Here is a 54,844-nt window from a genome sequence, read left to right as displayed (position 1 = left end):
CGGCCCGGAGCCCGGTCTCCTCGGCGAGCTCGCGGCGGGCGGCGACGAGGGGGTCCTCGCCGTCGGTGCCGCCGGCGGGGACCTCGACCGACGGGCCGACGGTGTGCCGGTCGACCGTGACGAGGACGACCTCGTCGTCGTCGGTCAGGGGCACGACGAAGACCGCCGGCTGCCGCACCTCGAGCACCCCGTAGATGCCGTCGGCCCCGTCGGGCCGGGTGACGGCGTCCTCCCGGACGCGGATCCACGGGTTCTCGTAGACGACGTGTGTCTCACGCACGGGCCACGTCACGAGGGCTCTCCAGGGCACATGCCCCGATCGTGCCACCCCCGCCAACTCGAGTGGCCCCGTCGTCCCACCCTCCTGCCACATCGAGTGAGCGCCCCGCCCCACCCCATCCGCAGTCGAGTGAGCGCCCAGCCCCACCCCATCCGCAGTCGAGTGAGCGCCCAGCCCCAGCCCATTCGGAGTCGAGTGAGCGCCCCGTCCCATCGTGGGAGTCGTCACGCTGCCCGCTCGAGGGCGAGCAGGCGCTCCTTGGCCGGCAGGCCGCCGAGGTAGCCGCCGAGAGTGCCGTCCGAGCGCAGCACGCGGTGGCACGGCACGACGATCGGCAGCGGGTTGGTCGCGCAGGCCGATCCGACCGCGCGCACCGCCTTAGGGCTGCCCGAGGCCACGGCGACCTCGCCGTAGCTCTCGGTCGAGCCGTAGGGGATCTCGCTGAGGTGGCGCAGCACCGTCAGTCGGAAGCCCCGGGCCAGGCGCAGGTCGAGGGGCACGTCGAAGGCGTGCCGACGGCCGGCGAAGTAGTCGTCGAGCTCGCGGGCCAGCAGGTCGAGGCGGTGGCCTCCGCGCAGGATGCGCGAGCCGATGGTCGCGCCGAGCGACTCGAGGACCCGGTCGTGGTCCTCGACCTCGAAGGCGACGCGCACGACACCCTCCTCGGTCGCCGCGAGCAGCAGCGCCCCGACGGGTGAGTCGACGACGCGGAAGGTCGCGTCGAGGGACGACTCCGCCGACGCGCGGTCGACGAGCGCCGCGTGGAGTGCGTCCAGGCGCTCGCGGTCTCCGGGGCTGGGCTCGGTCAGGAGCTGGATCGTGTGGTCAGACATGGAGGCTCACCCTTCCGTCAGGTGCGTAGGTGGTCCGGAGCCGCGCTATGCCGTCGGCCGCCGCGCGGCGCGCTGCCGCGGGCGTGCCGCCGACGATGCGGGCGACCTGGGGGTGGGGCAGGCCGGCGACGTGGTGGTAGGCCACGCAGAGGCGCTGCTTCTCGGGGAGGGCGGCGACGGCGTGCCAGAGGTCTGCGTCGGGCAGTGCCTCCTCCGGCTGGTCGCCGCGTGGGGCGGTGGCATCGGGCACTTCGCCGACCGGGACCGCGTGCCGGGCGCCGGCCCGGGCGACGTCGATCGCCTTGCGGTGCGCGATGGTGACGAGCCACGCCCGGACGTTCGCGTCGTCGGGCAGGTCCGGCCAGGCGCGCAGGGCCGACAGGAACGTCTCGGACCACGCGTCGTCGGCCTCCGTGGGGCCGAGCACGGCGCGGCAGACGCGCAGCACCACGGCCCCGTGCTCGGTGACGGCCTGCTCGAACGGTTGCAACATGTCCTGTAGACGCTCCGGCCTGCGCAAGTGTGAGGTCACCAGTGTGGCGGACGGGACGGGGCGGCCACTCGAGCGGGAGGCGTGGGGTTGCGGGGCCACTCGACGGGGAGGCGTGGGGTTGCGCGGCCACTCGAGTGGGAGGCGTGGGGTTGCGGGGCCACTCGAGTGGGGCGGGGGCCTCGTCAGAAGAGGCGGCCGGACCGGTCGGCCGGAGGCTCCTCGAGCGCGAGGAGGTAGCGCTTGCGATCCAGCCCACCGGCATACCCCACGAGGGAGCCGTCGGCGCCGATGACGCGGTGGCACGGCACGACGACGGCGATCGGGTTGCGGCCGCTGGCCGTGCCGACGGCCTGGGCGAGGTTGCGGTCACCGAGCGCGACCGCCAGCTGCCCGTAGCTGCGGGTCTCGCCGTAGGGGATCTCGCGCAGCAGTGCCCACACCCGCTGGTGGAAGGCGTCACCGCGCGGCGCGAGCGGCAGGTCGAACTCGGTCAGGGCTCCGGCGAAGTACGCGGCGAGCTGCACCGCTGCCGCCGCGAAGGGCTCGTCGGCCTGATCCCCGACCTCGCCGAGGACGTCGGGGTGCTCAGGGCGGTACTTCGCGGCATCCATGAGCAGGTGCGTGACGGCGCCGGCCTCGGCCACGACGGTCAGGTCACCGATGGGCGAGGGCACGACGACGTGCGTGGGGCTCATGCGTCGTCGTCACCCTTGGCCGGCGGCGCCGAGGCCCCCTGGGGAGCCGGCCCGTGCGCGGCGACGATGTCGTCGTGCGTGGGGATGGGGAACTCGGCGGCGTAGTCGCCGTAGGCGCGGGGGTCCTCGGACGGCTCGAGGTGGCAGGTCAGGGTGATCTCGCCGAACTCGCGGTGGACGGCGTCCTCGACCTCCTCCATGAGGTCGTGGCCCTGCTGGACGGTCCACGCGCCGGGCACGAGCACGTGCACCTCGGCGAACCGGTGGTGGCCGGAGACGCGGGTGCGCAGGGCGTGGAAGTGGACCTCGCGCGTGACGAAGCGCGACAGGATCTCGGCGATCGCGCGGTTGTCCTCCTTGGGCATCGAGATGTCCATCAGGCCCTCGGTGGACTCGCGGATGAGCTTCCACCCGGTCCAGACGATGTTGACGCCGACGAGGAAGGCGATGACGGGGTCGAGCCGCTCGACGTGGGTCAGGCCGACGAGGAGCACGCCGACGACGACGCCGGCGGAGGTCCACACGTCGGTCATGAGGTGCTTGCCGTCGGCGGTGAGCGTCAGCGACCGGTAGCGCCGCCCGGCGCGCAGCAGGACCACCGCGACCGCGCCGTTGACGGCCGACGCAACCATGGAGATCGCGAGGCCCAGCCCGACGTTCTCGATCGGCCGCGGGTTGAGGAAGCGCTCGACCGCGGTGTACATGATCACGAGGGCGGCGACGAAGATCATCATCCCCTCGATCGCCGCCGAGAAGTACTCCGCCTTGGTGTGGCCGAAGTGGTGGTTCTTGTCGGCCGGCATCGCCGCGACCTTGAGGGCGATGAGCACGGCGATCGCGGCGACGAGGTTGACGACCGACTCGGCCGCGTCGGAGAGCAGGCCGACCGAGCCGGTGATGCGCCACGCGATGACCTTGAGCGTGATCGTGACGACGGCCGCCGCGATGGAGAGGTAGGCGAACCGGCTGAGGTCGCGCGTCTGCGGTCCACGGGCGGACGGCGGGGTCACCTCGGAGGCGGGGTTGGGGATCGCGGTCACGCCTCCAGTGTCGCAAAGCCCACTGACGCCGTGTGCCGTCGACCTGGTCGTGGACGTGACGTGGACCCGTCGTGGAACTGCCGCTCTGGTGGCGATGCACGGTGACCGGGTAGGGGTAGAGGCATCCGATCGAAGGCGAAAGGGGCCCTGACATGGGTATCGAAGACAAGGCCAGCAACATGGGTGAAGACCTGAAGGGCAAGGCCAAGGAAACCACCGGCAAGGTCACCGACAACGAGCGACTCGAGGCCGAGGGCGAGCGTGACCAGGCCTCGGCGGACCTCAAGCAGCGGGGCGAGCAGCTCAAGGATGCGGGCAAGGACGTCAAGGACGCCTTCGACCGCTGACCTTCCGGAGTGGGGTGGGTCGGTCCCGACGGGGGCCGGCCCACTGCTCTGTCCCGGGCCGCCCGGTGCCCGTCCCACCCGATGACGTATGCCGTGTGGCTCGGTCGGCAGGGCGCCGACCCCTTGCCAGCCCGGCCGGCGTCCGTGAGGCTCGACGGGACGACGATCACCGACCCCTCGAGAGGCGCCCGCTGTGACGACGACGACCACGACCTCCGTGCCGCCCCCCACCGCCGACGAGATCGCCGCGATGGACGCGTGGTGGCGCGCCAACAACTACCTGACGATCGGGCAGATCTACCTGCAGGACAACGCGCTCCTGCAGCGCTCGCTCGAGCCGGACGACATCAAGCCGCGCCTGCTCGGTCACTGGGGCACGAGTCCCGGCCTGTCCTTCGTCTACACGCACATGTCGCGGGTCATCCGCCACACGGGCCAGCAGACGATCTACCTCACCGGCCCCGGCCACGGCGGTCCGGCGCTCGTCGCGGCGGGCTACCTCGAGGGCACCTACTCCGAGATCTACCCGAAGGTGACGACGGACGGGGACGGCGTGCGGCGCCTCTTCCGGCAGTTCTCCGCGCCCGGCGGCATCCCGAGCCACGTGTCGGTGACGACGCCCGGCTCGATCCACGAGGGCGGCGAGCTCGGCTACGTCCTCGTCCACGCCTTCGGGGCGGTCATGGACAACCCCGACCTGCTGGCGCTCGCAGTCGTCGGTGACGGCGAGGCCGAGACCGGCCCGCTCGAGGGCTCGTGGAAGGGCATCTCCTTCCTCAACCCGCGTCGTGACGGCGCCGTGCTGCCGGTCCTGCACCTCAACGGCGCCAAGATCGCCGGCCCCACCGTGCTCGGCCGCAAGGACCCCGCGGAGGTCCGCAGCCTGCTCGAGGGGCACGGCTACGACGTGCTCGAGGTCGAGGGTGACGACGTGCCCGGCATGCACGAGCGTTTCGCGCAGGCGCTCGCGACGGCATACGACCGCATCCGCGCGATCCAGGCCGAGGCTCGCGCCGACGGCTGGACCATGGGCGAGCGTCCGCGGTGGCCGCTCATCGTGCTGCGCACCCCGAAGGGGTGGACGGGGCCGGCCGAGGTCGACGGCGTCAAGGTGACGGGAACCTGGCGCTCGCACCAGGTGCCGCTCTCAGGGGTCAAGGAGAACCCCGAGCACCTCGCCCTGCTCGAGAGCTGGTTGCGGTCCTACCGACCGGAGGAGCTCTTCGACGAGTCCGGTCGGCCCGTCGACCTCGTCCTGCAGGCGAACCCGGAGGGTGACCTGCGCATGAGCGCGTCACCGCACGCCAACGGCGGGGTGCTCACGACCGAGCTCGACCTCCCGGACTTCCGTGACTTCGCCCGGGACGTGCCGTCCCCGGCGAGCACGCGGGAGGAGTCGACGCGTGCCATCGGTGAGCTGATGCGCGAGCTCTACGTGCGCAACCCGACGACGTTCCGGCTCTTCAGCCCCGACGAGACCAACAGCAACCGGGTCGGTGCGGTGTTCGACGTGTCCGACCGGATGACGGCCGAGCGGGTGACCGACGACGACGTCAAGCTCTCGCACGACGGCCGCGTCATGGAGGTGCTGTCCGAGCACTCCTGCCACGGCTGGCTCGAGGGCTACACGCTGACCGGCCGCCACGGTCTCTTCGCGACGTACGAGGCCTTCGCGATGGTGAGCGCGTCGATGACCGTGCAGCACAGCAAGTGGCTGCAGGAGGCCAACAAGCTCGAGTGGCGCGCCAAGGTGCCCAGCCTCAACATCCTGCTGACGTCGACGGCCTGGCGCAACGACCACAACGGCTTCTCGCACCAGGGGCCCGGGCTCATCCAGACGGTCCTCAACGCGCGCGGAGAGGTGTCGCGCATCTACCTGCCGCCGGACGCGAACTGCCTTCTCTCCGTTGCGGACCACTGCTTCCGGAGCAAGAACTACGTCAACCTCATCGTCATCGACAAGCAGCCCCAGCCGCAGTGGCTGACGATGGACGAGGCCATCGCGCACTGCGCCGCGGGGGCCGGCATCTGGGACTGGGCCGGCACCGACGACGGCGACCGCGACCCCGACGTCGTGCTCGCCTGCGCCGGTGACGTCGTGACCATGGAGGTCGTCGCGGCGGCCCAGATCCTCAAGGAGAAGCTGCCGCAGCTGCGGGTCCGCGTCGTCAACGTCGTCGACCTCATGACGCTGCCGCGGGCGCGCAGCCACCCGCACGGCATGGACGACGTGCGCTTCGGTGAGCTGTTCACCGACCACGTCGACGTCGTCTTCGCCTTCCACGGCTACCACGGCGCCATCCACCAGCTCGTCCACGGCCGCCCGGACGCCGACCGCTTCCACGTGCGCGGCTTCAGCGAAGAGGGCACGACGACGACGCCCTTCGACATGGTCGTGCGCAACGGCGTCGACCGCTACTCCCTCGTCATGGACGCCATCAACAACGCGGGTCGCCAGGTGCGCGGCTCGAGCGAGGTCAAGGCGTGGTGCGAGGCCCAGCTGGCCGAGCACCAGGCCTACATCGTCGAGCACCTCGAGGACATGCTGCAGGTGCGCGACTGGGTCATGACGACCGTCGTCGAGGACTGAGCCGCGGGACAAGCGGGCGTATGCCGTGGGGCCCGCCTCACGGCATACGCCCGCTTCTCGTCGGGTGGGTGACGAGCGAGCTCAGTCGCGTCGCGGAGCGATGACGACCTCGACGTCGTTGTCGCGGAACGCTTGCAGCGCAACGGGATCGGCGGACTCGTCGGTGACGAGGGTCCACCGAGGCGGCATGACCGCCCAAGCGTGGAAGGGCGACTGGCCGAGCTTGTCGGCGTGCGCGAGCACGTAGGTGTGCTCGGCGCGGCTCATCATCAGCTCCTTGAGGCGGGTCTGCTCGAGGTCGGCCTCGCAGATGCCGCGCTCGGCGTGGACGCTGTCGGCGCCCATGAAGGCGCGGTCGAACGACATCCGCTGCACGGCGGCCTCGGTGAGCGGACCGACGAAGGCCTGGCTGAGCGGCCGCAGGCGCCCGCCGAGCGCGATGACGTCGATGCCGACGCTGTCGGTCAGGGTGGCCATGGCGCTGATGCCGGCGGTGACGACGGTCAGCTCGGTCAGCTCCTGCGTCTTGGTGATCGCGTCGGCGAGCGCGCCCATCGTCGAGCCGGCGTCGAGGAGCACCGTCTCGCCGGGCTCGATCTGGTCGGCGGCCCACCGCGCGATGTCGCGCTTGGCGGCGTGGGCCTCACCGAGACGCTGGCGCAGCGAGGCCTCGGGGTGGTGGGCGAGGCTCATGACGCCGCCGTAGGTGCGGGCCAGCTTGCCCTGGGCGGTCAGCTTGGCGAGGTCACGTCGGATCGTCGACGCGGTCACCCCGAGCTGGTCGGAGAGCTCCTCCACGCTCGCGAGTCCACTCGTCGTGGCGAGGCGGACGATCTCGCCCCGACGCGTCTGTGCGGTGTGCTTCGCCACGCTGGGCACCTTAGGCGTCGACGGGCCGCGGCGCCATCTCCGCGCCGAGTCGCAGGGCCTCGATCATCGAGCGGTGGTCGGCGACCCCCGTGCCGGCGATGTCGAAGGCCGTGCCGTGGTCGACGGAGGTGCGGATGACGGGCAGGCCGATCGTCACGTTGACGCCCGCCTCGAGGCCGAGCACCTTGACGGGGCCGTGCCCCTGGTCGTGGTACATCGCGACGACGAGGTCGTAGTCACCGCGCCCCGCGAGGAAGAAGAGCGTGTCTGCCGGCAGGGCGCCGTGCACGTCGATGCCGTCGGCACGCGCGGCCTCGACGCCGGGGTTGATCTTCGACTCCTCCTCGCCGTAGCCGAAGAGGCCGTTCTCGCCGGCGTGCGGGTTGATGCCGCACACGCCGATCTTGGGGTTCGGGTTGCCGGCGTCGACGAGGGCCTTGTGGCCGCGGCGGATGACGCGCTCGACGAGCCCCGGTTCGATGCGGTTGACGGCATCGATGAGGCCGATGTGGGTCGTGACGTGGATGACCTTGACCTTCTCGGTCGAGAGCATCATGGAGACCTCCGGCGTGCCCGTGAGGTGGGCGAGCAGCTCGGTGTGGCCGGGGAAGACGTGCCCGCCCGCGTGCAGCGCCTCCTTGTTGAGCGGCGCCGTGCAGATGGCCTGGACCTTGCCGGCCATCGCGAGCTCCGAGGCCACGCGGATGTAGTGGTAGGCCGCGTCGCCGGCCACCGCGGACAGCTGGCCGAAGGGCAGGTCGGGCGGCAGCAGGGCGAGGTCGATGACGTTGATGCGGCCGGGAATCTCGCTCGCCTGCTCGACGTCGTCGATGGTGACGATGTCGACGGGGACCCCGGCGACCGCTGCGGCCTGCTTGAGGCGCAGGGCGTCACCGACGACGACGGTGCGCGCCATCGTCGCGACGTGCGGGTCGGCGAGGGCCTTGACGATGATCTCGGGGCCGATGCCGGCGCCGTCTCCCATGGTCACGGCGATGCGGGGAAGGGCGGCGCTCATGAGTTCTCCTCGGTGGTCGCGTCGTGGACGGCGCGGGTTGCGGTGTGAGTCGGGGTGGTCTGCGCTGCACCGGGTGCAGGCGAGGTGGAGGGGGCGCCTCGCAGGTGCGCGGCGACGCGCGCGAGCGAGGACGGGTCGCCGAAGCTGCCGGGGCGGGTGACGACGAGACGGCCGCCGGGGCGCCGGCTCACGACGCTCCCGGTCCCGGTCTCGCCGGTCCCGATCTCGCCGAGGACCTCGAGCGAGCCGACGTCGAGGCGGTCGAGGACGGCGCGGGCGGTCTCGCCGCCGGAGAGGAACGCCGCGTCGTAGCGGTCGAGCATCGGCGCGACGACGTCGGCCAGTGCCTCGGTCAGGGCGCGCGACCGGTTGGGGTCGGCGGGAGCGGTGGGGTCGAGGGCGACGACGAAGACACCGGCGACACCGTCACGGCTCAGCTCGGCGAGCCGCACGCATACGGCCTCGGGGTCGGTGAGCAGCTCGTCGGGGCGCACGAGCACGGTCTGCGCGGAGTGCGCAGCCGAGAGCTTCGTCAGCTGGGCCGGGAGGCCCGGCGCGCGGGTCCCGAGCACGAAGAGCAGCGAGCGTGCGGTGTCGGTGGCCGGGGTCGGGCCGCCGCCGTCGAGCGGCCGGCCGTCGGGGTCGCGGGGGAGGGCGCGGGCCGCGACCGCCGCCAGGGCGCCCGACCCGACGAGCAGGGCCTCGGGGGTGGCCCGGACGGCTGCGGCGTGCACGACCTCGAGATCGGCCTCGGTGACGGCGTCGCACACGGCGACGAGACCGGAACCGGCGGCCGCGGCGAGAGCGTCGCCCACGGCGTCGCCCCCGAGCGCGACGACCGTGTGGGGGACGAGCACCGTGCGCAGGGGGTGCAGCGCCTCGGCGACCCGGGACGGCGCGGCCGTCGGCTCGACCGCCCAGAGGTCCGTGCGGTGCAGGGGGGTGCCGCCCACGTGGAGCACGCCGTCGCGCACGACGCGGTCGAGCGCGGGGTTGGCCACGGCCACGACCGGGGTCCGGTGCAGCTCCTCGGCGAGGGCCGCCACCTCGGCGGCGACGTGCCCCCGGAGCAGCGAGTCGACCTTCTTGACGACGACGGGAGCGCCGGCCACGAGGGCCGCTGCTGCGCGCACGGCGCGCACGGCGTCGCCGGCCTCCAGCCGCCGGGAGTCGGTGTCGACCGTGACGACGGCGTCGATGTCGGCGTCGACGGCGGCGTGCGGTGCCCGCGAGGGCGGAAGCGCGTCGATGGAGAGGATGACTCGGCTGCGCGAAACACGCATCAGAGCGTGTGCTGCGCACTCTGCGCTGCCGCTGAGGTCGTCTGCCACGATGCCCAGGACCGGTCCGCTCATGTCTCCTCCTCACTGCTCTCGATGCTCAGTTATGCCTGTGCAGCAAGGGAATTGGCGACCTTGCCGGTGGTGTTGAAGGGAGGTGCGCCGATGGGCTGAGGCGCACCGGACGGCGTGCGCCGATCCGTCCTTTCACAAAAAACGCTACAGGTATTGCGCACATCACGCAATGGTGCGAAGGTTGGTCAACCCGAGGGGCGCAGCGTGCGCCGCCGACGGGGAGGCCACCGCTCAACGAGGAGTCCCGATGCCCCAGCAGCCCGCTCTGCTTCCCACGTCTGACCAGCCGACGCGTGAGGTCTCGCGTCGCTCGATCCTGAAATTCGCCTCGCTGGCCGGCGCCGGAGCGCTCTTCGCTCCCGCCCTCGCCGCGTGCGCCGGGCCCAAGACCGCCAACACCGCGAGCACTGCCGGTGCAGGGGCTGCGGGGGGCACACTGAGCATCGTGCTCAACCGCAACCTGGTCAGCCTCGACAACAAGCTGAACCAGTACGACGCGGCCGTCACCGTCCAGCGCGCCGTGCGCGAGGCCCTGACGAAGATCGGCGACGACCTCAAGCCCGAGCTCGTCCTCGCCGAGTCCTTCGAGCAGACGAAGCCCACCGAGTGGACCGTGAAGCTGCGCAGCGACATCCACTACTCCGACAAGTCGCCGGTCACCGTCGAGGACGTCGAGACCGCGCTCAAGCTGTACTTCCAGGTCAAGGCGGGCTACGTCGCGTCGCAGTTCCCCGAGCAGCCGAGCTTCAAGAAGGTCGACGACAAGACCTTCACCCTCACGACCAAGACCCCGGTCGTCACGCTGAACTCGCTGATGTCCAACATCCTCATCACCCCGGCCAAGGACAACAAGGCCGAGGAGCTGAGTGGCGGCCTCGGCACCGGACCCTTCGTCATCGCGAGCGCCGACAGCGGCACCGGCACCTACAAGCTGACCCGCAACGAGAGCTACTGGGGCGAGAAGGCCAAGCTCCAGGAGGTCAACGTCAGCTACCAGGAGGAGGAGGGTGCGCGCGTCATCGCCATCACCTCCGGCCAGGCCGACGTCATCGACACCATCACGCCCGAGTCGGCTGCCTCGCTCAAGACCAACGCCGACATCGACGTCATCGAGACGCCGGGCACGCGCCTGATCCACCTCTTCTACAACTTCCGCAAGCCGGCGAGCAGCCCGCTGTCCAAGCCCGAGGTGCGCGAGGCGCTCACCTACGCCATCGACCACGACTCGCTCATCAAGGCCCTGATGAACAACCAGGTGACCTCGGCCGAGGGCGTCGTGCCCAAGACCCTCGCGGGCTTCGCCAAGACGGGCGACTACACCTACGACCCCGCCAAGGCCAAGCAGATGCTCGCCGCGGCTGGCGCGAGCGACCTCAAGCTCACCTTCATCTGGGAGGACTCCGAGTTCGCCGGCGCCTCGCGCGTCCTCGAGGCCATCTCGCAGATGCTCGCGGCCGTCGGCGTGACCGCGACGCTCAAGATGATCCCCAAGGGCGGCGAGATCAACGCCTGGCGCCGCGGCGAGGCCGGCGACTGGGACGTCCTGGCCAACGGCTACGGCAACCAGACGGGCCTGGCCCTGACCAACCTGCAGGGCCAGTACGGCGGCACGGCGGAGAAGGAGAAGACGCGCGACACCTACCACGGCTTCGTCGTCCCCGAGATCACCGCGCTGCTCGACCAGGCCGGCGCCGAGGCCGACGAGGCCAAGCGCAACGACCTGCTGAAGCAGGCCCAGGAGAAGATCTGGGCGCTGTGGCCGGCCATGTGGGCCTGGACGCCCAACAACGTCCTCGCCAAGCGCAAGCGCGTCACGACGCTCAAGCTGCGCGCCATCAACTCCTACGACCTCGGCTCCGTGACGGTCTCGGCCTGACCGGGTCCGCCAGCCCCACCCACCTCCAGGTGATCCCATGTTGACCTACGTCCTCAAGCGCATCGGGCAGACCGTGCTCACCGCGTTCCTCGCGACCGCGACGGTCTTCGTCCTGCTCCGGATGGCTCCGGGTGACCCGGCGGCGAACTACGCCCCGCCGAACCCCACCTCGGAACAGCTCGCCGCCATCCGGGAGGAGTTCGGGCTCGACCAGTCGATCCCGGTCCAGTTCGTCACCTTCCTGCAGCACCTCTTCCAGGGTGACGTCGGGACGTCGTTCTTCTTCAAGCGCCCCGCGCTCGAGGTCGTCATGGAGCGCCTGCCCTACACCATCACGCTGGCGGTGGCCGCGATCGTCGTCACGGCGGCGGTCGCGATCCCGCTGGGCGTGTGGATGGCCCGACGGGCCGACACCGCCAAGGACCTCGGCGCGAACATCGCCACCATCGCCGGGCAGTCGATGCCCGACTTCTGGATCGGTTTCGTGCTGCTCATCCTCTTCGCGGTGCAGCTCGGCTGGTTCGAGCCGGCCGGCTTCACGTCGGCGAGCTCGATCGTGCTGCCGACGGTGACGATCGCGATCCTGCAGATCGCCCTGATCAGTCGGCTCGTGCGCCGCGAGATGGTCGTCAACCTCGCCTCGCCCTACCTGACGGTGGCGCGCTCGCGCGGCATCTCGGAGCGCGCACTGACGTGGCGCTACGCCTTCGGCAACTCGGCCATCCCCGTCGTCACGGCCCTGGGCACACGCTTCGCGGCGATGCTCAACGGTGTCGTCATCGTCGAGGTCGTCTTCAAGTGGCCGGGCGTCGGGGAGCTCGTCGTCAACGCCCTCAAGCAGCGCGACTTCCCGCTCATCCAGGCCACGGTCCTCGTGACCGTCGTCCTCGCGCTCGTCGTCCAGCTGCTCGTCGACCTGCTCTACCCGCTCATGGACCCGCGGGTCCGACTCGGAGAGGCCAGCTCATGACCACCTCGACGAACCTGCCCGGACGCCAGCAGGTGCCCAACCTCAGCGAGGTCCCGGGGTCGATCCTGGGCCGCGACTCGGCGGTCACCAAGGTGCTGCTGCGCCGGTCGGCCGCCGCTCGTCGGGCGCGCTACAGCACGATCAAGATCTGGGTCGGGGCTATCTGCGCCGGCGTCGTCGTGGTCCCCGTGGCGCTCGCGCAGCTGCTGCCGCTGCCCGACCCGATCATCGGCCAGCTCTCGGAGTCGTCCCTGCCGCCGTTCAGCGCCGGTCACCTCTTCGGCACCGACCCCAACGGGCGCGACCTGCTGAGCAGGGTCCTGCACGGCGGGCAGACCTCCCTCGTCATCGGCGTGCTCGCGATCTTCGTCTCGGGTCTCGTCGGGATCGTCGCGGGCGCGGCCGCGGGCTACTTCGGCGGCTGGGTCGACACCATCGTCTCGCGCCTGCTCGAGGCGCAGATGTCGCTGCCGCTGCTGCTCATGCTGCTGCTCGTCGTGGCGCTCTTCGGCCCGTCGATCCCGGTCATCACGCTCGTCATCGCCTTCGCGCAGTGGCCCGAGCCCGCGCGCATCACCCGGGCGCTCGTGCTCGTCGAGAGGGAGAAGCCCTACGTCGCGGCGGCTCGCGTGCTCGGCCTGCACCGCATCTCGATCATCACGCGGCACCTCATCCCCAACATCCTCCAGCAGGTGCTCGTCGTCGTCCTGCTGCTGCTCGCCCAGGCGGTGCTCCTCGAGAGCGCGCTCAGCTTCCTCGGCGCGGGCGTGCAGCGGCCCTACCCGACCTGGGGCGGCATCATCTCCGACGGCCGCGAGCTCTTCGTCACCGGCAAGTGGTGGCTCGTCACGATCCCGGGCGTCGTCATCGCCCTGCTCGTCGTCGGCGTCAACCTCGTCGGGGACGGCCTGCGCGACCGGGTCCGTCGTGCGAAGGGAGACGAGTCGTGAGCGTCCTCGAGGTCAAGGACCTGCAGGTCGAGCTCATGACCGGCACCAAGGTCGTCCGCGCCGTCGACGGCGTCAGCTTCCACATCGACGCGGGCGAGACCGTGACGATCATCGGCGAGTCCGGCTCAGGCAAGTCGACGACCGCCATGGCGATCCTGCGACTGCTGCCCGACGACCTCGCGGTCATCTCGGGCGAGGCCCGCATCGGTGGCCAGGACGTGACGGGCGACCGCAAGGTCATCGACACGCTGCGCGGCCGGGCGGTGGCGCTCATCCCGCAGGACCCGATGACGGCCCTCAACCCGATCCGCACCATCGGCCGCCAGATGACCGAGGCCGTGCGCGTGAAGTACCCCGAGCTCGGCAAGGCGGAGGCGAAGGCGCGGGCCCTGTCGCTCATGGAGCAGGTGCACATCCGCGATCCGAAGAAGCAGTTCGACGCCTACCCGCACCAGCTCTCGGGCGGCATGCTCCAGCGGGTGCTCATCGCCATGGCCGTCTCGGCCGACGCCGACCTCATCGTCGCCGACGAGCCGACGAGCGCCCTCGACGTCACGGTGCAGGCCGGCATCCTCGACCTGCTGCTCGAGCTGCAGGAGCAGACGGGCATCGCGCTGCTGCTCATCACCCACGACCTCGGCGTCGCGCGCCTCATGAGCGACCGCATCCACGTCATGAAGTCGGGCGTCTTCGTCGAGGGCGGCGCCGTCACCGACGTCGTCGACCACCCGCAGCACCCCTACACGCAGAGGCTGCTCGGGGCGATCCCCGAGCTCGGCCCGTGGGAGGACCCGGCGCTCGCCGTGCCCGAGCTCGCGAAGGAGGCCAGCCATGGCTGAGAACCTGCTCACCGTCAGCAACCTCGTCGTCGAGTACCGCAGCGGCAAGGAGGTCTTCCGGGCGGTGGACGACGTGTCGTTCAGCGTCCCGCGCGGCGGCACCCTCGCCATCGTCGGGGAGTCGGGCTGCGGCAAGTCCACGATCGCCAAGGCCCTCGTGCGACTGCTCAAGCCGACCTCGGGTGTCATCGACCTCGACGGCACCGACCTGGCCCAGCTCGCCGAGAAGCAGCTGCGTCCGATGCGCCACCGCGTCCAGATGGTCTTCCAGGACCCGTACGGCTCGCTCGACCCGCACCTGACGGCCCAGGAGATCGTCGCCGAGCCGATCCGCGTGCGCGGCGAGAGGTCGCGGAAGGCCCAGCGCGACAAGGCGGCCGAGCTCATCGAGCGCGTCGGGCTGCCGCGCACCGCGCTCGAGCGCAAGCCTCCGGAGTTCTCCGGCGGCCAGCGCCAGCGCATCGGCATCGCGCGGGCGCTCGCGTCGGGCCCCGAGCTGCTCGTGTGCGACGAGGCGACGAGCGCCCTCGACGTCTCGGTCCAGGCGCAGGTGCTCGAGCTGCTCGCCGACATCCAGGCCGAGACCGGGCTGACCTACCTCTTCATCTCGCACAACCTCGGCGTCGTGCGGGCCATCTCGCAGGACACCATCGTCATGCGGGCCGGCCGGATCGTCGAGAGCGGCCGCACCGACGACCTCCTCTCGCGCCCGCAGGAGGAGTACACCCAGCGACTGCGCCGCTCGGCCCTCGAGCCGGGACTCATGACCGGCATCAAGCCGCGACACCTCATCCGACACATCGCCGCCTCGCGTGCGGCCGAGACCGAGAAGGCCTCATGACGAGCCCGACGAGCACGACCGGCACGACACTGCCCACCCTCGACCTGCCGGGCCTCGACCGGCCGCTCTCGCGGCTCGTCCTCGGGACGATGACGTTCGGCGACACCGTCGACCTCGACACGGCGCGCACCATGGTCGACACCGCGCTCGACGCGGGCATCACCTCGATCGACACCGCGAACGGGTATGCCGCGGGGCGCAGCGAGGAGATGCTCGCCGAGATCCTCGCCGGCCGGCGGGACGCCGCGACCATCGCGACCAAGGCGGGCATCTACCCCGGTGACGCCGGTGGCGCGCCGCTGCTGTCGACCGCTGGTCTCCGCTCGTCCCTCGAGGCGAGCCTGCGCCGGCTGCGCACCGACCACGTCGACGTCTACTACCTCCACCAGCCCGACCGGTCGGTGCCGATCGCCGAGACCGTCGCCGCGCTGGACGACCTCGTCGCCGAGGGCAAGGTCCGGGCCATCGGGGTCTCGAACTTCTCCGCCTGGCAGATCGGTGACGTCTTCGCCGCGTGCGACGCCCTCGGCACCCCGCGCCCGATCCTCGCGCAGCAGCTCTACAACCTCGTCGCTCGCCGCATCGAGGCGGAGTACGCCGAGTTCGCGACGACGAAGGGTCTCGCGACCATCGTCTACAACCCCCTGGGTGGTGGCCTGCTGACCGGCCGCCACTCGTTCACGGAGTCGCCGGGCGAGGGCCGCTTCGGCTCGTCGGCGCTCGCGACCATGTACAAGGACCGCTACTGGAACGCCGAGACGTTCGCGGTCATCGAGGCCCTCGGCGCGATCGCGTCGGAGGCAGGCATCACTCTCCCCGAGCTGTCGCTGCGCTGGCTGCTGAGCAAGCCCGTCGTGTCGTCGGTGCTCCTCGGGGGATCCAAACCACACCAGCTGGAGGCCAACATCACTGCTGCACAAGCCGGTCCGCTCCCCGACGACGTCGTCGCCGCGTGCGACGAGGCAGGCCTGGCTCTCGCCGGGTCGATGCCGGGGTACAACCGATGAGCGGGCAGGGAGGCGGCGGAGGGACCGCGATGGAGCGCAGCCGCGAGCGGGTGCTCGACTACGCCCGCCGGGTGCGGGCGCGCGAGACCATCCTCGGCTACTGGGTCATCATCGACTCGCCGGTCTCGACCGAACGGCTCGCCCGTCTCGGCTACGACTACGTCTGCTTCGACGCCCAGCACGGGCTGCTCGACTACAAGGGCATCCTCGGCGGCATGCAGGCCATCGACGCCGGCGGCGAGTCCGTCGGCATGGTGCGCGTCGGCGCCAACGACCCCTTCCTCATCGGGCAGGCGCTGGACGCGGGCGCGGCGGGCATCATCGTTCCCCTCGTCAACACCGCCGAGGACGCCGCCCGCGCCGTGTCCTACGCGAAGTACGGCCCGGAGGGCATCCGGTCCTACGGACCCATGCGCTCTCAGCTGCGGATCGGCCCCAACCCCGCCGACTCCAACGCGGCGACCGTCGTGCTCGCCATGATTGAGACGCCCCAGGGGCTCGAGAACGTCGAGGCCATCGCGGCGACGCCCGGCATCGACGGGCTCTACATCGGCCCGTCCGACCTGCGGCTCGCCGTGGGCGGCGCGACCTCGACCGACCCTGCCGTCGACGACGTCTTCGAGGCCGCCGTCGAGCGGGTCCTCAAGGCGGCGCAGGACGCCGGCATCGCGGCCGGGTTCCACACTCCCAGTGGGGAGGTCGCGGCCAAGCGCCTCGGCCAGGGCTTCACGCTCGCCACGGTCAGCTCCGACCTCATCCACCTCGAGCAGGCGGCGACGGCCCACCTCAGGGCGGCGCGGGGAGAGTCGTGAGCGCGGCCGCCGCGGAGGTGCTCCCCACCGACGGCCTGCTGCGCGCTCGGGACGGAGGCGGCCACACGGCATACCTCCCCACCCCGACCGTGCAGTGCCACGCAGCCAACCTCGCGTGGCTGCCCGGTGGCGACCTCGCGTGCGTGTGGTTCGGTGGCACCCAGGAGGGCGTCAGCGACATCACCGCCTACCTCTCACGGCTGCCCGCCGGCAGCGACACGTGGCTGGACCCGGTGCCGCTCAGCGACGACCCCACGCGGTCGGAGCAGAACCCCGTCCTCTTCACGGCGCCCGACGGGGACGTCTGGCTGCTCTACACGGCGCAGCTCGCCGGCAACCAGGACACGTCGGAGGTGCGTCGCCGCGTGTCGCGCGACGGTGGGCAGACGTGGGAGCCGCCGACCGTGCTCCTCCCGGCGACCGAGACGGGTGGAGTCTTCGTGCGCCAGCCGCCGGTCGTCCTGGCGAGCGGGCGCATCCTGCTGCCGGTCTTCAACTGCGTGACCGTCCCGGGTGAGAAGTGGGTCGGCAACGAGGACACGTCGAGCGTCTGGTGGAGCGACGACGGCGGTGACTCGTGGACCGAGGTGACCGTGCCCGGCTCGCTCGGCTGCGTGCACATGAACATCGTCGTGCGACAGGACGGCTCGCTCTGGGCCTGCTTCCGCAGCCGGTGGGCCGACCACGTCTGGGAGACGACGTCGACCGACGACGGGCTGACCTGGGCCGAGCCCACGCCGACCGGGCTGCCCAACAACAACTCCTCGATCCAGGCCGTCGCGGTCGGTGGGGGAGAGGTCGCTCTCGTCCTCAACCGGAGCTCGGCCCTCGACGCCACCGAGCGGCGCGTGTCGCTCTACGACGAGATCGACGACGAGGGGGTCGTCGACGGCCTCGACGGTCCGGTCGTCGCCGAACCGTCGCCGGAATCCGCTGAGGCGCAAGGGCGCCGGACGGCCTTCTGGGGGGCGCCGCGTGCCCCGATGACCCTCGGCCTCAGCCCCGACGAGGGACGCTCGTGGCCGGTGCTCGTCGACCTCGAGACCGGCGACGGCTACTGCATGTCCAACAACTCGCGCGACGGGCTCAACCGCGAGCTGTCCTATCCCTCGGTGCTGCCCGGACGCGACGGCGACCTGCACGTCGCCTACACCTACCACCGCCGCGCCATCAAGCACGTGCACCTGACCGCCGACGTCGTCGACCAGCTGCGGCGGGGCCCGTCCCGGTGACGCAGGCGACGGCCACGGCACGGCCCGAGCCGGCCCCCGCCCCACCTGGCGAGCGCGCGACACGCAGCGCGGTCGTCACGGGGGCCAGCTCGGGCATCGGCCTCGCCATCGCCCACGACCTCGTCGGTGCCGGGTGGCACGTTCTCGGGCTCAGCCGCACACGCGGCGCGCTGCCGGGCGCTGCCACGTGGGTGCCGTGCGACCTGGCTGACGTGATCTCAGCCGACGAGGCCGTGCGGGCGGTGCGCGAGGCGGCGGCCGGTGGCGTGGACGCGATCGTCCACGCCGCCGGCCTGCAGTACTCCGCCGGCGTCGGTGCGCTCCGCCCGGATGACGGCGCCCGCATGTGGGCCGTGCACGTGCGCGGCGCCGAGCTGCTCGTGGGCGGACTCGTCGACGTGCTCGCCGACGGGGGCCGCGTCGTCCTCGTCGGCAGCCGCACCATGACCGGCGTGCCGGGCAAGAGCCAGTACGCCGCCACCAAGGCCGCGCTCGCTGCGATGGCCCGAGCCTGGGCCGCCGAGCTCGCGCCGCGCAGCATCACCGTCAACGTCGTCGCCCCCGGGCCGACCCGCACCCCCATGCTCGAGGACCCCAACCGAGCGTCGGTGCCGCCCGTCGTGCCGCCGCTCGGGCGGCTCGTCGAGCCGTCCGAGGTCGCGGGTCTGGCCCGCTTCCTGCTCGAGCCGTCCGGCGCGATGGTGACGGGTCAGGCGATCGTCATGTGCGGCGGAGCGTCGCTGTCCTGAGCGACGGTCTCGGTCGTGCCTTTCGTATGCCGGGTGGCCGGCTGCCGTCAGGTCGTGACGTTCTCGAGGACGACCGCAAGACCCTGGCCGACCCCGATGCAGATGCAGGCCACGCCCCAGCGCCCGCCCGAGCGCTGCAGGCTCCGGGCGAGGGTGCCGAGGATGCGCCCTCCCGAGGCCCCGAGCGGGTGGCCGATGGCGATGGCTCCACCGTGCCGGTTGACGATCTCGGGGTCGATGCCCCAGGCGTCGGTGCAGGCCAGCGACTGGGCGGCGAAGGCCTCGTTGAGCTCGACGGCCGAGACGTCCCCCCAGGTGATGCCGGCCCGGGCGAGGGCACGGTTCGCGGCCTCGACGGGGGCGTAGCCGAAGTACTGCGGGTCGAGAGCGCTGGCCCCGCGGCCGGCGATGCGGGCGAGCGGCGCCAGTCCGAGTCGCTCCTGCGCGGCGCCGCTCCCGACGAGGACGGCGGAGGCGCCGTCGTTGAGCGGTGAGGCGTTGCCGGCGGTGACCGTGCCGTCCTCCTTGCGGAACGAGGTGCGCAGCGTCGCCAGGCGCTCGACGGTCGTGTCGGCGCGGATCGACTCGTCCCGGGCGAGCTCGACGCCGGGGACGTGCACCACGAGGTCGTCGTAGAAGCCCTCGGTCCAGGCGGCATCCGCGAGGCGGTGCGACCGGGCGGCGAACTCGTCCTGCCGCTCACGCGTCACCCCGTGCCGCTCCCGCAGCTGCTCGGTCGCCTCACCCAGGGAGACCGTCCACTCCGCCGGCATCCTCGGGTTGACGAGGCGCCACCCCAACGTCGTCGACGACAGCTCGAGGTTGCCCACGGGGTAGGGCTTGTCGGTCTTCGGCATGACCCAGGGCGCACGCGTCATCGACTCGACACCCCCGACGAGCACGACGTCGGCGTCACCTGCCTCGACCTGGCGCGACGCGATGATCGCGGCGTCGAGACTCGAGCCACAGAGCCGGTTGACCGTCGTGCCGGGGATGCTCGTCGGCAGCCCCGCGAGCAGGGTGGCCATGCGCGCGACGTTGCGGTTCTCCTCACCCGCACCGTTCGCGTTGCCGAAGACGACCTCGTCGACCACGCCTGCGTCGGAGGCGAGCCCGGGGGACCGGTCCACGACCGCGCGGACCACGAGCGCCGCGAGATCGTCGGGGCGGGACGCCGCGAGGGCTCCGCCGAAGCGGCCGAACGGAGTGCGGACGGCGTCGTAGACGAACGCGTCGTTCACGGTCGTGACTTCCTGTCGAGGCGGACGGCATACGCCAAGGCACGCTACCGGACCCCGGCCGAGCCGCTCCCCACCCGTCGGCCGCGGGAACACCGGGTGAGCGAGTCACCCCGAGGGGGTGGTGCGACCACACTCGCGCGTCGGTACACCTCTAGTGGGGCGTCGCCGGACGCTCGACCGAGGACCGGCCACCCGGAGAGCCCAGGAGGTGCGATGGCGAGGACGCTGGTCCCGGGCCTGACCCGGCAGAACGCCGCGGCGGAGGCCGTCCAGGGCGTGACGCTCGTGGCGATCGCGGTGCCGCTCAACATCGGCTACGCGCAGATCGCCGGGCTGCCGCCGACCGCAGGTCTCTACGCGCTGGTCGTGCCGGCCGTGCTCTACGCGCTCACCGTCTCGTCGCGCCAGCTCGTGGCCTCTCCGGACGCGGCCGCGGCTGCCCTCGTCGCGTCGTCGGTCGGGGGGCTTGCCGTGGCCGGCAGCGACACGTACCTGCAGCTGGCGCTCGCGCAGGCCGTCATCAGCGGCGTCCTGCTGCTCGCCTTCGGCTTCCTCGGCCTCGGGTTCGTCGCGAACTTCCTGTCCAAGCCGATCCTCATCGGCTTCGTCGGGGGACTCGCCCTCGACATCCTCGTCAGCCAGGTCGCGAAGATGCTGGGTCAAGATCAACAGCGGCGGCGAGTTCGTCGAGAAGCTCGGCGAGCTGCTCTCGGGGCTCCCGCACGCCAACGTCGTCTCGATCCTGCTCTCTGCCGGCTCGGTCACGATCCTGCTCCTCGGGCGGCGGCTCGCGCGCGCCGTGCCGTGGGCCCTCATCGTCCTCGTCGTCGCGACGGTCCTCACGGTCGCGGCGTCCCTCGAGGACCACGGGGTGTCGGTCCTGGGCGAGGTGGCGGCCGGTCCGCCGACCTTCACGTGGCCGGCGCTCGACCTCGCCCAGTGGTTCTCCGTGGTGCCGTCGGCGATCGCGCTGACTCTCGTGGTGACGGCCGAGGGGCTGCTCGTGTCGCGCAGCTACAGCGAGAAGCGTGGCTACCCGATCGACCCGAACCGCGAGCTCGTCGCCTTCGGCGTCGGGAACGCGGCGTCCGGCCTGAGCGGCGGCTTCGCGGTCGGGTCGTCCACCTCGCGGACCGCGTTCATGGATGCGGCAGGATCGCGCACCCAGCTGCCGTCGATCGTCGCCGCGGTGCTCACGCTGCTGCTGCTCCTCTTCGGCACCGGCCTGCTCGCGGACATCCCGAGCCCGGCCATCGGGGCCATCGTCGCGGTCGCCGTCGTGCCCCTGGTCGGGGTCGGCGAGCTGCGCGAGCTCTGGCACCTCGACCGCTACGAGTTCGCCGTAGCCGCCGCGTGCTTCCTCGGCACGCTCCTCATCGGGGCGATTCCCGGCATCCTCATCTCCTTCGTCCTCGCCCTCGTCAACCTCACCCGGCGTGCGGCCAACCCCGGCGTCGACCTCCTGGGCGCGAGCGTCGACGCCGACCAGGCGCTCCCCGTCGTCACGGGCGCCGCCGTCGTCACCGGGCCCGGCGTCGTCGTCCTGCGCTTCTCCGCGCCGATCTTCTTCGCCAACGTGGGTGTCCTGCGCGACCGGGTCCACGAGGTCGTCGAGGCCGCGGTCGACGCCGACGTGCCGGTGCGCCACCTCGTGCTCGACCTCGAGGGCGTGACCGACATCGACGTGACGGGGTCCGAGGGCCTCGGGCAGGTGAAGGTCTGGCTCGAGGATCGGGGGATCACCCTGCACTACAGCCGGGTGCGGCCGAGCGTGCAGGAGCGGCTCGGGCACTTCGGCCTCGACGAGGGAACGACGAGCTTCGGCACGAACCGCGCGGCGATCGAGGCGCTGAGGTCCGGGTGACCAGCGGCAGCCGGGGACCGGCTGACGGCGACCGATCGCCACAGGGTGCGACCGGGCCGCTGCAGGGCGAGGTTGTGTGGTGGGCCCCGTCGGGCTCGAACCGACGACCGGCGGATTAAAAGTCCGATGCTCTACCGACTGAGCTAGAGGCCCGCGGGGGTCGAGGACCCCGCGACGCCAGTATGCCGCAGCGGCCGGGGGCAGCCGAACCGGACCGACGGACCTGCACGAGCTCGGGTGCGGGGGCGCCTGTGAGGGGGCGGCTCGGCTCCTGGCGGTCCGCCGGTCCGCCGTTGGTGGGCACGGCCGGGTGATCAGTCCCGGCGTCCGCGCACCCAGTCCTCGAGCGATCCGTCGACGTGGTCGCGCATCACGACCACCCACACGAGCACCGAGGCGGCGAACTCGCCCATCGGCGCCGCAGCGGCCACGTCGTCGCGGAGGGCGGCGAAGCTCGCGCCGTCGGTGGGGCGGCGGAAGCGGAGGCGCGGCGAGTCGAGCACGACGGCACGGGCCGCAGCGGGAAGGCTCTCGACGGTGGCGGGCCGCGCCGCGGCGACGGCCTGGCGCCGGAGGATCGCCCGCCACCGGATGAGACCTCCGACGGTGACGCCGACGGCCGCGGCGGCCAGCACGACGGCGGCGCCCAGCGCGAGGTCGGACTCGCCGACCCGCCAGACCCGGGTCACCGATCCGGCTCCCGCGGCAAGGACGAGCGCGATGACGAACGGCCACGCGAGACGCCACCACGCGGCATCACGCCTGAGCCGCTCCTGCTCGTAGAGGCGCGACGCCCACTCCCGGACGGCGAAGACCGGCACGTCGGTCACGGGCTCCGTCGGCTGCGGGACTGGCCCGTCGGGGTACCCGTCGGAGGACGGAGACGCCGGCCTGGCGCGGTGCGCCTCTCGTTCCTTGCGCATCCTGGCCCCTGTCTGGTTTGTCACGTTCTGCGTCGTCCCAGACTAACGATCCGCAGGGGCGATGGCGCGCACGTCCGGCTCGGCGGTCGTGCGCGCCCCCGTCGCCACCCCTGGGGGATCAGTCGTCGGCTGCCGGGTCGCCCTGGCGCGACACGGGACCCAGGGTGGTCCGCAGCTCACGTCGGGCGGAGTCGACGACGGCTCGCCGGGCCCTGAACTGGTCCGGTCCGGCGCCGGGCGGTGCCGCGAGGTCGGCGCCGACCGCCTCGACGAGGCCACGCAGCAGACCTCGCACGTCGGTGGCGCGCTCCGCTCGTGCGGCGTCCGGGGCGGTCGTCGTCAGGTTGTGGAACGTCGCGTCGGCCTCGAGCAGACGCGGTTGCGCAGCCGACCAGATCGCCTGAGCCTCAGCGGTGCTCGTGCCGGACAGGACCTGCGCGGCCAGGGAGTCCTCGACCCACGACGCCTCGAGCTCGGCCGCCGCGAGCCGCTCGTCCCAGTCGCGGACCTCGGCCTGCGCGCGGCTGCGCCGGATGAGGTACCGGGCCAGCGCTCCCAGTGCGACCAGCGCGAGCAGCAGCCACGGCCACCACGTGGTCCCGCCGTCGTCGGGTTGCCCCGGGGGTGCGGCCTCGGGCGTCGGGGTCGGCGTGGCGCTGGGGGAGGGCGCCTCGGTCGCCGACGGCGTCGCCGTGACGGTCTGCGTCTCGGTGGCCGTCTGCGTCTGCGTCTGGGTGGCCGTCGCCGTGGCCGTCTCCGTCCTCGTCTCGGTCTTCGTCACCGTCTCGGGAGGGGGCGTCGCGGTGGGCCGCGTCGGGAGCGCGACCGACGGCAGCTCGACGGTCGGCAGGTTGATGCTCGGCCGAGACGTCGGCGACGAGATGGACCCGCCCCCGGAGCACGCCGCCAGCCCGGCCGGCACGAGGAGCGCGGTGAGCAGGACGGCCAGGGCAGGGGTGCGTCTCATGCGCGATTGTCCGCGCACGACACCCCGTCACTGCCTCACCCGCCCGGGGTGAAGCCGGGTGAAGCCGGGGTGAAGCCGGGTGAAGCGGGGTGGAGGGCGCCAGGGGAGTGAGCCGACGTCGACGAGCTCGTGTCGACGCGGCATACGGACTCGGTGGGTATGGTGCAAGCGTCAACGACTCGCAGGAGGACAGCATGAGCCTCGACCGACCGGTCGCCCCCAACCCCTACGACCTGTTGCCGCAGGTGCCGTCGTTCACCGTGACGAGCACCGACGTCACCGACGGCGCGCCGCTCAAGGACGACCAGGTGGCCGACGCCGGCAACACCTCCCCGCAGCTGTCGTGGAGCGGAGCGCCGGAGGGCACGCAGAGCTACGTCGTCACGTGCTTCGACCCCGACGCCCCGACGCCGAGCGGCTTCTGGCACTGGGTGCTCGTCGACCTCCCTGCCGACGTCACCTCGCTCGACACCGGCGCTGCCTCGGCAGCCTTGCCCGGCAAGGCTTTCCACGTGCGCAACGACGGTGGCGAGCAGGGCTTCATGGGTGCCGCGCCGCCCGCGGGCGACATGCCGCACCGCTACTTCTTCGTCGTCCACGCGGTGTCCGAGCCGAGCCTCGGCGTCGACGACTCCGCGTCACCGGCGGTCGTCTCGTTCAACCTCGCCTTCAAGACCCTCGCCCGCGCCGTCATCCACGGCACCTACCAGCACTGAGCCGAAACCGAGGACGTGTGCCGGGTCGCCCGTCGGGCGGCTCGGCACCGGTCACGCGAAGGTGAAGTGACCGGACGTCGGCGTCCAGCCGTCGGGCGGGTCCTCGCCCACCGTGCCGTCGACGGCCTCGCGCAGCAGGTCCGCGTGCCCGCTGTGGCGGGCGTACTCCTCGACGAAGTCGGAGACGAGCCGGCGCAGGTTCGCGTGCCGCCCGTCCGGCATCGACGCGTGGACCTCCTGGCCGAGACCGCCGTGGTCGAGGGCGTCGGCCAGCCGCTGTCGTGACCGCTGCACGGCGTCGTCGAAGAGGGCGTAGAGCGTCTCCGGCGAGTCCTGGGCCGCGGACTCGAACTCCCAGTCGTCGCTGCCGTCCCAGCCGGTGGCGTCCCACGGCGGCCCGATGGGCTCTCCGCGCAGCTGGTGCGTGAAGGTGTAGTCCTCGCACGCGGCTAGGTGCTTGAGCAGTCCTCCGAGCGTCAGGCTCGAGGCGCCGACGCGCGCCGACAGCCCGGCGGCGTCGAGGCCGTCTGCCTTCCACCGGAACGTGGCTCGCATCCGCTCGAGGGAGCCGACGAGCTGTTCGACGTCGTTGCCGGCGATCGGCGGCTCCCACGGGGTCGGGTCCGTCGTCTGGGTCGTGGTCATGACCCGACGGTAGGAGGGGTCCCGGACGTTCGACGTCCGGCAGCCGCGAACCGTCCGTGACCGACCGACGTCAGGCGCTGAGCAGCTCAGCGGAGTCGAGGTGCTCGCGCAGCTCCGCGAGCACACGGCGCAGCAGTCGGCTGACCTGCATCGCGCTGAGGCCCATCGTCTGGGCGATCTCCGCCTGCGTCATGTCGTGGGCGAAGCGCAGCTCGAGGATCTCCTGGTCACGAGCGGGCAGCCGGCTGAGCGCGGTGCGCACGACGATGCCCTCGTCGAGCCCGGGGTCGGTCTGGTGGTCGGCACGCGCGTCGACGAGGTCGAGCACGGGACGACCGCCCTCCGTCGTGGTCGCGTCGAGCGAGGCCGGTCGAAGGTTCGTCGAGGCGACCTGCGCCTCCTTCACCTGCTCCAGCGTCAGGTCGAGCGCCGAGGCGAGGTCGGCCTGCGTGGGCTCGTGGCCGAGCGTCTGCTCGAGACGGGTGCGGGCGTCGGTGACGAGCTGGCGGCGCTCCTGCAGGCCGCGCGGAGGGCGCACGAGCCAGCCGTGGTCACGGAAGTGACGGCGCAGCTCACCGGTGATGGTGGGCGTGGCATACGCGCCGAACTCGGTCGCCTGTTCGAGGTCGAAGCGACGAATCGCCTTGAGCAGAGCGAGGAATGCCACCTGCTCGAGGTCCTCGCGGTCGAGGCCCTTGCCCGAGTACCGGTGCGCCAGGGAGCGGGCGAGGGGCATGTGCAGCCGGGTCACCGTCTCGAGCGCCGCGGACCTCTCGGTCTCGGAGGTCGAGGTGCGGATCGTGCTGATGAGCTCACGGGTGCGGGCGTCCTTGCGGGGACCGCGCGAAGGGTCGGTCATGTCTGCTCCATCCAAAGAAATCAGGGTGGCGGCGCTTTCTTGACCGACGTCAGGAACCCTAGACAAAGTCTCAACATTGCACAAGCCCTAGACATGGACGGAGTCGAAGGCGCCCGACAGGGGCGCCTTGGGCGGAGGCCTCGTCGCTTCCGCCCGCTCGCCCTCGTGCTGTGCGAGGGTGGTCGCATGCGAGTGGCGTTGATGGTGACCTGCATCAACGACGCGCTGTTCCCGGACGCCGGCAAGGCCGTCGTCACGCTCCTGCGCCGGCTGGGGGTCGACGTCGAGTTCCCCGCGGCCCAGACCTGCTGCGCGCAGCCCATGGTCAACACCGGCTACCTCGACGAGGCGGTCCCGGTCGTGCGCACCTTCGTGCGGGCGTTCGAGGGCTACGACGCCATCGTCACGCCGTCCGGCTCGTGCGCCGGATCAGCGCGCCACCAGCACTCGATCGTGGCAAGGCGATCCGGCGACGCAGGGCTCGCGACGGCGGTGGCCGAGGTCTCGCCCCGCGTGCACGAGCTGTCCGAGTTCCTCGTCGACGTCCTCGGCGTGGAGGACGTCGGTGCGTCCTTCCCGCACTCGGTCACCTACCACCCCACCTGCCACTCGCTGCGGATGCTCGGCGTCGGTGACCGGCCGGAACGACTGCTCCGTGCCGTCCGGGGCCTCCGGCTGCTCGACCTCCCACAGGCGGAGGAGTGCTGCGGCTTCGGCGGCACCTTCGCGGTCAAGAACGCCGACACCTCCGTGGCGATGGGCGCCGACAAGGCCCGTCACGTGCGCGAGTCCGGCGCCGAGGTGCTCGTCGCCGGCGACAGCTCGTGCCTCATGCACATCGGCGGGGTGCTCACCCGGCAACGGGCCGGCGTCCGGGTCATGCACCTCGCCGAGGTGCTGGCCTCGACCGAGGGGTCGACCGCTCGAGGGGTCGACCGATGAGCCGCACGTTCGTCGGCATGCCGCCGTTCCCCACCGCCGCCCGTGAGGCCCTGGCCGACCCGCAGCTGCGCAGCAACCTCGCGCACGCGACGGCGACGATCCGCGCCAAGCGGGCGGCAGTCGTGGCCGAGGTCGACGACTGGGAGGCGCTCCGGCTCCGGGCCGCAGCCATCAAGGACGACGTCCTGCTCCACCTCGACGATCACCTCGTGCGGCTCGAGGAGTCCCTGACGGCGCGTGGTGCCGTCGTGCACTGGGCCCGCACGGCCGAGGAGGCCTCGGAGGTCGTGGCGCAGGTCGCCCGGGCCCACGGCGTCGACGAGGTCGTCAAGGTCAAGTCGATGGCGACGCAGGAGGTGGAGCTCAACGAACACCTTGCGGCGCAAGGCATCTCGGCGTGGGAGACCGACCTCGCCGAGCTCATCGTCCAGCTCGGTGACGACCTGCCGAGCCACATCCTCGTGCCCGCCATCCACCGCAACCGCGCCGAGATCCGGGCCATCTTCGAGCGCGAGATGGCTCGGGTCGGACGCCCCGCACCCGCCGACCTGACCGACGACCCCGCCCGTCTCGCCGAGGCGGCGCGACTGCACCTGCGCGAGAAGTTCCTCCGCGCCAAGGTCGGCGTGAGTGGCGCCAACTTCGCCGTCGCCGACTCCGGCACCCTGGTCGTCGTCGAGTCCGAGGGCAACGGCCGCATGTGCCTGACCTTGCCCGAGGTGCTCGTGTCGGTGGTCGGCATCGAGAAGGTCGTACCGACGTGGACCGACCTCGACGTCTTCCTCACCCTGCTGCCGCGGTCGTCGACGGGGGAGCGGATGAACCCCTACACCTCCACGTGGTCCGGGGTGACGCCCGGCGACGGGCCGCAGGAGGTGCACGTCGTCCTGCTCGACAACGGCCGCACGCGCGCGCTCGCCGACGAGGTCGGCCGCCAGGCGCTCCGGTGCATCCGCTGCTCGGCCTGCCTCAACGTGTGTCCCGTCTACGAGCGCACGGGCGGGCACGCCTACGGCTCGGTCTATCCCGGTCCCATCGGCGCGATCCTCAACCCGCTCCTCAAGGGCGTCGGCCACGACGAGCAGACCGACTCGCTGCCCTACGCCTCGTCCCTCTGCGGCGCCTGCTTCGAGGCCTGTCCCGTCCGCATCGACATCCCGAGCGTCCTCGTGGACCTGCGCGCCCAGGTCGTCGACGCGCACCGCTCGGGCGTGCCCAAGCCCGAGGCGCTCGCGATGCGCGCCACCGCGGCGACCTTCGGCTCGGGCGCGCGGCTCGCTGCCGCGGAGCGCGCGTCGGGACTCGCGGGCCGTGCGTTCGACGCCCTCTCCTCCCTCACCCACCGCGGTCGCCGGGCGGGGGGCCGACGGCTGCTCGGTCGCCTTCCCGGCCCCGGCGCGGCGTGGACCGATGCCCGTGACCTCCCCGTCCCGCCGGCGGAGTCCTTCCGCGCGTGGTGGAAGCGCACCGAGGGCGGCACCCGGTGACGGCGCGCGACGAGATCCTCGCCGCCGTCCGAGCCGCCGTCGCCCCCGCCCGGCGCCCGGTCGACGTGCCCGCCCTCGACCGGCCCGAGCGCGAGCCCGACGTCGACCTCTTCGCCGAGCGCGTCGCCGACTACCGCGCCACCGTCGTGCGGTGCGCGCCCGACGGCGTCGACGCCGCCATCGCCGCGGCGCTGCCCGACGGCGCCTCGGTCGTCGTGCCGGAGGGTATGCCGTATGCCGTGCCGGGCGCGGTCGCCGACGCGGCCCTGACCCCGACCGAGCTCGACGCCGTCACGGCCGTGGTCACCACGGCGACGGTCGCGATCGCGACGACCGGCACCATCGTGCTCTCGCACGGGCCGGGGGAGGGTCGGCGGGTGCTGACGCTCGTGCCCGACCTCCACGTCTGTGTCGTCCTGGCCGACCAGGTCGTCGACGACGTCCCGGCCGCCGTGCGCCGGCTCGACCCGTCACGGCCCACGACGTGGGTCAGCGGCCCGTCGGCGACCAGCGACATCGAGCTGAACCGCGTCGAAGGCGTCCACGGCCCACGCACGCTGCACGTCGTCCTCGTCGGGTGACACACGGCATACGCGATCGTCTCCAAAAGCTCAGCCGACGCGAGTCAGCTTGTAGTGCAAGCGAACTGCCGTCGCCGACCACATGCGCAGGTCGTGGTCCGTGCGCAGCACGCCCTCGTCGTCGACGTAGACGCGGAAGCGCTCGTGGATCGGCGCGCGCGACGCGTGGTCGCGGCCCGACCCCCTGACGACGACGTAGGCGCCGTCGCTGCCGAAGGCCCCCGGCGGCGAGTCGAGCTGCAGCGAACCGTCCGGCAGCACCGTGGGGCGCAGGAAGACCTGTACGTTGCCGGCCTCGAGCGGGAAGGTCACGTGCACGCTCGCCCGGTCGGCGCCGGGGAGCACCCGACTCGCGTAGCACCCGCTGTAGACGAACTCGCCCGTGGACCGCAGCGACCGGATCCAGCCCGCGGCCCGCTGACCGCCGCCCGCGTCGGTGATGACGGCGACCCGGCTGTCCATCCCGTGCGCGACGTCGAGGGGCCGCATCGGCAGGGCCAGCTGCTGCACGCGCCGGCCGAAGAAGCGCGACACGAGCTCGCCGCCGGGCTGGAAGGCGGCGGTCCACCGCGTCCACACCTCCATCCGCCAGCGCGACGTGTGCTCGTAGAAGTCACGGACGTCGGGGTGCAGGGCGGCGGCCCTGAAACCGGGGCCGTCGAAGCACCGTGAGATCAGGGAGCAGGCCTGCCCCGTCGACGTCTTCGCGCACGTGGCCGCCCCAGCGTGCAGCGGCGCTCGCCAGCCAGGCGTCGCCGATGACAGAGCCGTCGTGCACGGGCGCGTCCAGCCACGCGTGCGCGCCGGTGAGGTCGACGGGTCGTCCCGTCGTGCGCCAGAGCGTGCGGGTCACGCGGTCGAGGCGCGGCATCAGTGAGCTCACGAGCGCAGCGTGCCAGAAGGGTGGCGTCGGTGCCGGGGGTTAGCCTGCTGGGATGAGCGAGAGCGACCACCGCGCCCCCAGGCGGCCAGCCTTCTTCAGCGAGGCGGCCCTCGAGGCGCACGGTCCCGCCTACGACCCCACCGAGCAGATCCACGTCGCCCACGAGACGGCGCTGGCGCTCGTGCACGCCGGGCGCGCCGCCGCCGACCCTGCCGTGACCCGCAAGCTCGTCGCGCTCGTCGACGACATCGGCCTGTCGACCCTCGCCGAGCTGTGGTCGCAGCGTCCCGCTCGCTCGCTCCCGGGTGCACTCTGGCGCCTCTACGTGCTGCGTGAGTGGGTCCGTCGCGCCCCCGCGGAGGCCAGTCGGGAGTATGCCGCGGGCATCCGTTTCACCGGACCCAACCACGCCGTCGCCGGGGCCGCCGAGCCGCCTGGGCCCCAGGAGATGAGCCGTGTCATCGACGAGGTGCTGCGTGGCGTCTTCGAGGGCGACCTGGCCGTGGCGCTCGAACGAGCCTCTGCGTTCTGCCGCGTCGTCTCCGCCGGACGTGCCGACATCTCGCTCGGTGACGAGGCCGCCGAGCAGGCCGCCAACGTCCTCGTCATGGCCGAGGACCTCACGGTGTGCGCCCGGCTGTGGCGTGCCGACGCCCTCGACTGAGCCGACTCGCGCGTCGCACCGTGCGGCCGGCAGCCGGGAGGCTTCGGCCCTTGCGTCCTGACGTCTTTGGTGATCCCTATCCACGCCTTTATCCTTGAACGCGCGTCGGGTCGTGGTAGCCCCGGGTCCCAAATTCAGCCGCTACGAGCGGCCCTGTGCCGAGAGGCGCTCCCGACCCGACGCAACCTCCACCCACTGCTCTGGTGTCCGGCACCGTCTCCGTGAAGCGCCATGCAGCAGGGTGCTCCTAAACCCTCCACGGCCCCACGAACGATCCGCGGGCCGCTAGATTGAAGCCATGACGCCCGCCGAGGAGCGGTCCGGTGACCTGCTCGACGTCGCTCTTGCCGACGAGATCGAACTGGTGAGCGACCTCGTCGTCGCCGCCTCGTCCAGTCCGCGTCACTTCACGCCCGAGGAGGTCGACGAGCTGCTCGGGGTGCCAGGGACCGCGGACGACGGCTCCGCCCCGGGCAACGACGCGGCGGCCGACCCGGCCGGGTGAACGCCGGATTGACGCTCGGTTGCACTGGAGTGTCCTCGACGCCGTAGCATCTTCCCCGGACCAGCCCTCGATCGACCGGAGCATCCCCGTGGGTTTTCGCCTCACACCCCAGGACACGAGCTTTTTCACCCTCTTCACGTCCTCAGCACAACTCCTCGTCGAGGCGACCCGGGAGCTGACCCGCTTCCTCGAGGTCGAGCCCTCGAAGCGCCAGACCGTGGCCGACCGGCTCAAGGAGCTCGAGCACGCCGCCGACGACGCGACGCACGAGCTCATCAACAAGGTGAACAGCTCGTTCATCACGCCGTTCGACCGCGAGGACATCCACAACCTCGCCGCGTCCCTCGACGACTGCATGGACTACATCGAGGAGACCGCCGACCTCATCGTGCTCTACCGCATGGGTGAGATCCCCGAGGGTCTCGCCGAGCAGTTCGAGATCCTCGCTCGCATGGCCGAGGTGACCGCCGAGGCCATGCCGCGGCTGCGCTCGATGAAGGACCTCAAGAGCTACTGGATCGAGATCAACCGCCTCGAGAACCAGGCCGACTCGCTCCACCGCAAGATGGTGGCCGCCCTCTTCAACAACTCGCCCGACCCGGTCAACGTGATCAAGGTCAAGGCCATCGTCGACGGCTTCGAGAACGCCGCCGATGCGTTCGAGAAGGTGGCCCACGTCGTCGAGGGCATCGCGGTCAAGGAGTCCTGACCGACTGATGGACACGACCATCCCCGTCCTCGGGGTCGGTGCGGTCATCGCACTGGCCATGGGCTTCAACTACACCAACGGCTTCCACGACGCGGCCAACGCGATCGCGACCTCGGTCTCGACGCGGGCGCTGACACCTCGGGTGGCCCTCGCCATGGCGGCGGTCGCCAACCTCTTCGGCGCCTTCTTCGGCGCCAAGGTGGCCAAGACCATCGGCTCGGGCATCATCGAGCAGCCGCAGGGCGTCAACGGGCTCTGGCTCGTCGCGGCAGCCCTCATCGGCGCCATCGGCTGGAACCTGCTGACCTGGTGGTTCGGCCTGCCGTCGTCGTCGTCGCACGCCCTCATCGGCGGCCTCGGCGGTGCAGCGCTCGTCGCCGGCGTGGCCGTGCAGTGGACCGTCATCTGGGAGAAGGTCATCATCCCGATGGTGGCCTCCCCGATCATCGGCCTCGTGCTCGGCTACCTCGTCATGACGGCGATCTTCTGGATCTTCCGCAACTCCAACCCGGGCCGGGTCACGCGCGGTTTCCGGTGGGCCCAGACCGCGTCGGCGGCCGCGATGGCCTTCGGCCACGGCCTGCAGGACGCCGCCAAGACCGCCGGCGTCGTCGTCCTCGCGCTCAACATCTCCGGGCACCACACCGACGACAGCATCCCGATCTGGGTGCTCGTGCTCTCGGCCATCGTCATCTCCCTAGGGACGTATGCCGGTGGGTGGCGCATCATGCGCACGCTCGGCCGCCGCATCATCGACCTCACGCCGCCCCAGGGCTTCGCGGCCGAGACGACGGCCGCGGCGATCCTCTACGTCGCAGGCCTGTCCTTCGGGGCGCCCATCTCGACGACGCACACGATCACATCGGCGATCATGGGTGTCGGCGCGACCAAGCGTCTCTCCGCGGTGCGGTGGAGCGTGGCAGGCAACATCGTCGGCGCCTGGGTGCTCACCTTCCCGGGAGCGGGCCTCGTCGCCGTCGTCGCCTGGTACGCCACGTCGATCTTCCGCTGACCGGCACGCGCTGACCGGCACGCGCCGCCCGGCGCGCACCGGGCGGCCGCAGCCGCACGGCATACGGCACACGGCATACGAGAAGTGCCCACCCGAGACCTCGGGTGGGCACTTCTCCTGTGTCGCTGCGGAGCCCGCGGGCCTGCGAGCCTCGACGACCCTCAGCCGAAGCGGCCGGAGATGTAGTCCTCGGTGGCCTGCTCGGTCGGGTTGTTGAAGATCCGCGTCGTGTCACCGATCTCGACGAGACGGCCCGGCTCACCGGTCGCCTTGAGGTTGAAGAAGGCCGTCCGGTCCGAGACGCGGGCCGCCTGCTGCATGTTGTGCGTGACGATGACGATCGTGAACTCGTTCTTGAGCTCGTTGATGAGGTCCTCGATCGCGAGCGTCGAGATCGGGTCGAGGGCCGAGCACGGCTCGTCCATGAGCAGCACCTGAGGCTGCACCGCGATCGCACGCGCGATGCAGAGGCGCTGCTGCTGGCCACCGGAGAGGCCGGCACCCGGCTTGTTCAGACGGTCCTTGACCTCGTTCCAGAGGTTGGCGCCCTTGAGCGAGGTCTCGACGATGCCGTCGAGGGTCTTCTTGTTCCTGACGCCGTTGAGGCGCAGGCCCGCGGCGACGTTGTCGTAGATCGACATCGTCGGGAACGGGTTGGGCCGCTGGAACACCATGCCGATGGTGCGGCGCACGGTGACGGGGTCCATCGAGCTGGCGTAGAGGTCCTGGTCGTCGAGCATGACCTTGCCCTCGACGCGGCCGCCGGGGACTACCTCGTGCATGCGGTTCAGGGTGCGCAGGAAGGTCGACTTGCCGCAGCCGGACGGGCCGATGAAGGCCGTGACGGAACGGGGCTCGACCGTCATCGAGACGCCCTCGACGGCCTTGAAGCCGCCGTAGTAGACGTTGAGGTCGGTGACGTCGATTCGCTTTGCCATGTCAGGGGTTCGCTTTCTCTTACTTCTTGACCGAGCCGAAGTGCGCGATGACCCGGCCGATGAGGTTGAGCAGCAGGACGAGGATGATCAGGGTGAGGGCGGCGCCCCACATGCGCTCGGCGGCGGTGGACAGTGCGAAGTCGCCGCGGTCCTGGTTGATCATCATCGGCAGCGTCGGGAAGTTGCCGTTGAACAGGTCGCGCTGGAAGTTCTTCGTGTACGGCGCGAGGATCAGCAGCGGCGCCGTCTCGCCCATGACGCGGGCGATGCCGAGCAGCACGCCGGTGACGATGCCGGAGAACGCCGTGCGCAGCACGACCTTGACGACGGTGACCCACTTGGGCACACCGAGGGCGTAGGCCGCCTCCCGCAGCTCGTTGGGCACGAGCTTCAGCATCTCCTCGGTCGAGCGCACGACGACGGGGATCATGAGCAGCACGAGGGCGAGCGCCGCGGCGAAGCCGGAACGGCCGAGACCGAACGTCGTCACCCACACGGCGTAGATGAACAGGGCGGCGACGATCGACGGCACGCCCGAGAGGATGTCCACGGTGAAGCTGATCGCCTTGGCGAGCCGGCCGCGGCCGTACTCCACGAGGTAGACGGCCGTGAGGATGCCGATCGGCACCGCGATGAGGGCGGTGAAGCCGACCATCGTCAGGGTGCCCTCGATGGCGTGCCGGGCGCCTCCGCCGAAGTCGTCGGAGTTGATGTTGCGCTGGTTGCCGGTCCACCACGTCGCCGTGGTGAGCATGTGGAAGCCCTTGCCGATGACGGTGCCGAGGATCCACACGAGGGGGACCATGGCGAGCGCGAAGGCGGCCCACATGACGATCCGAGCGACGACGTCCTTGGCCCTGCGGCCGCGGTGCGGGTGGCTCATCTCGGAGAGCGCGTCGCGGCCCGGCCGGCCGCCCGGGGGCGTCACGGGCTCGCCCGGAGCCACCTGGTCGTCAGGGACGCGGCGGTCGGTGGCGGTGCTCATTCGGTGAAGGCCTTCCTGCGCTCGATGACGACGCGGGCGATGCTGTTGACGACGAAGGTCAGCACGAACAGGACCAGACCGGCCGCGATGTAGGCGCCGGTCTTGCCCGGGTTGCTGAACTCCGCCGCGTTGTTGGCGATCTTCGAGGCGAACGTCTCGCCGCCGTTGAAGAGCGACCACGTCCACGGGCTGCCGTCGGAGAGGGCCGACACGAGGAAGGTGACGGCGATCGTCTCGCCGAGCGCACGGCCGAGGGCGAGCATCGAGGCGGAGATGACGCCGGGACGGCCGAAGGGCAGCACCGCGGTGCGGATCATCTCCCACTGCGTGGCCCCGAGCGCGAGCGCGCCCTCCTTGTGGGCGATGGGCGTCTGGTCGAAGACCTCGCGCGAGAGCGCGGTCACGATCGGCAGCACCATGATCGCGAGCACGATGCCGATGAAGAAGATCGTGCCGCCGCTGATGCCGGTCGGCGCGAAGAGCGGGAACCAGCCGAGGGCGCTCTCGATCCAGCCCTGCACCGGCTTGAAGACCGGCGCGAAGGCGATGAGGCCCCAGAGGCCGTAGACGATCGACGGCACGGCCGCGAGGAGGTCGACGAGGCCGGCCGCCGGACGACTCATCCAGGTGGGCGCGTACTGGGTGATGAAGAGGGCGACGGCCACCCCGACCGGCACCGCGACGAGCATCGCGATGGTCGAGGCGGTCACCGTCGTCCAGAGGAACTCGAGGATGCCGAAGGCCGGCTTCTCGCCGCCCGGTGCCCAGACCCGGCTCGTGAAGAAGCTCTCCGAGTTGTTCATCAGGGCGGGCACGGCCTGCACGACGAGGAAGACCGCGATGAGGCTGACGAGGGCGATGACGACGACACCGGACGCCGTCGCGGCGCCGCCGAAGAGACGGTCGCCGAAACGGCCGGTGGATGCCCGGTCGCCCTGCAGGGGCTGCTTCCCGTCAGGCCCGGGAGCCTGGTCCGTGGCGGACACGCCGGTCACTGTGGACACGTGGAGGCCTCTTCCTTCGTTCGGGTGGTACTGGCGCAGGGGCGGACGCCGGTTGCGGCGCCCGCCCCTGCGTGGTCGACCCGGTCGGATCGCTCCGTCCGGGTCAGGCGGAGGTTCAGGAGATCGCGTCGACCGCGGTCTGGACCTTGGTGGCGACCTCGGCCGGCAGCGGGGCGTAGCCCTTGGTCTCGAGGCCCTTCTGGACGGAGTCGGAGGCGAAGGACTTGAGGAAGCTCTTGACCTTCTTGCCCGTCTCGGCGTCGGCGTACTTCGAGCAGACGATCTCGTACGTCACGAGGACGATCGGGTAGGCCCCGGCCTCCTTGGTGGCGTAGTCGATCTTGAGCGCGAGGTTGTTGCCGGTGCCGGTCTGCTTGGCCGTGGCGATCGTCTTGCCGGCCGACTCGGCGGTCAGCTCGACGGGGCCGGAGCCGGTGTCGATCTGGGCCATCGGCAGCTGGTTCTGCTGGGCGTAGGAGAGCTCGACGTACGTGATGCCGCCGTCCTGGCCCTTCACCGCGGTGGCGACACCGGCCGACTTCTCCTTGCCCTCGCCCTTGCCGGTCCACTTCTTGCCGGTGTCGTAGGACCAGGCGTCGGGAGCGGCGGCCTTGAGGTACTTCGTGAAGTTCTCGGTCGTGCCCGACTCGTCGGAGCGGAAGAAGACCTTGATCGGCGTCGAGGGCAGCGTGACGCCCTTGTTGATCGCCGCGATGGCCGGGTCGTTCCACGTCGTGATCTTGCCGTCGAAGATCTTGGCCGCGACCTCGGCGTTGAGCACGAGCTTGTCGACGCCCTTGACGTTGTAGGCGATCGCGATCGGACCGGTGACCATGGGCAGGTTCCAGGCGTCGGAGCCGCACGAGGCCTTGGCGTCGTCGGCCTCGATCTTGCCGTCCTTGGGCTCGGTCTTGAGGGCCGAGTCGGAGCCGGCGAAGTCGACCTGCTTGGCGATGAACTGCTTGATGCCGGCACCGGAACCGGTGGGCTGGTAGTCGATGTTGGCGTCGGCGCAGTTCGTCTGGTACGCCTTGATCGCCTCGTCGATGGCGTTCTTCTGCGCCGAGGAGCCCTCGGCCTTGAGGTCGCCGCTGAAGCAGTCGCCCGCAGCGGCGGAGCCGCCTGCGGTGGAGCCCGCGCCGGGAGTGGCGCCGTTGTTCTCGGACGCGCAGGCCGAGAGCGCAAGAGCGCCGGACAGGGCGATGGCGCCGAGAGCGCTGATACGCGAAACAGACACGAGTGTGATCCCTCTCGATGGGGTGTTCCTGGTGGTCGGTCGGTCAGATCCGAGCGACGTTGCTGGATGGTGATCCACGGCGAACATAGGTCCGCAGGATGACCAGCGGTCCACGTGCGGTTAACGCAGGGTGAACGAGGGGCGACGTCTTGGGGTGGGCCGCCACCTCGGGATGCGACCCGGCCGGGACCGGCCCACGATGAAGGGTTCGAGCAGGGCTCAGGTGTCGATGCGTTCGACGTCGACGACGCGCGCGTCCTCGCCGCGTCCGACGAGGTGGCACACCAGCACCTCGCCCTTGTGCATCGCCTCGTCGGCGGCGGCCCGCAGGTGCTCGGCGACGAGGTCGCCGCGCTCCGGGGAGGAGGAGACCCGGGCGTGGAGCAGGCCGAGGAGGGTCGGCAGCACCGGCCCGTGGCTGCACAGTGCGGCGGGATCGCCACGCTCGAGCAGGCGCTGGACCTGGGCGACGGCGCCGACCTGGCTCTCGGCGAAGCCCTCCTCGGAGAGCACGTCACGGGTGCGCAGGCGCAGTCCGGTCCTGACGGCATACGGCTCGACGGTGGCGACGCAGCGGGTCGACGACGAGGAGACGACCCGCTTCACGCCGTAGGCGTCGAGCACGGCCGCGACCGTGGCGGCCTGGGCGCGGCCGACGGCGTCGAGCGGGCGCTTGCGGTCGTCGCCGTCCCACTTGCCGCGCGGGGTCGCCTTGGCGTGGCGGACGAACGCGATGGGCCACGAGCGCAGCTCGTCGGCCCGGTCGGCGCGGACGAGGGCGAGCAGCTGCTCGCGGTCGCGTGCGTAGTCGAGGCGGTCGTGGGCCGTGCGCACGTCGACCCAGGCGACCTCGTCGATCTCGTGCTCGAGCGCCCCGGTGCCTCCCGTGACGCGGGCCGACCAGTAGTGCACCTTCTTCGTCGCCGGGCCGCCGGTCTGGTCGAGCACGGGGTACTCCGCCGACGGCAGCGGCACCCCGAGACGCACGACGAGGCCGGTCTCCTCGAGCGTCTCACGGGTCGCGGCGACGCACGCGTGCTCCCCGGGGTCGAGCTTGCCCTTGGCCCACGACCAGTCGTCGTACTTCGGCCGGTGGACGAGGGCGACCTCCAGGCGTCCGTCGCGGCGGCGCCAGGGCAGCGTGCCGGCGGCGGGGATCACGGAGGACACGGGCGCCAGTCTGCCTGATGGGGTGGTCGTATGCCGGTCAGCGACGGCGTGCCTTGCGGCGCCGCTTGTCGTGTCGCTCGATGAGCCTGCCCTGCAGGTCGTCGAGCGGCTCACCGGAGTCGGACAGGTGGTGGCGCACCCAGCGGCCGTCGGAGCCGAGGTCCCAGCGCGAGGTCGTGTCGGCGAACGCGAGGTCGATGAGGTCGGCGAGCTCGACGACGTGGCCGGGGTCGGCGATGCGCACGAGCGCCTCGACCCGGCGGTCGAGGTTGCGGTGCATCATGTCGGCGCTGCCGATGTAGACCTGCGGGTCGCCGCCGTGGTCGAACCAGAAGACCCGCGAGTGCTCGAGGAAGCGCCCGAGGATCGAGCGGACCCGGATGTGCTCCGAGAGCCCCTCGACGCCGGGACGCAGGGCGCAGATGCCGCGCACCCAGATGTCGACGCGGACGCCGGCGATGCTCGCCCGGTAGAGCGCGTCGATGAGCGCCTCGTCGACGATCGAGTTGGCCTTGATGACGATGCGTCCGGCCGGTGCGCCCTCGCGGCGCGACTCGTGGAGCTCGATCTCCTCGTCGATGAGGTCGATGAGGCCCGACCGCACGGAGCGGGGCGCGACGAGCAGCCGCTTGAACTTGCTCCGGGGCGCGAAGCCCGACAGGAGGTTGAAGAGGCGCGACAGGTCCTCGCCCACCTGCGGGTCGGTCGTGAAGAGGCCGAAGTCCTCGTAGACGCGCGCCGTCTTGGGGTTGTAGTTGCCGGTGCCGATGTGGCAGTAGCGCACGAGGCCCTCGGACTCCTGGCGCACGACGAGGCACAGCTTGGCGTGGGTCTTGAGGCCGACGACGCCGTAGACGACGTGGACGCCCGCCTCCTCGAGCTTGCGGGCCCAGGAGATGTTGTTGACCTCGTCGAAGCGCGCCTTGATCTCGACGACGGCGAGCACCTGCTTGCCGGCCTCGGCGGCGTCGATGAGGGCGTCGATGATGGGGGAGTCGCCCGAGGTGCGGTAGAGCGTCTGCTTGATCGCGAGGACCTTCGGGTCGTTCGCGGCCTGCTCGATGAAGGCCTGCACCGACGTCGAGAACGAGTTGTAGGGGTGCTGGACGAGCACGTCCTTCTGCCGGACCGCGGCGAGCAGGTCGATGGCCTTGGCGCTCTCGGTCGGCGCGAAGTCGGGGTGCGTGCGCGGGAAGAACTTCGGGAACTCGAGGTCGCTGCGGTCGACGTCGGCGATGGTGAACAGTCCCCGCAGGTCGAGCGGGGTCGGGAGCCGGTAGATCTCCCGGTCGCTGATCTGCAGCTCGCGGGCGAGCATGTCGAGGACCTTGGGGTCGATGTCGTCCTCGACCTCGAGGCGGATCGGCGGCCCGAAGCGGCGCCGGGTCAGCTCCTTCTCCAGGGCGGTCAGGAGGTTCTCGGCGTCGTCCTCCTCGACCTCGAGGTCCTCGTTGCGGGTGACCCGGAAGGAGAAGTGCTCCTGCACGAGCATGCCGGGGAAGAGCTGGTCGAGGTGGCTGGCGATGACGTCCTCGAGGGGCACGAAGCGCTTGCGCTCGACGTCGGCGTCGACGTCCTCCTCGACGAGGATGAAGCGCGGCAGGCTCGGTGGCACCTTGACGCGGGCGAAGTGCTCGGTGCCGGTCTTGGGGTTCTGGAGCAGCACGGCGAGGTTGAGCGACAGCCCGGAGATGTAGGGGAACGGGTGCGCCGGGTCGACCGCGAGCGGCGTGAGCACCGGGAAGACGCGGTCGGCGAAGAAGTAGTGGAGCGGCTCGCGGTCGTCCTCGTCAAGGTCGTCCCAGCGCACCACGGTGATGCCCTCGTCCTCGAGGGAGGGGCGCACGTCGTGCTGGAAGACGCCGGCGTGCTGCTGCATCAGCTCGTGGGCGAGGCGGGCGATGCGCTCGAGCAGCTCGCGGGGCTCGAGCCCAGCCGCCGTGCGCACCGCGAGGCCGGTCGCGATGCGGCGCTTGAGCCCGGCGACCCGCACCATGAAGTACTCGTCGAGGTTGTTGGCGAAGATCGCGAGGAAGCGGGTCCGCTCGAGCAGCGGCACGGCCGGGTCCATGGCCAGCTGGAGCACCCGCTCGTTGAACTGCAGCCACGACAGCTCCCGCTCCAGGTAGCGGTCGGCCGGCAGGTCGTCCTCCTCGTCACCCTGGCCGGGAGCCCCGACGAAGCGGCCGTTCGCGGCCCGCGCGGGCACGCGCCGCGTCGGGACGGTGCTCGTGAACGAGCTGACCTCCGAGGGCTCGCTCGTCGGCTCCTCGGGTGCAGCGCCCCGCTCGGCCGCGGCCGGTGCATCCTGCTCGTGGAGGTCGGGGGTGGTGAGGCTGCCGGTGCTCATGCGCCCATCGTGGCACCGATAGGTGGCCTCGGGGTGAACTCGTCTCAGCCGGGGACCGGTGCGACCGGGGCCTCGGACGCCGTGTCCGGCGCGTCCTGGCGGGCGTACTGCCGGTGCACCTCGACGTCGACGAAACCGAGCGCGGCGTAGGTGCGCACGGCGGCGACGTTGTCCTCGTCGACGTAGAGCACGACCCGGTCCAGGCCGAGCGAGCGCAGGTGGTCCAGGCCCAGCACGGTGACGGCCCGGCCGAGTCCCTGGCCCTGGCGGTCGGGGGAGACGGCGACGACGTAGACCTCACCGACGTCCCCTCCGGGCGGGTCGACCTTGGTCCAGTGAGAGGCCGCGAGCACGTCGGGGGCGTCCGCCTCGACGACGAGGATCAGGCCGGCCGGGTCCCACCACGGCTCGGCCATGCGCTGGTCGAGGTCGGCCCGACGCAGCGACCCCTGCTCGGGGTGGTGGGCGAAGGCCGCGGCGTTGAGGGCCAGCCACGCGTCCTCGTCACGTCCGGGCTCGAAGGAGCGGACGGCATACCTCCCGTCGAGCGACGCGGCCGGCCACGACAGCCCCTCCTGCAGCGAGCGGCCCATGACGTGGAGCGAGCGGACGGCCACGAGGCCGTTGGCGCGGGCGAACGCGGCCGCGGCGTCGGCCGCTGCTCCCGTCGCGTGGCTCCAGACGCGTATGCCGTCCGGCAGGCTCGCGAGCAGCGCCGTGCCCACGCCCGACCGGCGGGCTGCGGGTGAGACGACGAGCTCGGCCGACGCCGGTCCCTCGCCCGTGCGGGACTGGGCGTAGCCGACGAGCGCGCCCTCGGCGTCGGTCGCGAGCAGGTGGTCGACCCCGTCGTGCTCGCGCGACCGCGCGGAGAGCCGGAACTGCTCCGAGAGCGCCTGCGAGCCGTCGACCGACGCGGCCTCCTCGGCGAGGGCGAGCACGGCGGCGGACTCGTCGGCGGTGAGCGGGGTGGTCGCGTCGCGCAGGGCGACCGTCGGGCGCGGCATACCGCGATTCCACCACAGCGACGTCCTGGGGTCTCCCGCTCGTCGCCCGTCCCGGCTAGGGTCCGGTGCAGGGCGCGGGGGCCCTGCACCGCAACTCACGACTCCGGGAGTCTTCGGACGCCTCCGGGACCGCTCCGGGTCGGCGCTGCCTGTCGTTCACAACACCGTCACTCAGCAAGCCCCACCGCGCACCCGCGGGGCACTAGCCTCCCGTGGGTGCCGATGGGCACGCGATCCACCCAGCAGACCAAGGGGAGACACATGTCCCGTACCACCCGCCGCATCACGGGCGTCGCCGTCGCAGGGATCTGCGCCGCGGCCCTCGCGGCACCGGCCCTGGCCGCACCCACCGCCGGGCCAGACACGAGCAAGGCTCCGGGCAAGACGCAGATCGACCTCCAGATCCTGTCCTTCAACGACTTCCACGGCAATCTCGAACCTCCGTCGGGTTCGAGCGGCCGCATCACGGTGACGCCGTACGTGGACGTGAACGACATCGACGGCGACGGCGACCGGACCGACCTGGTCAACTACAAGCTCGCGGGTGGGGTCGAGTACCTCGCAACCCACCTGAAGCAGGCCCGCGTCGGCCACGCCAACACGGTCACCGTCGCAGCGGGCGACATGGTGGGCGCGTCGCCGCTGCTGTCCGCGGCCTTCCACGACGAGCCGACCGTCGAGTCGCTCAACTCCCTTGGCCTCGACATCACGTCGGTGGGCAACCACGAGTTCGACGAGGGCTTCAAGGAGCTCCAGCGTCTCCAGAACGGCGGGTGCATCGACGACGGTGACGGCAAGGACAACCAGAACTCCTGCGCCGACCACCCCTTCACCGGTGCGAACTTCCAGTACCTCGCGGCCAACGTGATCGACACGTCGACGGGCAAGACGATCCTGCCGCCCTACGCGATCAAGAACTTCAACGGCGCCAAGGTCGGCTTCATCGGCATGACCCTCAAGGACACGCCCGGAATCGTGACGGCCTCCGGTGTCGCCGGCCTCGAGTTCAAGGACGAGGTGGCCACGGCCAACGCGCTGGTCCCGGTGCTCAAGGCGCAGGGCGTCAACGCCATCGTCGTGCTCGTCCACCAGGGCGGTGTGCCGCCGGCCAACACGCCCTACGACTACGCGTGCAAGAGCGGGTCCCTGTCCGCCGAGTCGCCGATCCTGCCCATCGCGCGCGACCTCAGCCCTGCGATCGACATGGTCATCTCCGGCCACACCCACCAGCCCTACGTGTGCAACATCCCGGACCCGGCCGGCCAGCCGCGCCTCGTGACGTCCGCGTCCTCCTTCGGTCGCCTCTACACCGAGACGAACGTCAAGTTCGACCGCCGCACCAGCGACATCGTGCGTCCGGCGGCCGCTGACCCGTACGCCAGCTCGGCCAACCGGATCGTGTCGCGCGACGTGGCGAAGGACCCTGCGCAGACGTCTCTCATCGCCCTCTACAACAAGCTCGTCGTCGGCGTGGCCTCCAAGGTCCTCGGGTCCATCACGAAGGACGTCACCACCACGCCCAACGCGGGCGGCGAGAGCGCACTCGGTGACCTCATCGCCGATGCGCAGCTGGCCGACCCGTCGGTGGTGACCGGTGGCCAGACCCCGGTCATCGCGTTCATGAACCCGGGCGGCATCCGGACCAACCTCACCTACGCGTTCTCGCCGTACGGCGAGGCGCCCGGCGAGGTCACCTTCGGTGAGGCCTTCACCGTGCAGCCGTTCAACAACTACCTCGTCTCCATGACGCTCACGGGTGCGCAGATCAAGTCCCTGCTCCAGGAGCAGTGGAGCGGCGACAACAGCAAGACGGCGAAGATCCTGCAGGTCAGCAAGGACTTCGCGTACACCTACTCGGGCACCACGCTCGGCACGGTGACCCTCAAGGGAACGCCTCTCGTCGACACGCAGACCTACCGCATCGTGACGAACAACTTCCTGGCAGGCGGGGGCGACGGGTTCCCGACGTTCCTCAAGGGCACGGACGTCTTCTTCGGCGGCCTCGACATCGACGCGTTCGCCAACTACCTCAAGAGCGTCTCGCCGTACACGCCCGGGGCGCTCACCCGCATCACCAAGCAGTGACCGCGGTCTCCTGACGCAGAACGGCCCGGCTCCTCTGGAGCCGGGCCGTTCTGCGTCGTCGACCGGACGACGTCCCGCTCAGGCGTCGGCGGTCTCGGTGGACGGGGAGTCGGCCCGGTCGGGGACGAGGCGGTAGCCGACGTTGCGGACCGTGCCGATGAGGGTCTCGTGGTCGGGGCCGAGCTTGGCGCGCAGGCGCCGCACGTGCACGTCGACGGTGCGGGTGCCGCCGTAGTAGTCGTAGCCCCAGACCTCCTGCAGCAGCTGCGCACGCGTGAAGACGCGGCCCGGGTGCTGGGCGAGGTACTTGATGAGCTCGAACTCCTTGTAGGTGAGGTCGAGCGGGTGCCCGCGGAACTTCGCGGAGTAGGACGACTCGTCGATGACGAGCTCGCCCGAGGTGATCGGCATGTCCAGGTCGGCGTCGTCGTCCTGGCCCTTGGTCATGGCCAGGCGCAGGCGCGCGTCGACCTCGGCCGGCCCGGCGGAGTCGAGCAGCACGTCGTCGAGGCCCCACTCGGCCGTGAGACCAGCGAGGCCGCCCTCGGTGAGGACGGCCAGCAGCGGGGTGCCGATCCCGGTGGTGCGCAGCACCCGGCACAAGGAGCGTGCGCTCGCCAGCTCCCGCCGCGCATCGACGATGACGACGTCGCAGTCGGGCGAGTCGACGAGCGCGGTGGCCTCGGCCGGCAGGATGCGCACCGTGTGGCTCAGCAGCCCGAGGGCAGGCAGCACCTCGGCGCTCGGGGCGAGCGCGTTGGTGAGCAGCAGCAGGCGGGCCATCTCATGCAGGATAGGCGAGACTGGTCACCAGCGAACCGGACCGCGCCAACGATGAGACGGAGTGAGATGCCCCCGAGTGCACCCGAGTCGCGCACGGTCACCGTGCGCTACTGGGCCGCGGCCCGTGCCGCGGCCGGCACCGACAGCGAGCAGCGGGCGGGCGCGACCGTCGGCCAGGTCGTCGAGGCCTCCGTCGCCGCCCACCCCGATCTCGCCCGCGTGGCCGCCGTGGCGACCTTCCTGCTCGACGGGCGTTCCGTGGGTCGCGACGAGCCCGTGCCCGCCGGCGGCACGGTCGAGGTGCTGCCGCCCTTCGCCGGCGGGTGATGCACAATGGCCCCCGTGCCTGAGGACAACGCGGCCCTGCCCGGACCCGACGTCTCTGGCGGCTCGGTGGCCGGCGGGTCGCTCCACCTCCCGCTCTCTCCCGTGGCCGCCGACCGCGTCCGCTGGGTCAGCATCGCGGCCACGTTCGTGGCCGCGGTCGCGCTGCTCGTGGCGCAGGACTCGGGGTATGCCGCGACGCTGGGTGTGACCCTCGTGCTCGCGCTCGCGGTGGCCTGGGGGTGGCCGCTGCTCACCGGCTCGTGGACGCCGACGGCGACGACCGTTGTGCTCGCCGCCTCCTCCGTGGCCATCGTGCTGAGCGCCCTGCGGGAGGACCTGCTCTGGGTGCCGGCCGCCGTGGCGTTCGGCATCGTCCTCTCCTTCTTCGGCCAGCTCGTCCGGCGCACCGGCCGCGAGGGTCTCGTGCTCACGCTGCTGTCGTCGTTCGGTGGGTTGGTCGTCATCGCCTCGGGCACGACCGCCGTCGTGGCCGCCGACACCGCGCGCGGCCAGGCCGTCGCCGTGGTGGCGATGGCGGCCGTCGGGGCTGCCGTCGTCACCGACCTGCTCTCCGGCGTGCGGGTGGCAGCGCCCCTGCTCGGCTTCGTCGCGCTCGCGGCGTCGGTGCTGGCGGCGGTCATCGCGGCGTCACGCTTCGTCGAGGTCGGCCCGCTCGAGGCCCTCGGCATCGGGGCGGCGGCCGGCACGGTGTCGTGGTCGTTCCGGCGGGTGCTCGCCCTCCAGCCGGCGATGCTGACGTTGCGCGGGCAGGTCGGGGCGGGCGTGGGCTCGGTGCTCGTGGTCGGCGCCGTCGTGCGCCTCTTCTCCGTCCTCACCTGAGGCGGCGGGGTCAGTAGACCAGGGCCTGCGCGCCCGGAGCCATGACCTCCTCGACGAAGACGGCGGCCCCCTTGATGACCGCGCCCTCGACGAGCTGGTCCTCGGTGAGCTCGCGCCGGGCCGCGCACTGCGTGCAGACGGTGAGCCGGCCACCCGCGAGAACCGCGTCGCGCAGCTCCACGAGCGGCGCGGCATACGGCAGCTCGAACTCCTCGGCGCGGCCGGGCACGGCCATCCACGTCGACTCGCCCGTCAGCCAGAGCGACACGTCGACGCCGCTCGCGACGGCGGTCGCGGCGACCGTGAAGGCCTGCGAGAGACGCTCCGGCGCCTCGGTTCCGGCGGTGACCTTGACGACGAGCGAGCGTGCGGGGGAGTCCATGGGATCAGGCTACGATCGGGCGCATGTTCAACCTCGACCAGGACATCCCGGAGCCGCTGCGACCCCTCGCCTGGCTCATCGGACGCTGGGAGGGCGCCGGCGTCGTGGGCTACCCCACGATCGAGTCGGCGCACTTCGGCCAGGAGGTCGAGGTGACCCACGACGGGCGGGGCTTCCTCAAGTGGGAGAGCCGCGCCTGGATCCTCGACTCCGAGAACGGCGCCAAGGTGCGTCCCGCCGCGGTCGAGTCCGGCTTCTGGCGCCCGCTCGAGAACGGCGAGGTCGAGCTGCTGCTCGCGCACCCGACCGGCATCCTCGAGCTCTACTACGGCAAGATCGAGCCGGCCAAGATCCAGCTCAAGACCGACGGCGTCCTGCGCGCGCCCGGCGCCAAGGAGTACAACGCCGCCACCCGCATGTACGGCCTCGTCGAGTCCAACCTGCTCTGGGTCATGGACATGGCGGCCGTGGGGCAGGAGCTCCAGAGCCACGTGTCGGCCACGCTCAAGCGCGTCGAGTGACGCACGCCGAGCTCGGGGCCTACGGAATGAGGCGTATGCCGTGAGCGTTCCTTCCAGCATGAGCGACGTGGAGCTGCCCACCCGACCGGCGACGACGAGCCCGCTGCTGGCGCGCCCCGGTGCCGTGGCCGGCGAGGGGGCCGAGGCCTCCGTCGCGATCCACTACGGCGACCCGATGCGTGAGCAGCGCCTCCTCGAGGAGGGCCTGGCGGTCGTCGACCTCTCGCACCGCGACGTCGTGACGGTCACCGGACCGGACCGGCTCAGCTGGCTGCACTCGCTGACCACCCAGCACCTCCTCGGCCTCGAGCCGCGCCAGTCGCGTGAGGCCCTCGTGCTGACGCCCAAGGGTCACGTCGAGCACTCGCTCCACCTCGTCGACGACGGCACGACGACGTGGATCACGACCGAGCCGGGCGCCGGGCAGGCGCTCGCCGACTGGCTCGACAAGATGCGTTTCATGCTCCGCGTCGAGGTCGCCCTCGTCACGGACGACTGGGCCGTCCTCGGCGAGCCGCACGCCAACGAGTCGGTCGAGGGTGAGCCGCTCGCGTGGCGCGACCCGTGGCCCGACCTCGTCGGCGACACGACGGCCTACGGCCCCGTCGACGACCACCCCGGCACCGATCGGGCCTGGCGCGAGATCCTCGTCCCCCGCACGGATCTCGTTGCGGCCGTGGGCGATCGACCGCTCGCCGGCCTCTGGGCCGCCGAGGCGCTGCGCATCGCGGCCTGGCGTCCCCGCCTCGGGCAGGAGACCGACCACCGCACGATCGTGCACGAGGTCGACTGGCTCCGCACCGCCGTGCACCTGCACAAGGGCTGCTACCGCGGTCAGGAGACCGTGGCCCGCGTCCACAACCTCGGCCGTCCGCCGCGGCGGCTCGTCTTCCTCCACCTCGACGGCTCCGGGCACGTCCTGCCGGCGCAGGGCAGCGAGGTCCGGGTCGGCGACAAGGTCGTCGGGCGCGTGACCTCCGTCGGTCGCCACCACGTCGACGGCCCCATCGCCCTGGCGGTCATCAAGCGCAACACCGACCCCACCCTCGAGCTGCTCGTCGACGACCTCTCGGCGTCGCAGACGGTCATCGTCGCGCCCTGACCGACGACGGCTCCGGCGCTGGCAGGATGAGCCGCATGAGCCCTGCACGCAGCGTCGCGAGCACCCTGATCACCGTCGCGCCCACCGGCGCCGAGAGCGCCAAGGCCGACGTGCCGGCGCTGCCGACGACACCGGAGGAGCTCGTCGAGACCGCCGTCGCGTGCGAGCGGGCCGGCGCCGCGCTCATCCACATCCACGTGCGTGACCGCGAGCACCAGCCGACCCTCGAGCCGGCCTTCCTCAAGGAGGCCGTCGACGGCGTGCGCGAGGCCACCGACCTCGTCGTCCAGTTGTCAACGGGCGGGGCGATCACCGACCCGCTCGAAAAGCGGCTCACCGTGCTCGACGCCGACCCCGACTCGTGCTCGCTCACGTGCGGCACGACGAACTTCGGCGACGGGGTCTTCCTCAACCCGTGGGGCTTCATGGTCGACCTCTACCGCCAGGCGCAGGAGCGCGAGGTCGTGCCCGAGTTCGAGCTGTTCGAGCTGGGACACGTCCACGCGCTGCGCCGCCTCATCGACGAGTGCGGACTGCCCTACGGCGGCAAGGTCCACGTCGACTTCGTCACCGGGGTGCCGGGGTCGATGCCCGGCACGCCGCAGGCCCTGCTCGCCGGCGTGGCGACGCTCCCGCCCGAGGTGACGAGCTGGTCGGCCACGGGCATCGGACGCGCGCACCTGCCGATCGTCGCCGCGGCCCTCTCGGCGGGCGGGCACCTGCGCGTCGGCATGGAGGACAACCTGAGGTATGCCAGGGGCCGGGCCGTCGTGCACAACAGCGAGCTCGTGGCTCGGGCCGCCGAGCTCGCGACCCTGATGCAGCGGCCACCGATGACGACGGCCGAGGCCCGCGAGGCCCTCGCGATCAAGGACCGTCGCACCCGCTGACCGCGTCCCCAGGGCGCTCAGCGGGGCAGTGTGGGGCGTCTCACGCTGCCCAGAGTTTGCAATCTGCTTGCTCTAGTTAGCACAATGGAGTCATGAGCAAGCTTCCGCTACCCGACCTCGGGGCCTACTTGCGCGAACAGCGCGAGAGCGCCCAGCTGTCGCTGCGGCAGCTCGCCGAGATGGCGGGTGTCTCCAACCCCTACCTGTCGCAGATCGAGCGCGGGCTCAAGCGCCCCAGTGCCGAGATCCTGCAGCAGATCGCCAAGGGGCTGCAGGTCTCCGCCGAGTCGCTCTACGTCCGTGCCGGCATCCTCGACGAGCGGGTCACCGAGGGTGACCCTGCCGCCGCGCCGGACGTCCTCTCCGCCATCGCCGCAGACCCGGTCCTCACCGACCGCCAGCGCGCGGTGCTCGTCGACGTCTACGTCTCGTTCGTCGGCAGCGACGAGACGACACCCGCCACGACACCGCGCCCCACGCATACGCCGGCAGCACCACGTCGGCGACCGTCGCGCAGCACCACCGCTGACGCGACCCCAGAGCTCACCGAGTCCACCGAGAAGGAGAACTGAGATGGCACTCAGCAAGAAGATCACCCAGGCCGTCAAGGACGCGCAGAAGCAGGCCGAGGCCGCCGTGGCCGACGTCCGCGGCCAGCTCGTCCAGGTCGAGGGCCGCATGCCCGAGGTCCAGGTCGACCCGACGCCGTTCTACGCCGTCGTCGGCGCCGCGAACATGGCGATCGACACGGTCCGCACCGCCGGCGAGCAGCTCGAGGTCGCCCGCCGTCAGGCCAAGGGTGCCGACCTGCGCAAGGGTGCCAAGAAGGAGGCGAACCAGCTGCAGAAGGACCTCCAGAAGCGCATCGCCGACCTCCAGAACCGCACCGCGGAGCTCCAGAAGCTCGCGACGACGTATGCCGAGCGCTTCGTCACGCAGGCCCAGGACCTCCCGGCACGCGTGATCAACGAGGGCCTCGTCATCGCGAGCAACGCGAAGGACCAGTACGACGCCGCCGCCGCCCGCGGCGAGAAGGTCGTCACCGACCTCCGCGCCCAGGGTGAGCGCACCGCGTTCGACCTCAGCGAGCGCGGCACCGCCACCGTGACCCGCGGCCGCCGCGTCGCCGAGACGGCCGTCACCGAGGGCGAGAAGGTCGCCAAGAGCCTCATGGACGTCGTCGTCAAGGACGCGTCGAAGATCGGCTCGCAGGTCGAGGCCTCGGTCGACGCCGTGGAGTCCGCCGCCGCTCCGGTCCCGGCCAAGCGCACCGCCGCCCACCAGCGCGCCATCCGCAAGTCTGCAGCGCAGAAGGCCGCCGCCACGCGCAAGGACAACGCGGTCGAGGCCACGACGACCCGCAAGGTCGCCGCCCGCAGCTCCGCCACGACCGACGACCCGCAGGCCACGGTCGCCCGCAAGGCCGCCCCGGCCAAGCGCGCGGCCAAGAAGTCGGTGAAGAAGGCGACCGCCACGACGGCGGGCGCGGCCAAGAGCGCCACCGCCGGCACCAAGACCGCCGCGAAGAAGGCCACGCCGGCCAAGAAGACCGCGAAGAAGAGCACGAGCAGCTCGAGCACGACGAGCTCCAGCTCGAGCTCGACCCCCAGCGCGAGCACGAGCTCGACGAGCTGAGTCCCGCCCGGCCGCAGGGCTGGACACAGGGCCGTCACCCCGACAGGGGTGGCGGCCCTGCTGCGTCGCTCCGGCATACTGCGGGACGTGTCCGATCACCTCGCGCCCTCGTCCGTCCCCGCCCCCACGTCCGTCAGCGCGGCCCTGACCGACGCCCCGATCGTCGCCCACGTGGTGCGCGCCGGGTTCGTCGAGTCGGTGCACCACGGCACGGCCGTCGTCACGGCGCCGGACGGCTCGGTCGAGCTCGAGATCGGCGACTCGAGCGGAGCGGTCTTCCCCCGTAGCTCGAGCAAGCCGCTGCAGGCGCTCGCGATGGTGCGCAGCGGCCTGGCGACCGACGGCCGGCTGCTCTCCCTGGCCTGCGCGAGCCACTCGGGCGAGGATTTCCACGTCGAGGCCGCCCGCGAGATCCTCGCCGGGGCCGGACTGACCGAGACGGACCTGCAGAACACCCCGGACTACCCCTACGACGACGCGGCGCGGATCGGCTGGATCGCCGACGGTCGCCCCAAGCAGTCGATCGTGCAGAACTGCTCCGGCAAGCACGCCTCGATGCTCGCGACCTGCGTGCTCAACGGGTGGGACCTGGCGACCTACCGCGACCCGAGCCACCCGCTCCAGGTCGCCATCACCGACACGGTCCGCGAGCTGACCGGCGCCGAGCCGAGCGCCGTCGCCGTCGACGGCTGCGGCGCCCCGATCCACGCCGTGCCGCTGCGCGCCCTGGCCCTGTCGTTCGGCCGGCTCGCGGCTGCCACGGACGGGCCGGAGGCCAAGATCGCGACGGCCATCCGCGACTTCCCGGAGTACCTCGGCGGCACGCACCGCGACGTCACCGCGCTCATCCGCGGCGTCGACGGGCTCGTCGCCAAGGACGGCGCCGAGGCCGTCTACGCCGTCGGCCTGGCCGACGGGCGCGGCATCGCGGTCAAGGTGGCCGACGGCTCCTCGCGCGCCCGCAGCGTCGTGCTCGCCGCGGTGCTGCGCCGCATCGGCGTCGGCAGCGACGAGGTCCTCTCCGTGCTCGAGCACCAGCCCGTGCTCGGCCACGGGCAGCCGGTCGGCGCCGTCGTCGCCGTCGGCGTCTGAGCCCCTCGTGAGGGCGGTCCTCCAGCGCGTCACGAGCGCCCGGGTCGAGGTCGAGGGCGAGGTCGTCGGGGCCATCGACCGCCCCGGCCTGCTCGCTCTCGTCGGCGTCACCCATGACGACGGGCCCGAGCAGGTGGAGCGCATGGCGCGCAAGATCGCCGAGCTGCGGATCCTGCGCGACGAGCAGAGCCTGACCGACGCGTGGGCCCCGGTGCTCGTCGTCAGCCAGTTCACGCTCTACGCCGACACGCGCAAGGGGCGCCGGCCGTCGTGGAGCGCGGCGGCGCCCGGCCCGGTGGCCGAGCCCGTCGTCGCCGACCTCGTCGAGGCGCTCCGGGCGCGGGGGATCGAGGTCGAGCAGGGCCGCTTCGGCGCCATGATGCAGGTCTCGCTTGTCAACGACGGCCCTGTCACCCTCGTCGTCGACGTCTGAGCCGCCGACCGCGCGCTGACGTCCGCCGTCGCCCGAGCCTGGGAGCCGGCTGGGAGGGGTCGACGCACGGGGGAGCGGGTTATCCTGCCCACATGCAGCTCTATGCCGGCTACCAGAGCCTCGTCACCCTCGTCCTCGGAGTGGTGGCCCTGGGCTGCGAGGTCTTCGCCTTCGTCGACGCCCTGCGCCACCCCGAGAACGCCTACGCCGCGGCCGGCAAGCGCACCAAGCGCTTCTGGCTGCTCATCACCGGGGTGGCGCTGCTCTTCGGGTCCATCTCGGTGTTCAACCCGATCGGCCTGCTGGGCCTCGCCGGCTTCCTCGGCGCAGCGGTCTACCTCGCCGACGTGCGCCCCGCGCTGCGCCAGGTCCGCGGCCTCGGGGGCCGCTCGAGCTCCGGCTGGTAGGCGCTCTACGCTTCGTCTGGCGCACCAGCGTGACGGATTGCGGCACACTGGGCTCTCACCGACGATGGGGGAACCTATGACCGACCAGCACCGCTCCGGCGCCGCCGTGGCGCCTGGCCAGGGCCCGACGCACTTGCCCGACGACTACGAGCGCGGCGACCGCAACCCCGCCCAGGACATCTTCGTCGCCGAGCGCCCGTGGGGGCAGTTCCAGCAGTTCGTCTCCAACGAGCAGGTCACCGTCAAGATCATCACGGTCCAGCCCGGTCACCGGCTCTCGCTCCAGCGCCACGACCACCGCGGCGAGATGTGGCAGGTCCTCGACGTGCCCATCGACGTCACCGTCGGCGACCGCACGTGGAGCGCCCAGCCCGGCGAGACGGTGTGGGTCCCCCGCAACTCGATCCACCGCATGGGCAACTCCGGCAGCGAGCCGGGTCGCCTGCTCGAGGTCGGCTTCGGCCACTTCGACGAGGCCGACATCGAGCGCCTCGAGGACGACTACGTCCGCTGAGGACGCCTGACGCCTCCGCACCGCGCGACACAGCACGTATGCCGTCCGGGCCACCGGGCGGCATACCTGCGTCTGCGCCCGGGTGCGTTCACCGCCCGGCCGGCGCCACGGCCGACCACGCGACGGTGAGCTCGCCGAGCCGCCACCGGGACGGCCCGTCGAGCAGCGGCCAGCTCTCGCGCACCTCGGCGGCGGTCGCGAGGAAGCGCTGCCGGGCCCCCCACGACGAGTGCGGGGCGTGGCGCGCCCACGCCCGGTCGAGGTCGGCGAGGAAGTCGTGCACGGGCTCGCCGGGCACGTTGCGGTGGATCAGCGACTTCGGGAGCCGCTCGGCGACGTCGGAGGGTCGCTCGAGGCCGCCCATCCGCAGCGACAGGGTGAGGCTGACCGGGCCGCTGGCGCCGACGGCGACCCAGGCGGCGCGCCGGCCGATCTCGTCGCAGGTGCCGTCGACGAGCAGGCCGTCGGGTGCCAGGCGCTCCTGGACGAGGGCCCAGGCGGCCGGCACCTCGTCCTCGGCGTACTGCCGCAGCACGTTGAAGGCCCGCACGACCGTGGGACGCGCACCGCCGTCGAGGGGGACCTCGAAACCGCCGAGCCGGAAGCTCAGGCCGTCGCGCTCGAGGGGCTTGCCCGCGGCGACCCGGGCCGGGTCGATCTCGATGCCGACGACCTGCACGTCGGGGCGCACCGCGCTCAGGCGGTCGTGCAGCTCGACGGCGGTCGTCGGCGAGGCGCCGTAGCCGAGGTCGACGACGACGGGCGGGCCGGGACTGCGCCGGAGCCGCCACGCCTGGGGGCCGGCGATCCACCGGTCGCAGCGGCGCAGCCGGTTGGGGTTCGTCGTGCCGCGCGTCACCGTGCCGACGGGGCGTTGGCGAGGGGGCACGACGGCAGGCTACGCGAGGCCCTTCGGCCGGTCGATGTATCGCCGCGGTCCAGGGCACGCCGGAATACATCGAATCACCGGTGTGGTTGAGTCGGGGAGAGCAGGACGAGAGCAGCACGAGAGCACGAGCAGGTGCAGGACGAAGGGATGCCGATGGCGGCCGAGCCGAGACGCGTGGCGATGATCAGCGTCCACACCTCGCCCCTGGAGCAGCCGGGGACCGGTGATGCGGGCGGGCTCAACGTCTACGTTGCCGAGACGGCCAAGGAGCTCGCGGCGCGCGGCGTCGAGGTCGACATCTTCACGCGCCGCACGACGGGGGAGACGCCCGTCGAGGCCGAGCTCGTCCCGGGCGTGCGCGTGCGTCACGTGACCGCCGGCCCCTACGAGGGCCTGGCCAAGGAGGAGCTCCCCGGCCAGCTCTGCGCCTTCTCCGCAGGCATCATGCAGGCGGGCCTGTCGGTCCCCGAGGACCACTACGACCTCGTCCACTCGCACTACTGGCTCTCCGGCCAGGTCGGCTGGCTCGCCGCCGACCGCTGGCGGGTCGCGCTCGTGCACACGATGCACACCATGGCCCGCGTCAAGAACCTCCACCTCGCCGAGGGCGACCCGCCCGAGCCACGAGGCCGCGAGATCGGCGAGGTCCAGGTCGTCGAGGCGGCCGACCGCCTCATCGCCAACACCGACGACGAGGCCCGTGAGCTCATCGAGCTGTATGCCGCGCCGCCGGCCAAGGTGTCCGTCGTCCCTCCCGGGGTCGACCTGTCGACCTTCACGCCGGGTGACCGTCGTGAGGCGCGCCGCGCTCTCGGGCTGCCCGTCGAGGGCGAGCTGCTCCTCTTCGTCGGCCGCATCCAGCCGCTCAAGGCCCCCGACGTGCTGCTCCGCGTTGCCGGCGAGCTGCTGCGCCGCGACCCGGATCGCCGTCGGCGTCTCACCGTCGCGGTCCTCGGCGGCCCCAGCGGGAGCGGCCTGACCCGTCCCCACGAGCTCGAGGAGCTCGCGCGTGCCCTCGGCATCGACGACGTCGTCCGCTTCGTGCGGCCGGTGGCCAGGCCGGTGCTCGCCCAGTGGTACCGCGCCGCAGACCTCGTGCTCGTGCCCAGCCACTCGGAGTCCTTCGGCCTCGTCGCCATCGAGGCGCAGGCGTGCGGCACCCCCGTCGTGGCCGCACACGTCGGGGGCCTGCCCACCGCCGTCGGCGACGCCGGTGTCCTCGTCGACGGACACGAGACGCCCGACTGGACCGACGCCGTCGAGTCCCTCCTGCGCGACGACACCCGGCGCCTCGCGCTGGGGTCCGCGGCCGTCGCCCACGCCGCCCAGTTCGGCTGGGGCGCGACGACCGATCGGCTGCTCGAGGTCTACCGGCAGGCCATCCGCGAGCGCGCCAACGGCACCAACGAAGTCCCCATCGACGAGGGCCAGAGCCTCGTCGGCGTGCCGACGGCGGTG

The 54,844-nt window shown here is 71.8% G+C and carries 58 protein-coding genes, 1 tRNA gene and 1 pseudogene (2 of these 60 only partly in view); 34 read left to right on the top strand and 26 right to left on the bottom strand.

The window, feature by feature from the left end; translation table 11 throughout:
* The 5 genes from U5C87_RS00580 to U5C87_RS00560 form a co-directional block, all read right to left on the bottom strand.
* Positions 1-292, bottom strand: partial view of an NUDIX hydrolase gene (locus U5C87_RS00580; RefSeq protein ID WP_330474724.1) — the 5' portion only. The gene continues 254 nt to the left of window position 1, outside the view; the window shows 292 of its 546 coding nt (coding positions 1-292); it begins with the start codon at positions 290-292; its stop codon lies beyond the left edge, outside the window.
* A 212-nt stretch (positions 293-504) separates the two neighbouring features.
* Positions 505-1,113 (bottom strand): methylated-DNA--[protein]-cysteine S-methyltransferase, encoded by a 609-nt coding sequence (locus tag U5C87_RS00575; protein WP_330474723.1) that lies wholly within the window; start codon positions 1,111-1,113, stop codon positions 505-507.
* Entirely contained in the window at positions 1,106-1,606 is a 501-nt protein-coding gene (locus U5C87_RS00570; protein ID WP_330474722.1) for an RNA polymerase sigma factor, read from the bottom strand. The genes U5C87_RS00575 and U5C87_RS00570 overlap by 8 nt, the downstream gene beginning before the upstream one ends.
* Positions 1,607-1,788: 182 nt before the next feature.
* Entirely contained in the window at positions 1,789-2,301 is a 513-nt protein-coding gene (locus U5C87_RS00565) for a methylated-DNA--[protein]-cysteine S-methyltransferase (protein WP_330474721.1), read from the bottom strand.
* Complete coding sequence (locus U5C87_RS00560; RefSeq protein ID WP_443082093.1) at positions 2,298-3,341, bottom strand: cation diffusion facilitator family transporter; 1,044 nt, start codon at positions 3,339-3,341, stop codon at positions 2,298-2,300. Before U5C87_RS00560 ends, U5C87_RS00565 begins: the two co-directional genes overlap by 4 nt.
* Positions 3,342-3,493: 152 nt before the next feature.
* Here U5C87_RS00560 and U5C87_RS00555 point away from each other — a divergent pair, with 152 nt between their 5' ends.
* Positions 3,494-3,688, top strand: a complete 195-nt coding sequence (locus U5C87_RS00555; RefSeq protein ID WP_330474720.1) for a CsbD family protein — start codon at positions 3,494-3,496, stop codon at positions 3,686-3,688.
* A 193-nt stretch (positions 3,689-3,881) separates the two neighbouring features.
* Positions 3,882-6,278 carry a phosphoketolase family protein gene (locus U5C87_RS00550; protein WP_330474719.1) on the top strand — a complete coding sequence of 799 codons (2,397 nt, stop codon included), beginning with the start codon at positions 3,882-3,884 and terminating at the stop codon, positions 6,276-6,278.
* An 81-nt stretch (positions 6,279-6,359) separates the two neighbouring features.
* Here U5C87_RS00550 and U5C87_RS00545 read toward each other — a convergent pair whose 3' ends face one another.
* Genes U5C87_RS00545 through U5C87_RS00535 form a run of 3 tightly spaced genes read right to left on the bottom strand, consistent with a single transcriptional unit; the run spans position 6,360 to position 9,521 of the window.
* Entirely contained in the window at positions 6,360-7,148 is a 789-nt protein-coding gene (locus tag U5C87_RS00545) for a DeoR/GlpR family DNA-binding transcription regulator (protein WP_330474718.1), read from the bottom strand.
* Positions 7,149-7,158: 10 nt separating this feature from the next.
* Positions 7,159-8,166 (bottom strand): 4-hydroxythreonine-4-phosphate dehydrogenase PdxA, encoded by a 1,008-nt coding sequence (pdxA, locus tag U5C87_RS00540; protein WP_330474717.1) that lies wholly within the window; start codon positions 8,164-8,166, stop codon positions 7,159-7,161.
* The gene (locus U5C87_RS00535; RefSeq protein ID WP_330474716.1) at positions 8,163-9,521 is read right to left on the bottom strand and encodes a four-carbon acid sugar kinase family protein; all 1,359 of its coding nucleotides are present in this window, start codon (positions 9,519-9,521) and stop codon (positions 8,163-8,165) included. The genes pdxA and U5C87_RS00535 overlap by 4 nt, the downstream gene beginning before the upstream one ends.
* 247 nt (positions 9,522-9,768) lie before the next feature.
* On the opposite strand from U5C87_RS00535, the gene U5C87_RS00530 reads away from it, so the two are divergent.
* Genes U5C87_RS00530 through U5C87_RS00490 form a run of 9 tightly spaced genes read left to right on the top strand, consistent with a single transcriptional unit; the run spans position 9,769 to position 18,797 of the window.
* Entirely contained in the window at positions 9,769-11,397 is a 1,629-nt protein-coding gene (locus U5C87_RS00530; protein WP_330474715.1) for an ABC transporter substrate-binding protein, read from the top strand.
* Between the two features lie 37 nt (positions 11,398-11,434).
* Entirely contained in the window at positions 11,435-12,367 is a 933-nt protein-coding gene (locus tag U5C87_RS00525) for an ABC transporter permease (protein ID WP_030199539.1), read from the top strand.
* Positions 12,364-13,317 (top strand): ABC transporter permease, encoded by a 954-nt coding sequence (locus U5C87_RS00520; RefSeq protein WP_330474714.1) that lies wholly within the window; start codon positions 12,364-12,366, stop codon positions 13,315-13,317. The genes U5C87_RS00525 and U5C87_RS00520 overlap by 4 nt, the downstream gene beginning before the upstream one ends.
* On the top strand, positions 13,314-14,156 hold the full coding sequence (locus U5C87_RS00515; RefSeq protein WP_330474713.1) for an ABC transporter ATP-binding protein: 843 nt from the start codon (positions 13,314-13,316) through the stop codon (positions 14,154-14,156). Before U5C87_RS00520 ends, U5C87_RS00515 begins: the two co-directional genes overlap by 4 nt.
* Positions 14,149-14,997: an ATP-binding cassette domain-containing protein gene (locus U5C87_RS00510; RefSeq protein ID WP_330474712.1), complete on the top strand. Its 849-nt coding sequence runs from the start codon at positions 14,149-14,151 to the stop codon at positions 14,995-14,997. The genes U5C87_RS00515 and U5C87_RS00510 overlap by 8 nt, the downstream gene beginning before the upstream one ends.
* Positions 14,994-16,004 (top strand): aldo/keto reductase, encoded by a 1,011-nt coding sequence (locus U5C87_RS00505; protein WP_330474711.1) that lies wholly within the window; start codon positions 14,994-14,996, stop codon positions 16,002-16,004. The genes U5C87_RS00510 and U5C87_RS00505 overlap by 4 nt, the downstream gene beginning before the upstream one ends.
* Entirely contained in the window at positions 16,001-16,816 is an 816-nt protein-coding gene (locus U5C87_RS00500) for an HpcH/HpaI aldolase family protein (protein WP_330474710.1), read from the top strand. Before U5C87_RS00505 ends, U5C87_RS00500 begins: the two co-directional genes overlap by 4 nt.
* Positions 16,813-18,048, top strand: coding sequence for a sialidase family protein (locus U5C87_RS00495; protein WP_330474709.1), 1,236 nt, complete (start codon positions 16,813-16,815; stop codon positions 18,046-18,048). Before U5C87_RS00500 ends, U5C87_RS00495 begins: the two co-directional genes overlap by 4 nt.
* On the top strand, positions 18,045-18,797 hold the full coding sequence (locus U5C87_RS00490) for an SDR family NAD(P)-dependent oxidoreductase (protein WP_330474708.1): 753 nt from the start codon (positions 18,045-18,047) through the stop codon (positions 18,795-18,797). Before U5C87_RS00495 ends, U5C87_RS00490 begins: the two co-directional genes overlap by 4 nt.
* Positions 18,798-18,844: 47 nt before the next feature.
* Here U5C87_RS00490 and U5C87_RS00485 read toward each other — a convergent pair whose 3' ends face one another.
* Positions 18,845-20,038, bottom strand: coding sequence for a thiolase family protein (locus tag U5C87_RS00485; RefSeq protein ID WP_330474707.1), 1,194 nt, complete (start codon positions 20,036-20,038; stop codon positions 18,845-18,847).
* Between the two features lie 213 nt (positions 20,039-20,251).
* On the opposite strand from U5C87_RS00485, the pseudogene U5C87_RS00480 reads away from it, so the two are divergent.
* Both U5C87_RS00480 and U5C87_RS00475 read left to right on the top strand, forming a co-directional pair.
* A pseudogene (locus U5C87_RS00480) lies at positions 20,252-20,647 on the top strand (SulP family inorganic anion transporter); the annotation flags it as partial.
* Positions 20,648-20,702: 55 nt separating this feature from the next.
* Positions 20,703-21,902, top strand: coding sequence for a SulP family inorganic anion transporter (locus U5C87_RS00475; protein WP_330476642.1), 1,200 nt, complete (start codon positions 20,703-20,705; stop codon positions 21,900-21,902).
* A 77-nt stretch (positions 21,903-21,979) separates the two neighbouring features.
* On the opposite strand, the gene U5C87_RS00470 is transcribed toward U5C87_RS00475, so the two are convergent.
* The 3 genes from U5C87_RS00470 to U5C87_RS00460 form a co-directional block, all read right to left on the bottom strand.
* A tRNA-Lys gene (locus tag U5C87_RS00470) sits at positions 21,980-22,055 on the bottom strand.
* Positions 22,056-22,216: 161 nt separating this feature from the next.
* The gene (locus U5C87_RS00465) at positions 22,217-22,732 is read right to left on the bottom strand and encodes a hypothetical protein (protein ID WP_330474706.1); all 516 of its coding nucleotides are present in this window, start codon (positions 22,730-22,732) and stop codon (positions 22,217-22,219) included.
* Between the two features lie 211 nt (positions 22,733-22,943).
* Positions 22,944-23,792: a hypothetical protein gene (locus U5C87_RS00460; RefSeq protein ID WP_330474705.1), complete on the bottom strand. Its 849-nt coding sequence runs from the start codon at positions 23,790-23,792 to the stop codon at positions 22,944-22,946.
* A 194-nt stretch (positions 23,793-23,986) separates the two neighbouring features.
* Here U5C87_RS00460 and U5C87_RS00455 point away from each other — a divergent pair, with 194 nt between their 5' ends.
* Positions 23,987-24,508, top strand: a complete 522-nt coding sequence (locus U5C87_RS00455) for a YbhB/YbcL family Raf kinase inhibitor-like protein (RefSeq protein ID WP_330474704.1) — start codon at positions 23,987-23,989, stop codon at positions 24,506-24,508.
* A gap of 51 nt (positions 24,509-24,559) precedes the next feature.
* Here the strand turns inward: U5C87_RS00455 and U5C87_RS00450 are convergent, their stop codons facing one another.
* Entirely contained in the window at positions 24,560-25,153 is a 594-nt protein-coding gene (locus tag U5C87_RS00450; RefSeq protein WP_330474703.1) for a mycothiol transferase, read from the bottom strand.
* 70 nt (positions 25,154-25,223) lie between these two features.
* On the bottom strand, positions 25,224-26,012 hold the full coding sequence (locus U5C87_RS00445; protein WP_330474702.1) for a sigma-70 family RNA polymerase sigma factor: 789 nt from the start codon (positions 26,010-26,012) through the stop codon (positions 25,224-25,226).
* 186 nt (positions 26,013-26,198) lie between these two features.
* Between U5C87_RS00445 and U5C87_RS00440 the strand changes: the two genes are divergently transcribed.
* The 3 genes from U5C87_RS00440 to U5C87_RS00430 are packed head-to-tail and all read left to right on the top strand — an operon-like array spanning position 26,199 to position 29,022.
* A complete protein-coding gene (locus tag U5C87_RS00440) occupies positions 26,199-26,954 on the top strand; it encodes a (Fe-S)-binding protein (protein WP_330474701.1) in 756 nt (251 codons plus the stop codon).
* Complete coding sequence (locus tag U5C87_RS00435; RefSeq protein ID WP_330474700.1) at positions 26,951-28,441, top strand: lactate utilization protein B; 1,491 nt, start codon at positions 26,951-26,953, stop codon at positions 28,439-28,441. Before U5C87_RS00440 ends, U5C87_RS00435 begins: the two co-directional genes overlap by 4 nt.
* Positions 28,438-29,022 carry a LutC/YkgG family protein gene (locus U5C87_RS00430; protein WP_330474699.1) on the top strand — a complete coding sequence of 195 codons (585 nt, stop codon included), beginning with the start codon at positions 28,438-28,440 and terminating at the stop codon, positions 29,020-29,022. The genes U5C87_RS00435 and U5C87_RS00430 overlap by 4 nt, the downstream gene beginning before the upstream one ends.
* A gap of 30 nt (positions 29,023-29,052) precedes the next feature.
* Here U5C87_RS00430 and U5C87_RS00425 read toward each other — a convergent pair whose 3' ends face one another.
* Complete coding sequence (locus U5C87_RS00425; RefSeq protein ID WP_330474698.1) at positions 29,053-29,607, bottom strand: hypothetical protein; 555 nt, start codon at positions 29,605-29,607, stop codon at positions 29,053-29,055.
* 28 nt (positions 29,608-29,635) lie between these two features.
* Positions 29,636-29,905, bottom strand: a complete 270-nt coding sequence (locus U5C87_RS00420) for a hypothetical protein (protein WP_330474697.1) — start codon at positions 29,903-29,905, stop codon at positions 29,636-29,638.
* Between the two features lie 52 nt (positions 29,906-29,957).
* On the opposite strand from U5C87_RS00420, the gene U5C87_RS00415 reads away from it, so the two are divergent.
* From U5C87_RS00415 to U5C87_RS00400, 4 genes are all read left to right on the top strand, one after another.
* Positions 29,958-30,569: a hypothetical protein gene (locus U5C87_RS00415; protein WP_330474696.1), complete on the top strand. Its 612-nt coding sequence runs from the start codon at positions 29,958-29,960 to the stop codon at positions 30,567-30,569.
* A 298-nt stretch (positions 30,570-30,867) separates the two neighbouring features.
* A complete protein-coding gene (locus tag U5C87_RS00410; RefSeq protein ID WP_330474695.1) occupies positions 30,868-31,074 on the top strand; it encodes a hypothetical protein in 207 nt (68 codons plus the stop codon).
* A gap of 88 nt (positions 31,075-31,162) precedes the next feature.
* Entirely contained in the window at positions 31,163-31,783 is a 621-nt protein-coding gene (locus U5C87_RS00405; RefSeq protein ID WP_330474694.1) for a DUF47 domain-containing protein, read from the top strand.
* A 7-nt stretch (positions 31,784-31,790) separates the two neighbouring features.
* The gene (locus U5C87_RS00400; RefSeq protein ID WP_330474693.1) at positions 31,791-32,795 is read left to right on the top strand and encodes an inorganic phosphate transporter; all 1,005 of its coding nucleotides are present in this window, start codon (positions 31,791-31,793) and stop codon (positions 32,793-32,795) included.
* Between the two features lie 161 nt (positions 32,796-32,956).
* On the opposite strand, the gene pstB is transcribed toward U5C87_RS00400, so the two are convergent.
* From pstB to mshD, 7 genes are all read right to left on the bottom strand, one after another.
* Positions 32,957-33,733, bottom strand: a complete 777-nt coding sequence (gene pstB / locus U5C87_RS00395) for a phosphate ABC transporter ATP-binding protein PstB (RefSeq protein WP_330474692.1) — start codon at positions 33,731-33,733, stop codon at positions 32,957-32,959.
* A 19-nt stretch (positions 33,734-33,752) separates the two neighbouring features.
* On the bottom strand, positions 33,753-34,718 hold the full coding sequence (gene pstA / locus U5C87_RS00390; protein ID WP_330474691.1) for a phosphate ABC transporter permease PstA: 966 nt from the start codon (positions 34,716-34,718) through the stop codon (positions 33,753-33,755).
* Entirely contained in the window at positions 34,715-35,722 is a 1,008-nt protein-coding gene (gene pstC / locus U5C87_RS00385; protein WP_330474690.1) for a phosphate ABC transporter permease subunit PstC, read from the bottom strand. The genes pstA and pstC overlap by 4 nt, the downstream gene beginning before the upstream one ends.
* 115 nt (positions 35,723-35,837) lie before the next feature.
* Positions 35,838-36,959 (bottom strand): phosphate ABC transporter substrate-binding protein PstS, encoded by a 1,122-nt coding sequence (gene pstS, locus U5C87_RS00380; protein ID WP_330474689.1) that lies wholly within the window; start codon positions 36,957-36,959, stop codon positions 35,838-35,840.
* 219 nt (positions 36,960-37,178) lie between these two features.
* Positions 37,179-38,129 (bottom strand): NUDIX hydrolase, encoded by a 951-nt coding sequence (locus tag U5C87_RS00375; RefSeq protein WP_330474688.1) that lies wholly within the window; start codon positions 38,127-38,129, stop codon positions 37,179-37,181.
* 37 nt (positions 38,130-38,166) lie between these two features.
* Positions 38,167-40,479: an RNA degradosome polyphosphate kinase gene (locus tag U5C87_RS00370; protein WP_330474687.1), complete on the bottom strand. Its 2,313-nt coding sequence runs from the start codon at positions 40,477-40,479 to the stop codon at positions 38,167-38,169.
* A gap of 44 nt (positions 40,480-40,523) precedes the next feature.
* Positions 40,524-41,486 carry a mycothiol synthase gene (mshD, locus tag U5C87_RS00365; protein ID WP_330474686.1) on the bottom strand — a complete coding sequence of 321 codons (963 nt, stop codon included), beginning with the start codon at positions 41,484-41,486 and terminating at the stop codon, positions 40,524-40,526.
* A gap of 261 nt (positions 41,487-41,747) precedes the next feature.
* Here mshD and U5C87_RS00360 point away from each other — a divergent pair, with 261 nt between their 5' ends.
* On the top strand, positions 41,748-43,571 hold the full coding sequence (locus U5C87_RS00360) for a bifunctional metallophosphatase/5'-nucleotidase (protein ID WP_330474685.1): 1,824 nt from the start codon (positions 41,748-41,750) through the stop codon (positions 43,569-43,571).
* Between the two features lie 78 nt (positions 43,572-43,649).
* Here U5C87_RS00360 and U5C87_RS00355 read toward each other — a convergent pair whose 3' ends face one another.
* Positions 43,650-44,354: a response regulator transcription factor gene (locus U5C87_RS00355; RefSeq protein ID WP_030199630.1), complete on the bottom strand. Its 705-nt coding sequence runs from the start codon at positions 44,352-44,354 to the stop codon at positions 43,650-43,652.
* Positions 44,355-44,420: 66 nt separating this feature from the next.
* On the opposite strand from U5C87_RS00355, the gene U5C87_RS00350 reads away from it, so the two are divergent.
* The gene (locus tag U5C87_RS00350; protein ID WP_330474684.1) at positions 44,421-44,681 is read left to right on the top strand and encodes a MoaD/ThiS family protein; all 261 of its coding nucleotides are present in this window, start codon (positions 44,421-44,423) and stop codon (positions 44,679-44,681) included.
* 6 nt (positions 44,682-44,687) lie between these two features.
* A complete protein-coding gene (locus tag U5C87_RS00345; RefSeq protein WP_330474683.1) occupies positions 44,688-45,521 on the top strand; it encodes a hypothetical protein in 834 nt (277 codons plus the stop codon).
* Between the two features lie 10 nt (positions 45,522-45,531).
* Here the strand turns inward: U5C87_RS00345 and U5C87_RS00340 are convergent, their stop codons facing one another.
* Positions 45,532-45,903 carry a DsrE family protein gene (locus U5C87_RS00340; protein WP_330474682.1) on the bottom strand — a complete coding sequence of 124 codons (372 nt, stop codon included), beginning with the start codon at positions 45,901-45,903 and terminating at the stop codon, positions 45,532-45,534.
* Positions 45,904-45,926: 23 nt separating this feature from the next.
* Between U5C87_RS00340 and U5C87_RS00335 the strand changes: the two genes are divergently transcribed.
* The 9 genes from U5C87_RS00335 (at position 45,927) to U5C87_RS00295 (ending at position 52,497) form a co-directional block, all read left to right on the top strand.
* The gene (locus tag U5C87_RS00335) at positions 45,927-46,424 is read left to right on the top strand and encodes an FABP family protein (protein WP_030199640.1); all 498 of its coding nucleotides are present in this window, start codon (positions 45,927-45,929) and stop codon (positions 46,422-46,424) included.
* A gap of 58 nt (positions 46,425-46,482) precedes the next feature.
* Complete coding sequence (gene ygfZ / locus U5C87_RS00330; protein WP_330474681.1) at positions 46,483-47,526, top strand: CAF17-like 4Fe-4S cluster assembly/insertion protein YgfZ; 1,044 nt, start codon at positions 46,483-46,485, stop codon at positions 47,524-47,526.
* Between the two features lie 35 nt (positions 47,527-47,561).
* Positions 47,562-48,416, top strand: coding sequence for a 3-keto-5-aminohexanoate cleavage protein (locus tag U5C87_RS00325; protein ID WP_330474680.1), 855 nt, complete (start codon positions 47,562-47,564; stop codon positions 48,414-48,416).
* Between the two features lie 92 nt (positions 48,417-48,508).
* Positions 48,509-48,988, top strand: a complete 480-nt coding sequence (locus tag U5C87_RS00320; protein ID WP_330474679.1) for a helix-turn-helix domain-containing protein — start codon at positions 48,509-48,511, stop codon at positions 48,986-48,988.
* A 1-nt stretch (position 48,989) separates the two neighbouring features.
* Positions 48,990-50,051, top strand: coding sequence for a hypothetical protein (locus U5C87_RS00315; protein WP_330474678.1), 1,062 nt, complete (start codon positions 48,990-48,992; stop codon positions 50,049-50,051).
* An 87-nt stretch (positions 50,052-50,138) separates the two neighbouring features.
* Positions 50,139-51,143 carry an asparaginase gene (locus tag U5C87_RS00310; RefSeq protein ID WP_330474677.1) on the top strand — a complete coding sequence of 335 codons (1,005 nt, stop codon included), beginning with the start codon at positions 50,139-50,141 and terminating at the stop codon, positions 51,141-51,143.
* A 7-nt stretch (positions 51,144-51,150) separates the two neighbouring features.
* Entirely contained in the window at positions 51,151-51,576 is a 426-nt protein-coding gene (gene dtd / locus U5C87_RS00305) for a D-aminoacyl-tRNA deacylase (RefSeq protein ID WP_330474676.1), read from the top strand.
* A 92-nt stretch (positions 51,577-51,668) separates the two neighbouring features.
* The gene (locus U5C87_RS00300) at positions 51,669-51,983 is read left to right on the top strand and encodes a DUF2516 family protein (RefSeq protein ID WP_330474675.1); all 315 of its coding nucleotides are present in this window, start codon (positions 51,669-51,671) and stop codon (positions 51,981-51,983) included.
* A 76-nt stretch (positions 51,984-52,059) separates the two neighbouring features.
* On the top strand, positions 52,060-52,497 hold the full coding sequence (locus U5C87_RS00295) for a phosphomannose isomerase type II C-terminal cupin domain (RefSeq protein ID WP_081920522.1): 438 nt from the start codon (positions 52,060-52,062) through the stop codon (positions 52,495-52,497).
* A gap of 88 nt (positions 52,498-52,585) precedes the next feature.
* On the opposite strand, the gene U5C87_RS00290 is transcribed toward U5C87_RS00295, so the two are convergent.
* Positions 52,586-53,386: a class I SAM-dependent methyltransferase gene (locus U5C87_RS00290; protein WP_330474674.1), complete on the bottom strand. Its 801-nt coding sequence runs from the start codon at positions 53,384-53,386 to the stop codon at positions 52,586-52,588.
* Between the two features lie 180 nt (positions 53,387-53,566).
* On the opposite strand from U5C87_RS00290, the gene mshA reads away from it, so the two are divergent.
* Positions 53,567-54,844: the 5' portion of a D-inositol-3-phosphate glycosyltransferase gene (gene mshA / locus U5C87_RS00285; RefSeq protein WP_330474673.1), read on the top strand. Its footprint extends 9 nt past the window's final position; only the first 1,278 of its 1,287 coding nucleotides appear in the window; the start codon lies at positions 53,567-53,569; its stop codon lies off the right edge, out of view.

Origin of the sequence: Terrabacter sp. C0L_2, assembly GCF_036352015.1 — a bacterium.
GTDB lineage: Bacteria > Actinomycetota > Actinomycetes > Actinomycetales > Dermatophilaceae > Terrabacter > Terrabacter tumescens.
Note: the sequence above shows the minus strand (reverse complement) of the source record. Positions and strands in the feature narration are given on the sequence as shown.

Coding starts and splice junctions, on each gene's coding strand:
- U5C87_RS00575 (WP_330474723.1), bottom strand. CDS start 1,113: ATGTCTGACCACACGATCCAGCTCCTGACCGAGCCCAGCCCCGGAGAC.
- U5C87_RS00570 (WP_330474722.1), bottom strand. CDS start 1,606: ATGTTGCAACCGTTCGAGCAGGCCGTCACCGAGCACGGGGCCGTGGTG.
- U5C87_RS00565 (WP_330474721.1), bottom strand. CDS start 2,301: ATGAGCCCCACGCACGTCGTCGTGCCCTCGCCCATCGGTGACCTGACC.
- U5C87_RS00555 (WP_330474720.1), top strand. CDS start 3,494: ATGGGTATCGAAGACAAGGCCAGCAACATGGGTGAAGACCTGAAGGGC.
- pdxA (WP_330474717.1), bottom strand. CDS start 8,166: ATGAGCGCCGCCCTTCCCCGCATCGCCGTGACCATGGGAGACGGCGCC.
- U5C87_RS00535 (WP_330474716.1), bottom strand. CDS start 9,521: ATGAGCGGACCGGTCCTGGGCATCGTGGCAGACGACCTCAGCGGCAGC.
- U5C87_RS00530 (WP_330474715.1), top strand. CDS start 9,769: ATGCCCCAGCAGCCCGCTCTGCTTCCCACGTCTGACCAGCCGACGCGT.
- U5C87_RS00525 (WP_030199539.1), top strand. CDS start 11,435: ATGTTGACCTACGTCCTCAAGCGCATCGGGCAGACCGTGCTCACCGCG.
- U5C87_RS00520 (WP_330474714.1), top strand. CDS start 12,364: ATGACCACCTCGACGAACCTGCCCGGACGCCAGCAGGTGCCCAACCTC.
- U5C87_RS00510 (WP_330474712.1), top strand. CDS start 14,149: ATGGCTGAGAACCTGCTCACCGTCAGCAACCTCGTCGTCGAGTACCGC.
- U5C87_RS00505 (WP_330474711.1), top strand. CDS start 14,994: ATGACGAGCCCGACGAGCACGACCGGCACGACACTGCCCACCCTCGAC.
- U5C87_RS00500 (WP_330474710.1), top strand. CDS start 16,001: ATGAGCGGGCAGGGAGGCGGCGGAGGGACCGCGATGGAGCGCAGCCGC.
- U5C87_RS00460 (WP_330474705.1), bottom strand. CDS start 23,792: ATGAGACGCACCCCTGCCCTGGCCGTCCTGCTCACCGCGCTCCTCGTG.
- U5C87_RS00455 (WP_330474704.1), top strand. CDS start 23,987: ATGAGCCTCGACCGACCGGTCGCCCCCAACCCCTACGACCTGTTGCCG.
- U5C87_RS00450 (WP_330474703.1), bottom strand. CDS start 25,153: ATGACCACGACCCAGACGACGGACCCGACCCCGTGGGAGCCGCCGATC.
- U5C87_RS00445 (WP_330474702.1), bottom strand. CDS start 26,012: ATGACCGACCCTTCGCGCGGTCCCCGCAAGGACGCCCGCACCCGTGAG.
- U5C87_RS00440 (WP_330474701.1), top strand. CDS start 26,199: ATGCGAGTGGCGTTGATGGTGACCTGCATCAACGACGCGCTGTTCCCG.
- U5C87_RS00435 (WP_330474700.1), top strand. CDS start 26,951: ATGAGCCGCACGTTCGTCGGCATGCCGCCGTTCCCCACCGCCGCCCGT.
- U5C87_RS00425 (WP_330474698.1), bottom strand. CDS start 29,607: ATGGAGGTGTGGACGCGGTGGACCGCCGCCTTCCAGCCCGGCGGCGAG.
- U5C87_RS00415 (WP_330474696.1), top strand. CDS start 29,958: ATGAGCGAGAGCGACCACCGCGCCCCCAGGCGGCCAGCCTTCTTCAGC.
- U5C87_RS00410 (WP_330474695.1), top strand. CDS start 30,868: ATGACGCCCGCCGAGGAGCGGTCCGGTGACCTGCTCGACGTCGCTCTT.
- U5C87_RS00400 (WP_330474693.1), top strand. CDS start 31,791: ATGGACACGACCATCCCCGTCCTCGGGGTCGGTGCGGTCATCGCACTG.
- pstB (WP_330474692.1), bottom strand. CDS start 33,733: ATGGCAAAGCGAATCGACGTCACCGACCTCAACGTCTACTACGGCGGC.
- pstA (WP_330474691.1), bottom strand. CDS start 34,718: ATGAGCACCGCCACCGACCGCCGCGTCCCTGACGACCAGGTGGCTCCG.
- U5C87_RS00370 (WP_330474687.1), bottom strand. CDS start 40,479: ATGAGCACCGGCAGCCTCACCACCCCCGACCTCCACGAGCAGGATGCA.
- mshD (WP_330474686.1), bottom strand. CDS start 41,486: ATGCCGCGCCCGACGGTCGCCCTGCGCGACGCGACCACCCCGCTCACC.
- U5C87_RS00360 (WP_330474685.1), top strand. CDS start 41,748: ATGTCCCGTACCACCCGCCGCATCACGGGCGTCGCCGTCGCAGGGATC.
- U5C87_RS00355 (WP_030199630.1), bottom strand. CDS start 44,354: ATGGCCCGCCTGCTGCTGCTCACCAACGCGCTCGCCCCGAGCGCCGAG.
- U5C87_RS00350 (WP_330474684.1), top strand. CDS start 44,421: ATGCCCCCGAGTGCACCCGAGTCGCGCACGGTCACCGTGCGCTACTGG.
- U5C87_RS00345 (WP_330474683.1), top strand. CDS start 44,688: ATGGCCCCCGTGCCTGAGGACAACGCGGCCCTGCCCGGACCCGACGTC.
- U5C87_RS00340 (WP_330474682.1), bottom strand. CDS start 45,903: ATGGACTCCCCCGCACGCTCGCTCGTCGTCAAGGTCACCGCCGGAACC.
- U5C87_RS00335 (WP_030199640.1), top strand. CDS start 45,927: ATGTTCAACCTCGACCAGGACATCCCGGAGCCGCTGCGACCCCTCGCC.
- ygfZ (WP_330474681.1), top strand. CDS start 46,483: ATGAGCGACGTGGAGCTGCCCACCCGACCGGCGACGACGAGCCCGCTG.
- U5C87_RS00325 (WP_330474680.1), top strand. CDS start 47,562: ATGAGCCCTGCACGCAGCGTCGCGAGCACCCTGATCACCGTCGCGCCC.
- U5C87_RS00320 (WP_330474679.1), top strand. CDS start 48,509: ATGAGCAAGCTTCCGCTACCCGACCTCGGGGCCTACTTGCGCGAACAG.
- U5C87_RS00315 (WP_330474678.1), top strand. CDS start 48,990: ATGGCACTCAGCAAGAAGATCACCCAGGCCGTCAAGGACGCGCAGAAG.
- U5C87_RS00300 (WP_330474675.1), top strand. CDS start 51,669: ATGCAGCTCTATGCCGGCTACCAGAGCCTCGTCACCCTCGTCCTCGGA.
- U5C87_RS00295 (WP_081920522.1), top strand. CDS start 52,060: ATGACCGACCAGCACCGCTCCGGCGCCGCCGTGGCGCCTGGCCAGGGC.